We start from the raw sequence: 56,802 nt of genomic DNA on the forward strand, positions 1-56,802 counted from the left end.
CCAGACGCCTGCCGTGCTCGCCGAACTGGTGAAGCAGGGCGCGCTCGGCCAGAAGACGGGCGGCGGCTTCTACAAGAAGGAAGGCAAGGCGATCAAGGTGCTCGACGCGAAGACGGGCACCTACGTGGATTCGGGCGCGAAGGCGGACGAGACCGTCGGCCGCATCCTGAAGCGCCCGCCGGCGGAACGCCTGAAGCTGCTGCGCGAGACGGACCATCCGCATGCGCAGTTCCTGTGGTCGATCTTCCGCGACGTGTTCCACTACATCGGCGTGCATCTCGAGTCGATCGCCGACAACGCGCGCGACGTCGACCTCGCGATCCGCTGGGGCTTCGGCTGGAACGAAGGCCCGTTCGAAGGCTGGCAGGCCGCCGGCTGGAAGCAGGTTGCCGAGTGGGTGCAGGAAGACATCGCGGCCGGCAAGGCGCTCGCGAACGTGCCGCTGCCGTCGTGGGTGCTCGAAGGCCCGGTCGCCGAGCAGGGCGGCGTGCACACGGCCGAAGGCTCGTGGGCGCCGGCATCGAAGCGCTTCGTGCCGCGCTCGGACCTGGCCGTGTACGACAAGCAGGTGTTCCGCGCGCCGCTGCTGGGCGAAGCCGGTGCCGATCCTAAGACGTACGGCAAGACGCTGTTCGAAACCGACGCGGTGCGTGCCTGGGTCGACGATCGTGCCGGTGAAGACGACGTCGTGATCGTGTCGTTCAAGTCGAAGATGAACACGATCGGACCGAGCGTGATCGACGGCCTCGTGCAGGCGATCGAACTCGCGGAGAAGGATTACAAGGGCGTGGTGATCTGGCAGTCGACGTCGCTGAAGCTCGGCACGCCGGGCGGCCCGTTCTCGGCCGGCGCGAACCTCGAAGAGGCGATGCCCGCGTTCATGATGGGCGGCGCGAAGGGCATCGAGCCGTTCGTGAAGAAGTTCCAGGAAGGCATGCTGCGCGTGAAGTACGCGAACGTACCGGTGGTGGCGGCCGTGTCGGGCATCGCGCTCGGCGGCGGGTGCGAGCTGATGCTGCACAGCGCGAAGCGCGTCGTGCACGTCGAGAGCTACATCGGTCTCGTCGAAGTGGGCGTCGGCCTCGTGCCGGCCGGCGGCGGCCTGAAGGAAGCGGCGCTGCGCGCGGCGGAAGCCGCCACGGCCGCGAACGCGACCACCGACATCCTGAAGTTCGTCACGAAGTCGTTCGAGAACGCCGCGATGGCGAAGGTATCGGCGTCCGCGCACGATGCACGTGCGATGGGTTACGTGAAGCCGTCCGACACGATCATCTTCAACGTGTTCGAACTGCTCGACACCGCGAAGAAGGAAGCGCGTGCGCTGGCAGCCACCGGCTACCGTGCGCCGCTGCGCGCGAAGGACGTGCCGGTCGCGGGCCGCTCGGCAATCGCGACGATCAAGGCATCGCTCGTCAACATGCGTGACGGCCGCTTCATCAGCGACCACGACTACCTGATCGCGAGCCGCATCGCCGAAGCCGTGTGCGGCGGCGACGTCGAAGCCGGCAGCCTCGTCGACGAGCAATGGCTGCTCGCGCTCGAGCGCCGCGCGTTCGTCGAGCTGCTCGGCACGCAGAAGACGCAGGAACGGATCATGGGCATGTTGCAGACCGGCAAGCCGGTGCGTAACTGAGCGAGCAGACAAGGAGTCTGAAATGAGCAAACAACTGCAAGACGCATACATCGTCGCCGCCAGCCGCACCCCGATCGGCAAGGCACCGCGCGGAGTCTTCAAGAACACGCGCCCCGACGAGCTGCTGGTTCACGCGATCAAGTCGGCGGTCGCGCAGGTGCCGGGCTTCGACACGAAGCTGATCGAGGACGCGATCATCGGCTGCGCGATTCCGGAAGCCGAGCAGGGCCTGAACGTCGCACGGATGGGCGCGCTGCTCGCGGGCCTGCCGCAGACGGTCGGCGGCGTGACGGTCAACCGTTTCTGCGCGTCGGGCATCACCGCGCTGGCGATGGCGGCCGACCGCATCCGCGTCGGTGAATCGGACGCGATCTTCGCGGGCGGCTGCGAGTCGATGAGCATGGTGCCGATGATGGGCAACAAGCCGTCGATGTCGCCGCACATCTTCGATCGCAGCGAAGACTTCGGCATTGCATACGGGATGGGCCTGACCGCCGAGCGCGTCGCCGAGCAGTGGAAGGTGAGCCGCGAAGACCAGGACGCGTTCTCGGTCGAATCGCACCGCAAGGCGCTTGCCGCGCAGCAGGCCGGCGAATTCGGCGACGAAATCGCCGCGTACACGATCACCGAGCGTTTCCCGAATCTCGCGACCGGCGAAATCGACGTGAAGACGCGCGAGATCGCGCTCGACGAAGGTCCGCGTGCGGACACGACGCTCGAAGGCCTCGCGAAGCTCCGCACGGTGTTCGCGAACAAGGGCTCGGTCACGGCCGGCAACAGCTCGCAGACTTCGGACGGCGCGGGCGCGCTGCTGGTGGTGTCGGAGAAGGTGCTCAAGGAATTCAACCTGACGCCGCTCGCGCGCTTCGTGAGCTTCGCAGTGCGCGGCGTGCCGCCGGAAATCATGGGCATCGGTCCGAAGGAAGCGATTCCGGCCGCGCTGAAGGCCGCGGGCCTGAAGCAGGACGATCTCGACTGGATCGAGCTGAACGAGGCCTTCGCCGCGCAGTCGCTGGCGGTGATCCGCGATCTCGGCCTCGATCCGTCGAAGGTCAACCCGGTCGGCGGCGCGATCGCGCTCGGCCACCCGCTCGGCGCGACCGGCGCGATCCGCGCGGCGACCGTCGTGCACGGCCTGCGCCGTCGCAACCTGAAATACGGGATGGTCACGATGTGCGTCGGCACCGGCATGGGTGCGGCGGGCATCATCGAACGCCTGTAAGCGGAGCGGGACAGTAACGATCACGGTGCGCGAGCCACGAGCTTGCGCACCGTTTTTCATTCCGGAAGAGGAAAGTCAAAGGAGACGGTTGTGGCCGAAATTCAAGTGGAACGCGCCGACGGCGTGCTGACGATCACGATCGCGCGCCCGGCGAAGAAGAACGCGCTGACGGCGGCGATGTACCAGGCGATGGCTGACGCGCTCGCCGATGCGCAGGAAGACAAGGCGATCCGTGCGATCCTGCTGCGCGGCGGCGACGGCAACTTCAGCGCGGGGAACGATCTCGAGGACTTCCTGAAGACGCCGCCGAAGGACAAGAACGCACCGGTGTTCCAGTTCCTCGGTCGCATCAGCACTGCGAGCAAGCCGATCGTCGCCGCGGTGCCGGGCATCGCGGTCGGCGTGGGTGTGACAATGCTGCTGCATTGCGATCTCGTGTACGCGGCCGACACCGCGACGTTCTCGCTGCCGTTCGTGCAGTTGGGGCTGTGTCCGGAGGCCGCGTCGAGCGTGCTGCTGCCGCGCCTGGCCGGCCATCAGATCGCCGCTGAAAAGCTGCTGCTCGGCGAAGCGTTCGACGCGCTCGAAGCGCACCGGATCGGCATCGTCAATCGCGTGCTGCCGGCGGCCGAGCTCGACGCGTTCGCGGCGAAGCAGGCCGCGAAGCTCGCCGCGCTGCCGGCGTCGTCGCTGCGCGTGACGAAGGCGCTGTTGAAGCAGACGGGCGGCGTGGCGATTGCCGAGCGGATGTCGGAGGAAGCCGGCCACTTCTCCGCGATGCTGCTCGCACCGGAAGCCCGCGAGGCGATGACGGCGTTCTTCGAGAAGCGCAAGCCGGATTTCCGTCAGTTCGACTGACGGATCGAAGCGCGCCGGCGGGAGACCGTCGGCGCGCTCGCGCGGCCTGAATCAGGCCGTGCCGTAGTCGACGTGGCCGGTTTCGCGGCAGAAACTGACCAGTCGCAAGCCGGCCGCCTTCGCGATCTCGATTGCGAGCGACGACGGCGCGGAGATCGTCGCGACCAGCGGAATGCCGACCCGCGCCGACTTGCGCACGAGCTCGTAGCTCGCGCGGCTCGACAGGAACACGAAGCCGTCGGTCGTGTCGGCGCGCGACAGCACCAGTGAGCCGATCAGCTTGTCGAGCGCGTTGTGGCGGCCGACATCCTCGAACGCCATCCGGATCGCGCCTGTTGCGTCGCACCACGCCGCCGCGTGCAGGCCGCCGGTGAGTTGCGTGAGCGCCTGGTGCGCCGGCAGCGCGTGCGCCGCGCGCGCGAGCGCGTCGGGTGCGAGGCGCGCGAGAAAGCCGGTATCGGGCACGCGTTCGGGCGCGAGGTCGAGCAGGTCGATGCTCTCGATTCCGCACACGCCGCAGCCGGTGCGCCCCGCGAGCGCGCGGCGCCGGTCCTTCAGCGCGGCGAACGCCTGCTGCACGACTTCCAGATGCACCTCCGCGTGCGGCAGCGGCGCGCCGGCGTGCAGGATCACCTCGATGTCCTTGATGTCGCTGCCGCGTTCGACGATCCCTTCCGAGATCGCGAAGCCGACCGCGAACGCTTCGAGATCGCGCGGCGTGCACATCATCACCGCGTGCGAGATGCCGTTGAAGACCAGCGCGACCGGCCATTCCTGGCCGACGTAGTCGTGCGCGGTCTCGACGGTGCCGCCGCGCGTGCGGCGCACGGACAATTCGAGCGCGCCGCGCGGTTCGTCGCACGGTTGATCGGTTTCGGTCGGATTCACGAGCACTCCCGTTGATTCGAAGCGGCAGCGGCGGCGATCGTGTGCGCCGCTCGCGCGCAGAGGTTCTAAAATACCTCAGGCAGGCCGGCCGCGCCGGCATCCGCCACTCAGGTAACGACCATGGGACTCAGCGACGCTCCGCTGCTATTCGATTTCGAACACGATTCGTCGGAAAACCTGACGTACATCCCGATGATCGTGCGTTTCAACCTCGACCGCTTCGGTCTGCGGATTTCGCTCGAGCAGTGGCAGCTGTTGCCGCTCGAGGACCGCAAGCTGCTCGCGCGCTTTCCGGCCGACGACGACACCGCGATCGAGCCCAATTTCGATCATGCGCTGTTCGAAATGCTGCGCACGCATGCCGACCTCGAACCGTCGTGGTTCCAGCCGGACGAGCAGCCGAGCTGGCGCGGCACCGACACGGTGCCCGACGCGCTCGTGCAGCAGAGCGCGCTGGCCGGGCTGCCGGCGCCGGCGCTGGCGCAGTGGCAGCGGCTCGCGCCGTTCCAGCGCTACGTGCTGATGAAGCTGTCGCGCAAGCCGAAGCTCAACCACGACTTCGTGCCGGCGATGCGGGAGTTCGGGCTGACGGCCACGCACTGACGGGCCCCGGCGAGCGTCGCGCGCCGCGATGCAGTGCGGCGCGGTGCGTGGTTACAGCGCCGGCAGCTGCCGCGGCTTGCGATCGGGGCCGGTCGCGACGTAGGTGAGCGTCGCTTCGGTAACCTTGACGATTTCGCCGATCAGGCGCATGCGCTGCGCGTACACCTCGACGTCGACCGTCACCGACGTGTTGCCGGTGCGCGTGATGGTCGCATAGAAGCTCAGCAGATCGCCGACGAACACCGGCTGCTTGAACACGAACGAATTGACCGCGACCGTCGCGACGCGGCCGTTCGCGCGCTGGCTCGCGGGGATCGAACCGGCGATGTCGACCTGCGACATGATCCAGCCGCCGAACACGTCGCCGTGGACGTTCGCGTCGTGCGGTTGCGGGACGACGCGCAGCGCGGGCTGTTTCTGCGGGAGTTCCAGGGTCGAATCGGTCATGGCGGGGCTTTCATCCTGTAATAAGTAGGCCGCCGCGCGCAGGCCGGCCGGCGCGGCCGCCGGCAGCGGCGCTAAGCGGCTTCTGCGACAATACAACGATCACAAATTGTACGAGAAAGTGCGCGAGTCGGCCGCCGCAACACGCGTCCGGCACCGTCGCCGATCCTTCCCCCATGCGCCGATATTCCGCTTCCGGCGAGCCCGCGCCGGCTCCGACCGGGCCCCGCAACGACTGGCAGACCATCCGGTCGCTGCTGCCGTATCTCGCCACCTACAAATGGCGCGTCGCGCTCGCGCTCGGCTGCCTGATCGGCGCGAAGGTCGCGAACCTCGGCGTGCCGGTCGTGATGAAACGCATCGTCGACCACCTGTCCGCCGTGCAGCAGCTGACCGCGCTCGGCCGCGCCGAGCAGTCGGCCGGCATCGTGCTCGCGAGTGGCGTCGGCCTGCTGGTGGTCGCGTATGCGTTCGTGCGGCTGTCGACGTCGCTCTTCACCGAGCTGCGCGAAATCCTGTTCTCGAAGGTGACCGAGAGCGCGGTGCGCCAGCTCGCGCTGCAGGTGTTCCGGCATCTGCACGGGCTGTCGCTGCGCTTCCATCTCGAACGCCAGACGGGCGGCATGTCGCGCGACATCGAGCGCGGCACGCGCGGCATCCAGCAACTGATTTCCTATTCGCTGTACAGCATCCTGCCGACGCTCGTCGAGGTCGGGCTCGTGCTCGGCTTCTTCGTGGTCAAGTACGACGCGTACTACGCGTACGTGACGTTCGCGGCGCTCGTCACGTACATCGTGTTCACCGTGAAGGTCACCAACTGGCGCACGCACTTTCGCCGCACGATGAACGAGCTCGATTCGCGCGCGAACTCGCGGGCGATCGATTCGCTGATCAACTACGAGACGGTGAAGTACTTCGGCAACGAGGAGTGGGAGGCGCAGCGCTACGACGAGAACCTGAAGCGCTATCGCAAGGCCGCGATCCGCTCGCAGAATTCGCTGTCGGTGCTCAACTTCGGCCAGCAGGCGATCATCGGCACCGGGCTCGTGTTCATCCTGTGGCGCGCGACGCAGGGCGTGCTGGCCGGCAAGCTCACGCTCGGCGATCTCGTGCTGATCAACACGTTCATGCTGCAGCTGTACATTCCGCTGAACTTCCTCGGTGTCGTGTATCGCGAGCTGAAGCAGAGCCTGACTGACATGGACCGGATGTTCGGGCTGCTGTCGTCGGCGAAGGAGGTCGCGGACGCGCCCGACGCGCGGCCGCTCGCGGTGGCCGGCGCGCAGGTGCGCTTCGAGCACGTGAATTTCGCGTACGAAGCATCGCGGCCGATCCTGCACGACGTGACGTTCACGATCGAAGCGGGCACGACGACCGCGGTGGTCGGTCACAGCGGCTCGGGCAAGTCGACGCTGTCGCGGCTGCTGTTCCGCTTCTACGATCTGGACCGGCAGGCGGGCGGCGCGATTCGCATCGACGGCCAGGACATTCGCGACGTCACGCAGGACTCGCTGCGCGCGTCGATTGGGATCGTGCCGCAGGACACCGTGCTGTTCAACGACTCGATCTACTACAACATCGCGTACGGCCGGCCGACCGCGAGCCGCGACGAAGTGATCGCGGCCGCGCGTGCCGCGCACATCCACGACTTCATCGAGAGCTTGCCGAAGGGTTACGACACGCCGGTCGGCGAGCGCGGGCTGAAGCTGTCGGGCGGCGAGAAGCAGCGCGTCGCGATCGCGCGCACGCTGCTGAAGGATCCGCCGGTGCTGCTGTTCGACGAGGCGACCTCCGCGCTCGATTCGCGCTCGGAGCGCGCGATCCAGCAGGAGCTCGACCAGATCGCGCGGCACCGCACGACGCTCGTGATCGCGCACCGGCTGTCGACGGTCGTGCATGCGCAGCAGATTCTCGTGATGGACCACGGGCGGATCGTCGAGCGCGGCACGCATGACGAACTCGTGCGCGCGGGCGGGCTGTATGCGCAGATGTGGGCGCTGCAGCAGCAGCGCGCGGCGGCGGGCGGGGAAGCGGCCGAGGCCGCGTGAGCGTGGAAGCCGCGCGACGGAGCGCGGCGAGAATGGGCGGTTTGTCGGCCGCGGCCGCGGCCGCGGCTGCGGGCGGCAGGGCGCAGGCACGGCCCAGTGACCCGGCTGAGCGTTCGTTGCATCGGCTTCGGGCTCGGCATGTCGCCGATCCGCCGGGCCTTCATCGCCCTGTCAGGTCATCGTGCGAACCCGTGCTCGGGCGCCCGACGATCAGCGCGCGGCCGCGCGCAGCCGTGCGTCCAGTTCGCCGAGCTGCGCGGGCGTGCCGACGTTCTCCCAGATACCTTCATACAGTTCCCCGGTCGCGCGGCCGGCTTCGATCGTCGCCGTGAAGTACGGCTTCAGCGCGCGGTGCGTGCCGGGCTCGATGTCGCGGAACATCCGCGTGTCGTACACGCCGATGCTGCCGAACGTGACGCGCGGCGCGCCAGCGAGGGCGAGCCGGCCGTCGTCGCGCAGCACGAAATCGCCGTCCGGATGGAACGGCGGGTTCGGCACCATCACGAGATGCAGCGCCGGCGCGTCGAGCGCGGCCATCCGTGCGGCACGCGCGGCGAGCGTCCGGTAGTCGAAGCCGCAATACACGTCGCCCGCAACCGCTGCGAACACCGTCGGCTCGCCGTCGCGCTCGAGCAGCGGCAGCGCCTGCGCGATACCGCCGGCGGTCTCCAGTGCATCGCCTTCGGCCGAATACGCGAGCCGCACGCCCCAGCGCGAACCGTCGCCGAGCGTCGCCTCGAACTGTTCGCCGAGCCACGCGTGGTTGATCACGATCGTCTCGATGCCCGCGCGAGCGAGCGCCTCGATCTGCCAGACGATCAGCGGCTTGCCGCCGGCTTCGAGCAGCGGTTTCGGGCGGGAGTCGGTCAGCGGGCGCATCCGTTCGCCGCGCCCGGCGGCGAAGATCATCGCCGTGGTCAGGGTAGTGCTCATGTTCGGCTGAGGCTGAAGGTGAAGGCGGTGAGGGCGGTCAGAACGTATAGCCGACGTCGGCCGCGCCCTTGCCCTCGAGCTCGTCGAGCAGCTTCGCGAACGGCACGAGCGGGCGGTAGCGCAGCGCTACCTTGCGCGCATAGGTCAGGAAGCGCGGCAGGTCGTTCAGGTAATGCGGCTTGCCGTCGCGGTAGTTGATGCGCGCGAACAGGCCGAGGATCTTGATGTGGCGCTGCAGCCCCATCCATTCGAGCTGGCGGTAGAACTCGCCGAAGTCCGGATCGACCGGCAGGCCGGCCTTCTTCGCCTTTTCCCAGTAGTACGCGAAGCAGTCGAGCTCGAACTCCTCGTCCCAGCTGATGAACGCGTCGCGCAGAAGCGACACGACGTCGTACGTCAGCGGCCCGTACACGGCGTCCTGGAAGTCGAGCACGCCCGGGTTCGGCTCGCAGACCATCAGGTTGCGCGGCATGAAATCGCGCAGCATGAAGCCTTGCGGCTGCGCATGGGCGCTCGCGACCAGCAGCGCGAAGGTGCGGTCGAGCGTGCCGCGCATCGCGTCGGTGACCGGCTTGCCGAGGTGCCGGCCGACGAACCATTCGGGCAGCAGCTCCATCTCGCGGCGCAGGAACGCCTCGTCGAACGGCGGCAGCACGTCGGGCTGCGAGCTCAGCTGGAAGCGGATCAGCGCGTCGAGCGCGTCGCGCATCAGCGGGCGGGCGGCGACCGGGTCGGCCGGATCGAGCACCGAGATGTACGACGTGCGGCCGAGGTCCGTCACGAGCATGAAACCCGCGTCGAAATCGTGCGCCAGCACGTCCGGCACGTGATCGCCGGCCGCGGCGAGCAGTTGCGCGACCTGGACGAACTCGCGGCACTTCTCGGGCGGCGGCGCGTCGACCGCGATCAGCGAGCCGCCGGGGCTCGTGGCCGACGCGACACGGAAATAGCGGCGGAAACTGGCGTCCGACGATGCGGGCGCAAGGGTCGACAGGTCGAGGGCGTAGCGCTCGGCAAGCGGGCGCAGCCACGCGGTCAGGGCTTCGAGGCGGGCGTCGGGCTGGGATGCGGCGGATGGGGGCGTCATGAAACTCGGCGGAGGGGGGAACGTCTTGCCATATAATACCCCACGACTTTTTTGACGCGCCCCGCGTCAGCTTCCGCCGTGCAGGCCCCGCTGCCTGTCGCGCCGTCCGCCCGATCGTCTCCCCGGTTTGCGCTTAGCCGCAGTCGCGGTGCGACGGTGCGGCCCGCCGTGCGCGAATGTGCCAGCCGGTGCGGTTGACAAGGGGCGATTCGCCAAACGATAGATGCCGCCCAAACCGCTATTCCCGAATGTCTTCCCCGGTGACGGGGCGCCGCGCAAACGGCGGCTCGCGCTCGCGCTCCTGGCCGTGCCCGGCCTCGTGCCGGCCGTGTCGTACGCGCAGCTGTCGGGCGCGGCCGCGCAGCCGCAGCCGCTCGACTCGCCGTGGGATCTGCGGCTCGCCCCGCAGCTCGAGGATCATCCGCTGAAGGACGGCGCGAAGCCGGCCACCTTCGTGATCGCCGACCACACGAGCGGCACGGCCGAGCAGGACCTCGCCGCGAAAGGCTCGGCCGAGCTGCGCCGCGGCGACGCGGTCGTGAAGGCCGACGCGCTCCACTACGATCAGGATACCGACATGGCCGATGCGTACGGCCAGGTCCGGGTGGTCAATGGCGGCACGTCGTTCGCGGGCCCCGAAGCGCACCTGAAGGTCGAGGCGAACCAGGGCTTCATGTCGGCGCCGAAGTACCACTTCAACGTGACGGGCGGCTCCGGCAGCGCGGAGCGTGTCGACCTGCTCGACAGCGAGCGCTCGGTGTTCGTCAACGGCACCTACACCGCGTGCCAGTGCTCGACGAACCCCGCGTGGTACATCAAGGGCAGCCGCTTCGACTTCGATACGGGCGCCGACGAAGGCACCGCGCGCAACGGCGTGCTGTTCTTCCAGGGCGTGCCGATCTTCGCGAGCCCGTGGATGACGTTCCCGCTGTCGGGCGAGCGCCGCAGCGGCCTGCTGCCGCCGACGTTCTCGATCAACTCGAACAACGGGTTCGAGCTGTCGCTGCCGTACTACTTCAACATCGCGCCGAACCGCGACCTGACGCTCACGCCGCGCATCATCTCGCGGCGCGGCGTGCAGACGGAAGCGACGTTCCGCTACCTGTCGCCGTCGTATTCGGGCACGTTTACGGCCAATTACCTGCCGAACGACCGGCTCGCGCACCGCGACCGCTACGCGATCTACTGGCAGCACCAGCAGAACATCGGCGGCGGTTTCGGCGGCTACGTCTACTACAACAAGGTCTCGGACAATACGTTCCCCGAAGACCTTGGGTCGATGAACCAGTTCGTCAACGGGACGCAGACGCTGTACCAGCAGGAAGCCGGCCTCACGTACAACAACGGCCCATGGTCGGTGCTCGCGCGCTACCAGCACTGGCAGACGCTGCCGCCGTCGATCGCGCCGTACAGCCGCGAACCGCAGTTGAACGTGAAGTACACGAAGTACAACGTCGGCGGCTTCGACTTCGGCGCGGAAGCCGACTATTCGCGGTTCCGCATCACGACGGCCGATGCAACCGAAGGCGACCGCATCGTCTTCAACCCGTACATCGCGTACGGCGTGTACGGCCCCGGCTACTTCGCCGTGCCGAAGGTCCAGTACCACTTCGCGTCGTACGACCTGAACTACCTGTCGTCGAGCACGCCGAACAGCCCGAAGCGCTTCACCGAGTCGATCCCGACCGTGAGCTTCGATTCCGGCCTGATCTTCGACCGCTCGGTGCGCCTGTTCGGGCAGGACTTCATCCAGACCCTCGAGCCGCGCCTGTACTACGTGTACACGCCGTATCGCGACCAGTCGAACGCGCCGCTGTTCGACACCGCGGAATCGGACTTCGGCCTCGCGGAGATCTACCAGCCGAACACGTTCGTCGGCAACGACCGGATCGCGGACGCGAACCGGATCACGGCCGGCCTGACGTCGCGCTTCATCGATCCGCGCACCGGCGACGAACGCGCGCGCTTCGTGATCGCGCAGCAGTACTACTTCGCCGACCAGCGCGTGACGCTGAACTCCGGCCAGAGCGCCGTGCAGGCGCGCCATTCCGACCTGATCGTCGGCGCCGCGCTGAAGCTCGGCTCCGGCTTCATGTCGGAGACGGCGTTCCAGTACAACCAGAACAACAACCAGCTCGTGAAGTCGAGCCTCGGTTTCGGCTACAGCCCGGGCGAGCGCCGCGTGATCAACGTCGGCTATCGCTATACGCGTGCGAACACGACGCTCGACAACCAGCCGATCAACCAGTTCCTGGTGTCCGCGCAGTGGCCGCTCACGCGCCGCCTGTATGCGATCGGCCGCTTCAACTACGACCTGGCCGCCGACCGGATCGTCGACGGTCTGCTCGGCTTACAATACGACGCGGATTGCTGGGCGCTCGGGGTCGGGGTCCAGCGTTTCGCGAACGGCGTGAACACGTCGGGGCAGCAGAACTCGTCGACGCGTTTCATGATGCAGCTGACGTTGAAGGGGCTGTCGACCGTCGACAACGGCCTCGTGGCCGCGTTCCGCGCCGGGGTGCCGGGCTATACGGCGCTGCCGTCCGCGCCGCCGCCGATGTCCCGCTTCAGCAACTACGAGTAACGCCGGCTTGTCTGCACCGGTCAGCACGATTTCAATGGAGTATCAGTGGCAATGAAGAAAACCCTTCGTTTCGCGGCAGTCGTGTCCAGCCTCGCCGCGTCCGCCGCGCTGCTCGCCGCTGCGCCGGCTGCGGCGCAGGCACTTGGTTCGAAAGGCGCGCAGCTCGCCGACGAAGTCGTCGCGGTCGTCAACAACGACGTGATCACGGGCCGCGAACTCGACCAGCGCGTCGGCCTGATCTCGCGCCGGCTGCAGCAGCAGAACGCGCCGGTGCCGCCGGCCGACCAGCTGCGTGGACAGGTGCTGAACCAGATGGTGCTCGAGCGCATCCAGGTGCAGAAGGCCAAGGACGACGGGATCCGCATCGACGATGCCACCGTGCAGTCCACGCTGCAGCGCCTCGCGCAGGCGAACGGGATGACGCTCGACCAGTATCGCGCGCGCATCGTCGCGCAAGGCGTGCCCTGGAGCGTGTTCACGGGCGACGCCCGCACCGAGCTGATGCTGTCGAAGCTGCGCGAGCGCGAAGTCGACGGCAAGATCACCGTGTCGGACGCCGAGGTCGCGAACTACATCGCGAGCCAGCGCGGGCCGAACGCGTCGCAGCAGCAGGACCTGCGCTTCCAGCACATCTTCATCAAGGCGCCGACCAACGCGCCGCAGGCCGACATCGAAGCCGCGCAGAAGAAGGCCGACGCGCTGCTGCAGCAGGCCACGTCGGGCGCCGATTTCGAGAAGCTCGCGAAGAACAATTCGGAAGCGAACGACGCGAAGAAGGGCGGCGACCTGGGCTTCAAGGCGCCGAGCGCATTGCCGGCCGAGGTCGTCGACGCCGCATCGAAGCTGCGCCCGGGCCAGGTCAACCCGACGCTGATCCGCGTGCCGGACGGCTTCGAGATCGTGCGTCTCGTCGACCGCCGCCAGAGCCAGGGCGCGACGGCCGCGGCGCCGAAGATCGTCCAGACGCACGTGCGTCACATCCTGTTGCGCGTCGGCGAAGGCAAGTCGGAAGGCCAGGCGCGCCAGCAGCTGCAGGACATCCGCCGGCAGGTCGAGGCCGGCGCCGATTTCGCGAAGTTCGCGCGCACCTACTCGCAGGACGGCTCGGCATCGCAAGGCGGCGATCTCGGCTGGATCAGCCCGGGCGAGACCGTGCCGGAATTCGAGCGCGCGATGAACAACCTGCAGGACGGGCAGATCAGCCAGCCGATTCGCACCGAATACGGCTACCACCTGATCCAGGTGGTGGAGCGCCGTGAAGCGGAAGGCTCGGTGCAGCAGCAGATGGATATCGCCCGCCAGGCGATCGGCCAGCGCAAGGCCGAGCAGGCGTATGCCGACTGGCTGCGCGAACTGCGCGATTCGTCGTACGTGCAGTACAAGATCGGCGGCGTCGGCCCGGCGAACTGAGCGAGCTTCACATGACGGCATCCGCGCTGCAGATCGCGATCACGACCGGCGAACCCGCGGGTGTCGGCCCGGAGCTGACCGTGCAGGCGTTGCAGGATGCCGCGCGGCGCTGGCCCGGCGCGCATTTCACCGTGCTCGGCGACGCGGCGCTGCTCGACGCACGCGCGGCGGCCGTCGGCGCCGGCCGTGCGGTACTCGCCGGCAGCGGGCCGGTGTCGGTCGAGCATCATCCGCTCGCCGTGCCGGCGCAGGCCGGCAAGCTCGATGCGGCCAACGGCCGCTACGTGCTCGGGCTGCTCGATGCCGCGATCGACGGCGCGGTAGCCGGGCGCTTTGACGCGATCGTCACCGCGCCGCTGCAGAAGAGCACGATCAACGATGCCGGCGTGCCGTTTACCGGCCATACCGAATACCTGGCGGAGCGCACGCACACGCCGCGCGTCGTGATGATGCTGGCCGGCACGGGCGAACGGCCGCTGCGCGTCGCGCTCGCGACCACGCATCTGCCGCTGAAGGACGTGTCGGCCGCGTTGACGATCGACGGCCTCGTCGAGACGCTCGCGATCGTCGATCGCGACCTGCGGCGCGACTTCGGTCTCGCGGCGCCGCGCATCCTCGTGACGGGGCTGAACCCGCATGCGGGCGAAAACGGCTATCTCGGCCGCGAGGAAATCGACGTGATCTCGCCGGCGCTCGCGCAGGCCAACGCGCGGGGGATCGACGCGCGCGGCCCGTATCCGGCCGACACGCTGTTCCAGCCGCGCCATCTCGAAGGCGCCGATTGCGTGCTCGCGATGTTCCACGATCAGGGCTTGCCCGTGCTGAAGTATGCGACCTTCGGCGAGGGCATCAACGTCACGCTCGGGCTGCCGATCATCCGCACGTCGGTCGATCACGGCACCGCGCTGGATCTGGCCGGCACGGGCCGCGCGGATCCGAGCAGCATGGTCGCCGCGCTCGACACGGCCGTCACGATGGCGCGCCATCGCCGCGCGTCCTGACGCACCCAAGGACGCACCCAGGCTCACGCCTGACTTTATCCGTCGTATTTTTCGTTTTTCTCAGTCGATGTCGAACAGCAGACAGCACCAAGGCCACTTCGCGCGCAAGCGCTTCGGGCAGAACTTCCTCGTCGATCACGGCGTGATCGACTCGATCGTCTCGACGATCGGCCCCGCGCGCGGCCAGCGAATGGTCGAGATCGGCCCCGGCCTCGGCGCGCTGACCGAGCCGCTGATCCAGCGCCTCGCGACGCCGGAGTCGCCGCTGCACGCGGTCGAGCTCGACCGCGACCTGATCGGGCGCCTGCAGCAGCGCTTCGGCGCGCTGCTGGAACTGCACGCGGGCGACGCGCTCGCATTCGACTTCCGTTCGCTCGCGGCAGCAGGCGACAAGCCGTCGCTGCGCATCGTCGGCAACCTGCCGTACAACATTTCCAGCCCGCTGCTGTTTCACCTGATGACGTTCGCCGACGCGGTGATCGACCAGCATTTCATGCTGCAGAACGAAGTCGTCGAACGGATGGTCGCGGAGCCGGGCACGAAGGCGTTCTCGCGGCTGTCGGTGATGCTGCAGTACCGCTACGTGATGGAGAAGATGCTCGACGTGCCGCCGGAATCGTTCCAGCCGCCGCCGAAGGTCGATTCGGCGATCGTCCGGATGATTCCGTACGAGCCGCACGAACTGCCCGACGTCGATCCCGTGCTGCTCGGCGAAATCGTCACGGCGGCGTTCTCGCAGCGCCGCAAGATGCTGCGCAACACGCTCGGCGACTACCGCGAGACGATCGATTTCGACGGGCTCGGCTTCGATCTCGCGCGCCGCGCGGAGGATGTGAGCGTGGCCGAATATGTCGGCGTCGCGCAGGCGCTCGCGAAGGTGCGCAAGCCTGCGGAGTGACGACGGCGCGTGAGCGACGCGCGCTGCGGCTCGAGGTTCACGAGGCTGCCCTGGCGGGCAGCCTTTTTATTTTTTCGTGCGGTTTTAGTCGATACCGGACCGTGACTGGCCCGTGGTCGAACCGCTCCCGGGCGCCGTTACGCCCGCCCGCGCGGCGGCGCGTTGACGAGCGCAATTCCGATGAGCACCAGCGCGGCGGCCGACATGAAGCGCCAGCCGACCGATTCGCCGAGCAGCAGCACGCCGAACGCGACGCCGAACAGCGGCGACAGGAACGTGAACACCGACAGCCGCGACGCGCTGTAGCGCGTGAGCAGCCAGAACCACGACAGATAGCTGACGAACGCGACGATCACCGACTGGTACGCGAGGCTCGCGAGCGCGAGCGGCGTGACCCGCGCGAACGACATCTGGCCGAGCAGCGCGGCGAGCGCGACCAGCACGACGGCCGACACCGCGAGCTGGTAGAACAGCGTCTTGCTCGCGCTGGCGCGCGCGAGCGAGGTCGAGCGCACGACGACCGTCGTCGCAGCCCACATCGCGCCGCCGAGGATCCCGAGCGCGTCGCCGGCGAGGCCGGCCAGCACCGACGCGCCGGGCGCGCGCGGCTTCAGGAAGCCGTCCGCGAACGCGAGCGCGATGCCGGCGAACGCGAGCGCGACGCCGGCCCATTGCACGCGCTGCAGCCGTTCGCCCGGCGCGAACAGGTGCAGGCCGAGCGCGGTGAAGCACGGCGCCGTGTACAGGAAGATCGCCATGTGCGACGCGCTCGTCAGCGTCAGCCCGAAGAACACGCAGATGAACTCGCCGGCGAACAGCGCACCGGCCGCGATGCCCGCGCCGAGCGTACCGTCCGCGCGGAACAGCGGCGTGCCGCGCGAGCGCGCCCAGCCCCACAGCAGCAGCGCGGCGATCACCGAGCGCAGTCCGGCCTGGAACATCGGCGGGATCGCCGCGTTGGTGCTCTTGATCGCAACTTGCTGGAAGCCCCAGATCGCGCACAGCAGCAGCATCACGCCGACGGCGCGCGTGTCGAGCGCGCGGCGCACGGCGGTGGCGGCGAGCGCGGTCATCGGCGGACCTCGACGACGTGGACGGAGACGGAGATGGGCAAGGACATGGGCAGCGGCGGGTGAACGGCGTATCCGGCACGCTCGAATCGGCGGTTTCGCACGGCAGGCAGTGTGGGTGAATGGGAAGGTGGTCGCGTTCCGGCGGCGGGCGAGGTGCCCGCTTTTGGTGCGAAGTGGAACGATGTTACCCGATCGGCGATGCGGCGGGGACCGTCGAGCGTGGCAGCCGCCGCCGGCGCACGGGTGCGGGTTGCCACCTTGGCCGCCACTGCCCGGATGCCGGGTAACGGTCGCGGCCGGACGGGGGGCGACGGCGAGATTCACCCGACTCCGGTAGAATTTCCGGTTCCGGAAAGTCCCCACAGGAGTACAAGACATGCGTTTGCTGCATACGATGCTGCGAGTCGGCGATCTCGACCGCTCGATCAAGTTCTACACCGAATTGCTCGGCATGAAGCTGCTGCGTCGCGACGATTATCCGGAAGGCAAGTTCACGCTCGCGTTCGTCGGCTATGAAGCGGAAACCACCGGCACCGTGCTCGAGCTGACCCACAACTGGGATACACCGTCCTACGATCTCGGCAACGGCTTCGGCCACCTGGCGGTGGAAGTCGACGACGCGTACGCGGCCTGCGACAAGATCAAGGCGCAAGGCGGCAAGGTGACGCGCGAAGCGGGCCCGATGAAGCACGGCACGACCGTGATCGCGTTCGTCGAGGATCCGGACGGCTACAAGATCGAGTTCATCCAGAAGAAGGCGCGCTGAGCGCGCGACGACCGGTGCGCGGCGCACGACGGGCGTCGCGGGCACAAAAAACGGGCGATGCGGAGAAATCCGCATCGCCCGTTTTGCATGGTTGGTGCGATTGATCGCGTTACAGTGCCGGCAGCAGCTCGGGCGGATGGTGCTTGAGCGTATGCCGCGCTTCGCGGAATTCCGGGAAGATCGATTCGACGGTCTGCCAGAACGCCGGGCTGTGGTTCATTTCGCGCAGGTGCGACAGCTCGTGCGCGACGACGTAGTCGATGATCGACATCGGGAAATGGATCAGCCGCCAGTTCAGCCGGATCTTGCCGTCGCTCGAGCAACTGCCCCAGCGCGTCGCGGCCGACGACAGCGCGTACATCGAATACGTGACGTCGAGCCGTTCCGCGTAGACCGCGAGACGTTCGCCGAAGATCCGCTTCGCTTCGCCCTGCAGCCAGCCCTGCACGCGATCCTTGATCTGCTGCATGTCGGCCTGCGCGGGCAGCGGCAGCGACAGCCGGAGCGCGTCGGCGTCGAACGCGACGGCACCCGCGCCGAGCGCGATCGTGATCGTCTTGCCGAGATACGGCAGTTGCGCGCCGTCGCGCCAGTCGATTTGCGGCAGCGCGCGCTGCTCGGTGCGGGTCTTCCACTCCGCGAGCTTCGCGAAGATCCAGCGCTGCTTTTCGGCGATTGCCGCCTCGATGTCGGCGAGCGTGACCCAGCGCGGCGCGGTGATCGACAGCCCGCTGCCGTCGATCGTGAAGCCGATCGTGCGGCGTGCCGAGCGCTTGAGCCGATACTCGAGCACGCGGCTGTCGAGTGCGAACGTGCGGATGCGCGAGCGGTCGGGCACGCGGCCCGGATCGAGCGGCGCGGTGGGTACAGCGGGCGCCGCAGCGGCTTCAGGCGGAGCAGGTGGCGTGGGCGACGCGGGCGGTGTGGGCGACCCGGCGGGCGCCGACGCTGCGGGCGATGCCGCGGCCGGCCCGTCGAAGAGCGGCAGATCCATCTGACGATGATCGAGGGCCACGACGGCAGGTCGTGGCCGCGGACGCTTTTTCATTAGTTCGCTTCGTTTCGTCGTACGCAACGGCTGCGGCCAGGGCGATTCAGACGCGCGCGGCATCGCGCGTGCCGGCATTGCCCGGCTGGCGATAGGCATCAGGATCGATGCGGCGCATTTCCGCTTCGATCCATGCTTCGACCTGCGAGTTCAATACGTCGGGCGTTTTGCCTTCGACCGGAATCGGCTTGCCGATCGACACGGTGACGACGCCCGGGAACTTCGTGAACGAATTGCGCGGCCACACACGACCTGCATTGTGCGCGATCGGCACGACCGGCGCGCCGGTTTCGATCGCGAAGCGCGCGCCGCCCGTCTTGTACTTGCCCTGCTTGCCGACCGGCGTGCGCGTGCCTTCCGGGAACATGATCATCCACGCGCCTTCCGACAGCCGCTTCTTGCCCTGGCGGATCACCGACACGAACGCGTTCTTGCCTTCCCTGCGGTTGATGTTGACCATGTGCAGCAGCCCGAGCGCCCAGCCGAAGAACGGCACGTACAGCAGCTCGCGCTTGAACACGTAGCAGAGCGGCTTCGGCATCAGCGCCGGGAACGCGAGCGTCTCCCACGCGGACTGGTGCTTCGACAGCAGCACGGCCGGGCCGTCGGGCAGGTTTTCCATCCCTTCGATCCGGTAGCGGATGCCGTTCAGCCAGCGCACGACCCACAGCGTGGACTTGCACCAGCCGGCCGCCATCCAGTAGCGTGCGTCGGGACGCATGAACGGGAACGCGATGAAGCACGCGGTGGCGTACGGCACCGTGTACACGATGAAGTAGATCAGCAGCAGCAGGGAGCGTACGAAGCGCATCGGCGTGGGTCTGGCTGTTAGGAGGATGCGCGCGGCGGCTGCATCACTCGTGTTCGTGTGAAAGGAAGTCGAGCGCGAACGCGCGCAGGTCGTCGTGGACTTTCGTGCCGTCCGGCAGGTTGCCCGCGGCGAGCGTCTTCTTGCCCTTGCCGGTCAGCACGAGGTGCGGCTGGAAGCCGACCGCGACGGCGGCCTGCAGGTCGCGCAACGCATCGCCGACGACCGGCGTGTGATCGGGATCGATCTCGAAGCGCTCGGCGATCATCTGCATCATGCCGGGTTTCGGCTTGCGGCAGTCGCAGCGATCTTCCGACACGTGCGGGCAGAAGAACACCGCGTCGATGCGCGCACCGACGGCGGCGGCCGCGCGATGCATCTTCATGTGCATCGCGTTGAGCGCGGCCATGTCGAACAGCCCGCGGCCGATGCCGGACTGGTTGGTCGCGACGACCACGCGATAACCTGCGTGGTTCAGTCGGGCGATCGCCTCGAGGCTGCCGGGCAGCGCGATCCACTCGTCGGGCGTCTTGATGAACGCATCCGAATCGACGTTGATCACGCCGTCCCGGTCGAGGACGACGAGCTTGCGGTTGGGGCTGGTCGGCATCGTTCGGCCCTTATGCGGCGAGCTTCGAGATGTCGGCGACGCAGTTCATCTGCTGATGCAGCGCGGCCAGCAACGCGAGGCGGTTCGCGCGCAGCGCGGGATCCTCGGCGTTGACCATCACGTCGTTGAAGAACGTGTCGACCGGCGCGCGCAGCGCGGCGAGCGCCGACAGCGCGCCCGTGTACGCGCGCGCTTCGAGCTGCGACTGCACGTGCGGCGTCACGGCCGCGAGCTGTTCGTGCAGCGCCTTTTCGGCGGCCTCGACGAGCAGCGTCGGCTGCACCGCGCCGTTCGTGCCGCCTTCCGACTTCTTCAGGATGTTCGAAATCCGCTTGTTCGCGGCCGCGAGCGCTTCGGCTTCAGCGAGGCGCGTGAATTCGCGCACCGCGTCGAGGCGTGCGACGAGATCGTCGACGCGCGTCGGGTTCAGGCTCAGCACCGCGTCGACTTCGCCGGCCGAGTAGCCGCGTTCGCGCAAGAGGCCGCGCAGACGATCGATGAAGAACGCGAAGATCGCATCGGTCGACTCGGCGACACCCGGCACGCCTTCGAAGCGCGCGTGCGCCGTGCGCAGCAGCGACACGAGATCGAGCGGCAGCTGCTTCTCGAGCAACAGGCGCAGCACGCCTAGCGCGTGACGGCGCAGCGCGAACGGATCCTTCTCGCCGGTCGGCGCGAGGCCGATGCCCCAGATCCCGACGATCGTCTCGAGCTTGTCGGCCAGCGCGACGGCGGTCGACACCGGCGTGGTCGGCAGCGTGTCGCCCGAGAAGCGCGGCTGGTAGTGCTCGGCGCACGCGAGCGCGACATCGTCGGGCTCGCCGTCGTGGCGCGCGTAGTACGTGCCCATCGTGCCTTGCAGTTCCGGGAACTCGCCGACCATGTCGGTCAGCAGGTCGGCCTTCGCGAGGCGCGCCGCGCGCTTCGCATGCGCGGCGTCGGCGCCGATCGCGGGCGCGATCTCGCCGGCCAGCGCTTCGAGGCGCTCGACGCGTGCCAGCGCCGAACCGAGCTTGTTGTGATAGACGACGTTCGCGAGCAGCGGCACGCGGTCGGCGAGCGGCTTCTTCTTGTCCTGCTCGAAGAAGAATTTCGCGTCGGCGAGGCGCGGGCGCACCACGCGCTCGTTGCCTTCGACGATTTCTTGCGGTGTTTTCGTGTCGATGTTCGACACGATCAGGAAGCGCGAACGCAGCTTGCCGGCGACGTCGGTCAGCGCGAAATACTTCTGGTTCGTCTGCATCGTGAGGATCAGGCATTCCTGCGGAACCTGCAGGAACTCGTCCTCGAAGCGGCACGGATAGACGACCGGCCATTCGACCAGCGACGTCACTTCGTCGAGCAGCGCTTCGGGCATCACGACCGTGTCGCCGTTCGCGTGTTCGTTCAGTTGCGTGCGGATCGTTTCGCGGCGATCGGCGAAGTGCGCGAGCACGCGACCCTTGTCGCGCAGCGTGTCGGCGTATGCGTGCGCATGCTGGATCGCGACGAGGCCGTCGGACAGGAAGCGGTGGCCGAGCGTGGTGTCGCCGGCGTCGATGCCGAACGCGGTGACGGGCACGATGCGATCATCGTGCAGCACGGTCAGGCGATGCACCGGACGCACGAACTTCACGTCGGAGCCGTCCGGGCGCTGGTAGGTCATGACCTTCGGGATCGGCAGCTTCTCCAGCGTTTCGTCGAGCGCGGCCTGCAGCCCGTCGGCGAGCGTCGCGCCGGCCGCCGAGTAGTTGACGAAGAACGCCTCGGCCTTGCCGTCCTGCGCGCGCTCGAGATCGGCGATCGACAGGTTCGGATGGCCGAGCGCCGCGAGCTTCTTCGCGAGCGGGGCGGTCGGCTTGCCTTCGGCGTCGAGCGCGACCGACACGGGCAGGACCTTTTCGCGGACCTGTTTTTCGGGCGCGACGGCGCGCACGTTCTGCACGACGACCGCCAGGCGGCGCGGCGTGGCGTAGCGTTCGAACACGAGTTCGCCTTCGACGAGGTCGCGCGCCGCGAGGCGTTGCGCGAGACCTTCGGCGAATGCGTCGCCGAGGCGCGCGAGGGCCTTCGGCGGCAGCTCTTCGGTCAGCAGTTCGACGAGCAGGGGGGCGGGATGATTGTGCGTCATGTGTGGAATAAATCTCGTCTCGTCAGTCCTGATCGATCTTGCGTTCGACCTTGAGCGGCGGTGCCCATGCCGGCTGGGCGGCGTCCTGGGCATCGGTGGTGAGGCCCGGCACGCCCGGCGGGTTGCCGAGCATCGGGAAGCCGAGCTTCTCGCGCGAGTCGTAGTAAGCCTGCGCGACGAGACGCGACAGCGCGCGGATGCGGCCGATGTACGCCGCGCGCTCGGTCACCGAGATCGCGCCGCGCGCGTCGAGCAGGTTGAACGTGTGACCCGCCTTCAGCACGAGTTCGTACGCGGGCAGCGCGAGCTGCGCGTCGATCATCTTCTTCGCTTCCGCTTCGTAGCTGTTGAAGAACGTGAACAGCAGGTCGACGTTCGCGTGCTCGAAGTTGTAGGTCGACTGCTCGACCTCGTTCTGGTGGTAGACGTCGCCGTACGACAGGCGGCGCAGCTCGGGGCCGTTCGGGCCCTGCTCTTCCCATTCCGTCCACACGAGGTCGTACACGTTCTCGACCTTCTGCAGGTACATCGCGAGGCGCTCGAGGCCGTAGGTGATCTCGCCGAGCACGGGCTTGCAGTCGAGGCCGCCGACCTGCTGGAAATACGTGAACTGCGTGACTTCCATCCCGTTCAGCCACACTTCCCAGCCAAGGCCCCATGCGCCGAGCGTCGGGTTCTCCCAGTCGTCCTCGACGAAGCGCACGTCGTTCTGCTGCAGGTCGAAGCCGAGCGCTTCGAGCGAGCCGAGGTACAGGTCGAGGATGTTGTCCGGGGCCGGCTTGAGCACGACCTGGTACTGGTAGTAGTGCTGCAGGCGGTTCGGGTTCTCGCCGTAGCGGCCGTCCTTCGGGCGGCGCGACGGCTGCACGTAGGCGGCGCGCCACGGCTCGGGGCCGACCGCACGCAGGAACGTGTGGACGTGCGACGTGCCCGCGCCGACTTCCATGTCGATGGGCTGGAGCAGAGCGCAACCCTGCTTGTCCCAGTAGGACTGCAGCGTCAGGATGATTTGCTGAAACGTAAGCATGAAGAGCCTTCGTGGCGCTGGCGCTCCGTTGCGGGCGGCGCTCCGGGCGGGGCCCGGAGGGTCGGCTCGCGCGGCGGCGCGGCTTGTTAGTGTGCTGAAACGTGCAATTTTACCGGATCGGCGACCGGATGCGGCCGGAACGCGGACGAAGGCGCCGTCGGCGGTGTTTCGGCAGCGTGCAAGTGCCGCGTGCGCAGCCTGCGCGCGGGGTGCCGACGCGCACCGTGCGCGCATGTCCGGCGTCGCGATGCGCGCGGCGCGACGCGTGCCGCACCGCGTTGCGCGGGCGTTAAGATGCGCGTATCGCGGTGCGCGCGACGGCTGTCGCGCGACCGATTGCCTACTCCGGACCGCATGGACGATTCGAACGACCTCCTCATTCCGCTGATGCCGCCGCTGCTCGCGCTGCTCGGGCAGGCCGCCGACGCACGCGCGCGCGGCGAGCACGACGCGCACGCGCTGTGGCTTGCCGCCGCCGGTCACCTGCACGCCGTCGACATGGCCGCGCTCGCGCAGCTCACCGCGGCGCTCGTCGCGCGGCAGCGCACGGCCGACGCGCTCGCGCTGGCCGAATGCGCGGCGCGCGTTCATCCGGGCGCCGATGCCCGCTTCAATCACGGTTACGCGCTGCAGATGCTCGGCCGTCACGCGGATGCCGTCGCGCCGTATCGCGCCGCCTATGCGCTCGATCCAGGCTGGCCGTCGCTGCGCAACAACCTCGCCATCGCGCTGCGGCTGTCGGGCGGCGATCGCAGCGAGGAAATCGCGCTGCTCGACGCGGCCTCGGAGGCCGATCCGCACGACGTGCAGGCGTGGATCAACCTGGTCGTCGCGCGCCTCGCGACGCACGACCTCGACGGCGGGCTCGCGTGCGCGGCGCGGCTCGCGCAGATCGCGCCCGATAACGCGCTCGCGCTGAACAACATCGCGATGGCGATGAAGGAGGCGCAACGCTGGGACGACGCCGAACGCTACGCGGCGCGCGCATGCGCGCTGGCGCCCGGCGACGCGTCGTTCCGTTTCAACCTCGCGATCATCCAGCTCGTGCGCGGCAACTACGCGGACGGCTGGCGCGGCCACGAAGCGCGCTGGGACGGCGCCGGCGAGCTGCGCGGCCGCCGCCCCGCGCTGCCGGGCCCGCGCTGGCAGGGCGAGCCGCTCGCGGGCAAGACGCTGCTCGTATGGGGCGAGCAGGGCCTCGGCGACGTGCTGCAGTTCGCGCGCTTCGTCGCGCCGCTCGCCGAGCGTGTGCGCCGCGAGGGCGGCCGGCTCGTTTGGAACACGTTTCCGCAGGTGGGCGCGCTGATGCAGCGCAGCCTCGGCGCGCACGTGGATGCATTCAGCGCGGGCGGCGGCGTCGACGAACTGCCTGCGTTCGACTACGAGGTGCCGTTGATCGGCCTGCCGCTGATGCTCGGGATGGAGACGTCGACGCTGGGCGCGTCGGTGCCGTACCTGCATGCCGACCGCCAGGCGCGCGACGCGTGGCGCACGCGGCTCGCGGGCGATGGGCGGCTGAAGGTCGGGCTCGTGTGGACGGGCAGTGCGGGGCACCAGCGCAATCCGTTCCGGCGCGTCGGGCTTGAGCGCTACGCCGAAGCGTTTCGCGGCATCGACGGCGTCGCGTTTCATTCGCTGCAGCCGGGCGCGGACGCGGATGTCGCCGCGGCGCGCGCCGCCGGTTTCGCGATCGAGGACTACACGACGGAACTGAAGAGTTTCGACGATACGGCCGCCTTCATCGGCGCGCTGGATCTCGTGATCACCGTGTGCACGTCGGTCGCGCACCTGTCGGCCGCGCTCGGGGCGCGCACCTGGGTGCTGCTCGACGTGAATCCGCACTGGCCGTGGCTGCTCGAACGCACCGACAGCCCGTGGTATCCGACCGCGACGCTGTACCGGCAGCCGACGTTCGGCGCATGGGCGCCGGTGATGGAAGCAGTCGGGCGGGATCTGCGCGGCCTGGTGACGCAGGCGCAGCGGTCGGCCTGAGTGGTGCGACGTTGATGCGTGCATGCCGGGTTGTCGGCGTCACGGCGTCACGGCGTCCCGGTGTCCCGGCGAATCCGGCGAATCCGGCGAATCCAGCGAATCCAGCGAATCCAGCGAGTCCAGCGAGTTCCCCAGACGACGCATCGCGCGATGAACGTCGGCACGCGGAGCAGGCTGCCCCACCGGAAGCGATAGCCGCCGCGCCGCGCGCCACGGCCGCCCGCTGCGTCAGGCGTTCCGGTCGTCGCCGGCCTGCGCGCCGTTGCGGCGGCGGCGCAGGCCCGGCCCGAACGTGAAGCCGAACGCGAGCAGCACCAGCGACCCTGCGAGCACGACATTGTTGCCGCTCGTCACGTACGGCGTGAAGCCGCTCGTGCCTTCGATCCGCACGTCGAGCGAGCCGATCGTGAACGGCTTCAGCTGGCCGATCACGCGGCCGCGCGCGTCGATCGCGGCGGTCATCCCGGTGTTGGTCGAACGCAGCATAGGCCGGCCCGTTTCGAGCGCGCGCATCCGCGCGATCTGCAGATGCTGGTCGAGCGCGATCGTGTCGCCGAACCACGCGAGGTTCGTCACGTTGACGAGCACGCCGGGCGGCTGCGGATTGTCGCGAATCGTCGCGGCGATTTCCTCGCCGAACAAGTCCTCGTAGCAGATATCGGCCATTACCGGCTGGTTGTGCACGAGGAACGGCTTCTGCACCGGCGCGCCGCGCGCGAAGTCGCCGAGCGGCATCTTCATCAGGTTGACGAACCACCGGAAGCCCCACGGGATGAATTCGCCGAAGGGCACGAGATGGTGCTTGTCGTAGTGGTAGATGTCGCGCGAATGCGGCGTGACGCCGTACAGGCTGTTGGTGTAGTCGACGTAATGGCCGTCCGGCGTCACCGACGCGCCCACCGCGCCGAACAGCACGGCCGAGCCCGTCGTGTCGCTGAACTTGCGGATCGCGACGGCGAACGGCTCGGGCAGCTCCTGGATCATCACCGCGATGGCTGTTTCCGGCGTGACGATCAGGTCGGCCGGCTTCTCGACGATCATCTGCGTGTACATCTTGATCGCGGCGTCGATGCCTTCCTGCTCGAACTTGATGTCCTGCTTCACGTTGCCCTGCAGCAGCCGCACCGTGAGCGGCGCATTCGCGGGGACGGTCCAGGTGGCCTGCGACAGCCCGACGCCGGCCGCGACGAGCGCGACGGCGATCACGGCCGGCGCGGCGATGCGCAGGCGAGCGTTGCCGCCGGTGCCGCCGGTGCCGCGTTCATCGGCAGGCGCCCGCCGCGCGGCGACGAGCGCCTGCACGACCAGCGCGGCGAACAGCGCGAGCACCCAGCCAATCCCGTACACGCCGACGACCGGCGCGAAGCCCGCGAACGGGCCGTCGACCTGCGGATAGCCGCTCGCGAGCCACGGAAAGCCGGTAAACACGGTGCCGCGCAGCCATTCGCCGAGCGCCCACGCGCTCGCGAACGCGAATGCGCCGTGCCACGTGGGCGAGAACGGCCGCGGGTCGGGTTCGCGGCGATGCCACGCATGGCCCGCGCAGAACGACCACAGCCCGGCCGAGAACGCCGGGTACAGCGACAGGTACAGCGCGAACAGGACCAGCGCGCCGCCCGCGAGCGGCGCGGCCATCTCGCCGTACACGTGCATGCTGATGTAGAGCCACCAGATGCCGCTGATGAAGTTGCCGAAGCCGAACGCGCCGCCGGTGAGCGCGGCGCCGCGCCAGCTCGACGTGCGCGTCAGCTGCGCGAAAAACCAGACGAATACGGCGAGCTGGAGCCAGCCGCCGTGCGGGGTCGGTGCGAAGCTGAGCGTATTGGCCGCGCCGGCCAGCAGCGCGGCCGGATAGTGCCAGCGCGGCAGCGCGCGGCCGGGCGCCGGCGCGAGAAGACCGCCAGCCGGGCGGGATAGGATCGGATCGTCCATGTGAAGCGAAAGGGGCGAGCGGTTGAAGGAGACGCAGCCGGCGCGAGACGGTCAGTCTTCGTGCGAGGTTTCGGCGCGGCGGCTCGCGAGCGGGTTGCGGCGCACCAGCAGCACGTGGACTTGGCGCGCGTCGCCGCGCTGGATTTCGAACACCAGGTTGCCGAGCTGCAGCTTCTCGCCGCGGTGCGGCACGCGCCCGAAGTGATGGGTGATCAGGCCGCCGATCGTGTCGACCTCGTCGTCGGGGAAGTCGGTGCCGAACGTCTCGTTGAACTGTTCGATCTCGGTGAGCGCGCGCACGCGGTAGCGGCCGTCCGGCCCCGAGATGATGTTGCCGGCTTCCTCGTCGAAGTCGTATTCGTCCTCGATGTCGCCGACGATCTGCTCGAGCACGTCCTCGATCGTGATCAGGCCCGCGACGCCGCCGTATTCGTCGACGACGATCGCGAGGTGGTTGCGGTTCACGCGGAAGTCGTGCAGCAGCACGTTCAGGCGCTTCGATTCCGGAATGAACACGGCCGGGCGCAGCATCCCGCGCACGTCGAATTCCTCTTCCGCATAGAAGCGCAGCAGGTCTTTCGCGAGCAGCACGCCGATCACGTTGTCGCGGTTTTCCTCGTACACGGGGTAGCGCGAGTGCGCCTTCTCGAGGACGAACGGGATGAAGTCTTCAGGCTTTTCGGCGATGTTGATCGCGTCCATCTGCGCACGCGGCACCATGATGTCGCGGGCGCACAGGTCGGACACCTGGAACACGCCTTCGATCATCGACAGCGAATCGGCGTCGATCAGATTGCGTTCGTGTGCGTCCTGCAGGATTTCCAGCAGCTCGGACCGGGATTCCGGCTCGGGCGAGATGAAGTCGGTCAGGCGCTCGAGCAGCGAGCGCTTTTCTTGCGGTTTGTCGGTGAGCTTACGACTGGGATACGAATCGTTCATGGTGGTGCGCCCGGGTCATGCCGGAGCGCGCGGTCACGGAGTAGGCAAGGATACACCAAGGGCATGGCGCGGCCGTGTCAGCCCGGCCGTCCGGCCGACGCAGGCGGCGCGCACGAGCCCCGCTCGGGAACGGCCGCGCCGGGCGCGGTGCCGTCCTTCTTGTCCATCCTATCTCAGAAAGGGGCGGCGGGGCAGCGGTGCCAAAAAAGCGCGGTTGGAGCGGCGACCGGCCGGTCAGTCGGCGCCAGCGGCATTTCGCCGCGTGGCGGGCGAATCCGGCGGACGTCGGCAACCCGGAACGTCAGAAACGCATGCCGGCGGAACAGCCGCCGCCGGCCGCGCCGTTGGTTGCGGCGCCGCCGCAGCCGAAGATGCCGCATCCGGACAGCGCGACGCTCGCGGCGACGAGCAACGCGGCCAGCGCGCGGCGCGATCGGTGTGACGGTTTCATGGTCGGAGATCCTCGTTCGACCGCGCGGGCGCCGCGGCGGGGGCGGACCAAGCAGGCCGAAGCGGGCGTCACCGGCATCGCGCGAGCAGCCCTTCCAGCGCGCGATCGGGAATGCCGCTCGCGCGCAGCGCGTCGACGGTGCGACTCACGTAGTCGAGCGTCGTGCCATAACGGCCGGCCGCGCACCTGAACACTTCCTTCACGACGGGGTCGGTCAGCTTGCCGGTGTAAGTAGGCACGTCGCGGCGCATCACGAATGCCAGCGCCTTCACGCGTTCGCCGGTTTCGAGCGTGCACGGCAGCCACGCGGGCCGGTACGAGCCCATCGGCATCTCGCGCTTCCACAGCGTCTCGAGATGCGGCTGCGCGGTCGGGCCCGCGAGCCGGAATGCGATGCCCGAGCACGAGCCGCCGCGATCGAGCGCGAGCACGAGACCCGGACGTTCGGGCGTGCCGCGGTTCACGCGCGACCACAGGTAGAGTCCGCGGTGGTAGCCGTGCACCTTGCCGCGCACGGCGGCGACGGTCGGCAGCCCGGGGTTCCAGATCAGCGAGCCATAGCCGAACAGCCACAGGTCATGCTGGCCGTCCCATTCGCGCATCGTGTGCGCGAGCGATGCCGCGAGCTCGTCTTCCGTCAGCAGCCGGCCGTCGCCGATCGACGGAGGGTAGGCGGGCGGCAGCATCGCGGGGTGGTGCATGGTACGGAAGTGCTTACTGGTACGGGTTCGGGAAGCCCAGCTTCGCGAGGATGTCGACTTCGAGCGCTTCCATTTCGGCTGCGTCCTCGTCGCTGGTTTCGTGATCGTAGCCCTGCGCGTGCAGCGCGCCGTGCACCAGCAGGTGCGCGTAATGGGCGGCGAGCGGCTTGCCCTGTTCGTGCGCTTCCTTCTCGACGACCGGGCAGCACAGCACGAGGTCGCCGATCACGGTGCCGTCGGGCGCCGGATCGTACGCGAAGGTTAGCACGTTGGTCGGGTAGTCCTTGTGACGGTAGCCGTCGTTCAGCGTGCGGCCTTCTTCTTCGCCGACGAAGCGCACCGTGAGCTGCGCGCTCGCGAACAGCGCCGGCTCGAGCCATTCGGCGATCAGCTTGCGCTTCGGGAGCGTCTTGCGGATCTCGCCGGTGATTTCGTCGCCGTACTGCACGGACAGGTCGAGCTCCAGTTCGCGCACTTCTTCCGCCAGTTCCGCGATCTCCTCGTCGCGCGGCGCGGGTTCGGCGCCCACGTGCAGCGTCACGCTGTCGTAGTGCTCCGGCTGCAGCGCGAGCTTCGCGCGCATCGCCGGATCGTTGTGCTGCGCGACGATCGCGACGGCCGCCTCGCCCGAGGTGCCCGACAGGTCGAACATCAGGCTGCGGCCGTCCGGGAAGTCGATTCGCAGCCCTTGCGCGTCGACGGCCCGGGCCTTGCCCTTCGCATCGAACAGTGAAAGACGGGGGGAATCGGGCGCGGCGGACTGGTCGCGACCGGACTTGCGAGAACGGGAAGATTTCATGACAGGTGCGGCGATTGGAACGCATCGAGGATACACCAAACGGCCGATCGTTCCCGAATTCGGACCGGCCCGCGCGCCGGCGCAAAAAAGCCCGGCGCGCCGTCGGGCGGGCCGGGCCGTCGGTCGGTGCGGTGCGTGGAGCGCCGCCGCCGGCCATGCATGGCGATGCGTTCAGGCGTCCTTGTGCTGCGCGTGGAAGTCGTCGTACGCCTCGACGATGCGCGCGACCAGCGGGTGCCGCACGACGTCCGCGCTCGTGAAGCGCGTGAGCGCGATCCCGCGCACGCCGCCGAGCACCTGCTGCGCCTCGACGAGGCCGCTCTTGTGCCCGCGCGGCAGGTCGACCTGGCTTGTATCACCGGTGACGACCGCCTTCGAGCCGAAGCCGATCCGCGTGAGGAACATCTTCATCTGCTCGGGCGTGGTGTTCTGCGCCTCGTCGAGGATGATGAACGCGTGGTTCAGCGTGCGGCCGCGCATGTACGCGAGCGGTGCGATCTCGATCATCTGGCGCTCGAACATCTTCGCGGTCTTGTCGAAGCCGAGCAGGTCGTACAGCGCGTCGTACAGCGGCCGCAGGTACGGGTCGACCTTTTGCGCGAGATCGCCCGGCAGGAAGCCGAGCCGCTCGCCGGCCTCGACGGCCGGGCGCGTCAGCACGATCCGCTTGACCTGGTCGCGCTCGAGCGCATCGACCGCGCACGCGACCGCGAGGTAGGTCTTGCCGGTGCCGGCCGGCCCGATGCCGAACGTCACGTCGTGCTGCAGGATCTGCTTCAGGTATTCGCGCTGCGCGGGCGTGCGGCCGCGCAGGTCGGCGCGCCGCGTGTAGAGCTTGGGCGCCGGTTCCTCGTCGGGATTTTCGTCGTCGGTCTGCACGGCCGGTTCGTCGAACGGATGGTCGGGGTCGCCGCGGAACCGCACGTCGATCGCGTCCTGGCGGCCGTTGCCCGACGTGTGGCGCACTTCGACCAGCGCGAGCTGGATATCGTCGACCGACAGCGGATCGCGTGCACGGTTGTAGAAGTTCTCGAGCGCCGCGAGTGCGAGCTTCGCGCCGCGCCCGCGGATCGTGATCCGGTGGCCGCGCCGCGCGAGCGTGACGTCGAGCGCCTGTTCGATCTGCCGCAGGTTCTCGTCGAGCGGGCCGCAGAGGTTGGCGAGGCGCGCGTTGTCGTCGCGCGGCGCGGTGAATTCCAGTGCTTGGACGGTCTTCAAAGTAGCGTCGGGCTCCTGTGGAACGTCAGTCGGTCAGTGGGTGGCCGCGCTCGCGTCGTCGCTCACGAGCAGCAGCTCGCCGCGCAGCGAGTGCGGGTACGCATGGTTGATCTTCACGTCGATCATCTGGCCGATCAGGCGCGGGTGCGACGCGAGCGGCGCCGGGAAATTCACGACCCGGTTGTTCTCGGTGCGGCCCGACAGTTCGTTCGGGTCCTTGCGCGACGGGCCCTCGACGAGAATCCGCTCGACCTTCCCGACCATCGACTGGCTGATGCGCGCGACGTTTTCCTCGATGGTCGCCTGCAGATGTTGCAGGCGTTTGAGCTTCACTTCGCGCGGCGTGTCGTCGTGCAGGTTCGCGGCCGGCGTGCCGGGGCGCGGGCTGTAGATGAACGAGAAGCTGGTGTCGTAGCTCATCTCGTGCACGAGCGCCATCATCTTGTCGAAATCGTCCTCGGTCTCGCCGGGGAAGCCCACGATCATGTCGGTCGACAGCGACAGGTCCGGGCGGATCGCGCGCAGCTTGCGGATCACCGACTTGTATTCGAGCACCGTGTAGCCGCGCTTCATCGCCATCAGGACACGGTCGGAGCCGTGCTGGACCGGCAGGTGCAGGTGGCTCACGAGCTTCGGCACCTTCGCGTAGGTGTCGATCAGGCGCTGCGTGAATTCCTTCGGATGCGACGTCGTGTAGCGGATCCGCTCGATGCCGGGGATGTCGGCGACGTATTCGATCAGCGTCGCGAAATCGGCGATTTCCGCCGAACCGGCGGTCAGCGCGCCGCGGTAGGCGTTCACGTTCTGGCCGAGCAGCGTGACTTCGCGCACGCCCTGGTCGGCGAGGCCGGCCACCTCGGTCAGCACGTCGTCGAGCGGACGCGACACTTCATCGCCGCGCGTGTACGGCACGACGCAGTAGCTGCAGTACTTCGAGCAGCCTTCCATGATCGACACGAACGCGCTCGGCCCCTCGACGCGCGCGGGCGGCAGGTGGTCGAACTTCTCGATCTCGGGGAACGTGATGTCGACCTGCGCACGGCCGCTTTCGCGGCGCGCGTCGATCATCTGCGGCAGGCGGTGCAGCGTCTGCGGGCCGAACACGAGGTCGACGTACGGCGCGCGCGACACGATCGACGCGCCTTCCTGGCTCGCGACGCAGCCGCCGACGCCGATCAGCAGGCCCGGCTTCGCTTCCTTCAGCTCGCGCACGCGGCCGAGGTCGGAGAACACCTTTTCCTGCGCCTTCTCGCGCACCGAGCAGGTGTTGAACAGGATGATGTCCGCGTCTTCCGGGGTATCGGTCTTTTCGAGGCCTTCGGCGGCATTGAGCACGTCCACCATCTTGTCCGAGTCGTACTCGTTCATCTGGCAGCCGAAGGTCTTTACGTAAACTTTCTTGGTCATGGGGATTCGCCGTTCGCAGTGGTTGACCTGGGGGCGTCGTCAAGGGTGAATCGGGACGGCTGCCGGTGCAGCGGCTCAAACTCGCGCGTTGGGTGTGCCGGCTGATGCCTGCCGGTGCCGCATGGCGGAGCGGGGCGCGCAGCGCGCATCGAACCCATCGCGTGAGCTGAAGTGAAAAGCCGTCGGGAAAGCCTTTCATTATAGCTTTTCGCGCTGCCTCGGACGGATGGCGGGTTGCACGTCCGCCACGTCTTGCACGGGATTCCGACCCCGAAATGATGATGCGGCAGCCGGTAGCGCACGCATTTAGCAGCGCGCCGGCGCCATAGCGGCAGGAAAAGGTTCGCGAGGAACGCATTCCTCCGTGATGCTGATAACGGTGTGAAGATAACTTCGTTTGCCGGGTCAGGACCGGGTGATAGCGTTTCAATACGCGCCGTTCATGGCGCAACCCGATTCCGATTCCGGCTTACCCCATTCGCAGGGCCGCGCGGCGGCCCGGAGGCCATGCTATGTCTTCACCCCTTGCGCTGGTGCGCGACGTGTCTTCCTTCGAGTCCGGCAATACCGGCGACGCGCGGACGTCCGCGTCGCTCGACGTCCTCGAGCAGGTCGTCGGCGTGAACCTCGCGCGCCTGCGCGCCGAGCGGCAACTGTCGCTCGATGCGCTCGCGCGGCTGTCCGGCGTATCGCGCGCGATGCTCGCGCAGATCGAATCCGCGCGCAGCGTGCCGTCGATCAAGGTGCTCTGCAAGATCGCCGCGGCGCTGAAGGTGTCGGTTGCCGCATTCCTGCGCCGCCACGCGGTGAACGGCTTCGAGCATCTGGCGGCCGAGCGCGCGGCGCGCGTCGTCAGCTCGAACGGCCGTTTCTCCGCGCGTGCGCTGTATCCCGAAGGCGAGCCGGCCGCGGCCGAATTCCACGAACTGCGGATCGCGCCGCTGCACACGGAGCCCGGCACGCGCCGCGCGCCCGGCACGACGGTCAACCTGGTCGTCAGCGAGGGCACGCTCGAGCTCAGCGTGCACGATCGCCGCCAACTGCTCGCGACGGGCGACGCGATCGTGTTCGACGCCGACCAGCCGTACAGCCTGCGCAACCCGGGCGACAGCGAAGCGCGCGCGTTCCGCGTGACGGTGAGCCCCGAGGTGCCGCCGCGCTGGTTCGTGCCCGACGCCGCACACGCGGCCGGCTGAGCGCGCAGGCGCGCCGGGTGCCGGGCCGGCGCCGGTTCCATGCGCAACCGGCGCGCCAGCCCGGTGTCGGCCGTTCGGACGATGCCATTAGACGGGGTCGTCAGTAAGGTTTTAGGTGCGGTTTCGCTGCGTCGTGCGCGCAGCTGATGTATGCTTGGCCCGCCGATCCCGGGGCAGATCCCCGGCCGGCAATCAGTGCGTCTTCAGGGCGGGGTGCAATTCCCCACCGGCGGTAGGCTGGCGAAAGCCGGCGAGCCCGCGAGCGCCCGCGCATCCGCGCGGGGTCAGCAGATCTGGTCGAATGCCAGAGCCGACGGTCATAGTCCGGATGAGAGAAGATGTGCAGATAGTCATGTCCGTCAGGGCCGTTTCGCGATGCGTGCGAAGCGGGTTGTCGTTCTGTCTGTTTGCAATGCCCTGGAACGTTTTTCGCCCAAATCGAAATTGCGAGGAGCGTTTCACATGTCCTTCAAGTCCGTTTCGTCGGCACCCGCCGACGCCTTTGCCGATCTCCCGTTGCTCGATTCCGAACCGGTGCCGCCGCGCATCGCCGCCGCGCTCGACGCGTTGCGCGCGGGCCGTGCAGTCGTGTTGCAGGATGACCATGACCGTGAAAACGAGGCCGACCTGATCGTCGCCGCCGAGCGCATCACGCCCGAGACGATGGCGCTCCTGATCCGCGAGTGCAGCGGCATCGTGTGCCTGTGCCTGACCGACGACAAGGTGCGCGCGCTCGAGCTGCCGCCGATGGTGCAAGCCAACGAGAGCCGCAACGGCACCGCGTTCACCGTGTCGATCGAAGCGCGCGAAGGCGTGCATACCGGCGTGTCCGCGGCCGATCGCGTGACGACGATCCGCGCGGCGATCGCCGACGACGCGAAGCCGTACGACATCGTGCGCCCCGGCCACGTGTTTCCGCTGCGCGCGCAGCCGGGCGGCGTGCTCGCGCGCCGCGGTCACACCGAAGGGACCGTCGATCTGTCGATTCTCGCGGGTTTGAAGCCGGCCGGCGTGCTGTGCGAGCTGATGAACCCGGACGGCACGATGACGCGCGGCGACGACGTCGAGCGCTTCGCGCAGCAGCACGGGCTGCCGATGCTGACGATCGCGGAACTCGTCGAATTCCGCGAGGCGCTGGCGGCCGCGCGCGAACGCTGCTGCGAACCGGCCTGACGGCTGGTGTAGCGGGCGCGCCGAAGCGCCCGCGATACGGCGTGCGCATCGCGTCGCACGCCGGTTGCTGCGCTTCGGCGCGTCTGTCCGTCAGGACTGCACGTCGCCGAATTCGCCGCGCAGGCCGGCCGCGACGAGCGCCGGCAATTCATCCATCTTGCGCATGATCCGCGTGATGCCCATCGCGCGCAGCGCGTCCGCGTAGTTGTCGGGGATGTGGCTCGCGCCGACGAACGCGATCGTCTTCATCCCGGCGGCGCGCGCCGCGTTCAGGCCCGATACGCTGTCTTCGATGACGATGCAGCGCTCCGGCGCGACGCCGAGCGTGTTGGCCGCATGCAGATACACGTCGGGGTAGGGCTTCGGCCGCGCGACCTGCTCGGAGCTGAACACGCGCTCGCCGAAGATTTCGGTGAGCGCGGCGCGCTTCAGCGAGCTGCGCACGCGCGCGAGCCGGCTGTTCGACACCACCGCGGCCGGCAGGCTGACCTTCAGCAACGCATCGCGCACGCCGGTGATCGGCGCGAGCGATTGTGCGAGACCGGTCTCGATGTTGTGCTCGACGGTCTCGATGAAGTTCTCGGGCATTCGGATCCCGAAGTGTGCTTCGAGGCCGGCGAGAAAGCGCGACGTCTGCTGGCCGAATGCGGATTTCGCGGCGTCTTCGAAATCGAGGTGGGGGAAGGTCGCGGACAGCGTGTCGAACAGCACGCGGTCGGCAATGACTTCGCTGTCGACGAGTACGCCGTCGCAGTCGCAGATAAGGTGATCGAGCATGGTGATGAAAAAGCGGGGCGTCGGCGGCGCCGATCGTCCCGCCATGATACGTGCTTTCGCGGCCGCGCCGGGCGGGGTTCGGCGCGCTGCTTCTCCGCCGGCGGGCTGATCGGGCGTATCGGAGCGGGGCCGGGCAGCGCCGCGGGCGATCGGTAGCGGTGTCCCGTGCCGGTGCCGCGGCGGTTCAGTGCGAAGCGGGAGGGAGAACGGCGCGGAAGGAGGGCGGAAGGTTCGGATGCGCGCGGCAACCGCTGCCGCGCGCTGAGGCCTGACCCCAGGCCTGAACGAGCCCGCGATCAGGCCATCGCGTGCAGGCGCAGATATAGGCCGGCCGCCGCGGCGCCGCCGAGCAGCGGGCCGATCACCGGCACCCACGCGTAGCGCCAGTCGCTGTCGCGCTTGCCGGGGATCGGCAGCAGTGCATGCATCAGGCGCGGCGACAGGTCGCGCGCCGGGCTCATCGCATAGCCGGTCGGGCCGCCGAGCGAGATGCCGATGCCGAGCACCAGCAGGCCGACCGGCAGCGCGTCGAGCGCACCGAGGCCGACTTGCGGCGATGCGAGGTACAGCACGCCGAGGATCAGCACGAAGGTGCAGATTGCTTCGGTCAGCACGTTGTGCGTGGTGCTGCGGATCGCGGGCGCCGTGCAGAACACCGCGAGCTTCAGGTCCGCATCGACTTCCTTCGCGAAGTGCTGGCGATACGCGAGCCACACGAGCAACGCGCCTGCCATTCCGCCGAGCATCTGCGCGACGATGTAGCCGCCGACCTTCGACCACGCGAACTTGCCCGCGAGCGCGAGGCTGATCGTGACGATCGGGTTCAGGTGTGCGCCGCTGAACGATGCGGTCACGTAGACGGCGACGAACACGGCCATCGCCCAGCCCATCACGATCACGATCAGGTCCGCGCCTTTGCCCTTGGTTTTCGCAAGCAGCACGTTGGCGACCGCGCCGTTGCCGAGCAGCACGAGGATCGCCGTGCCGATGAATTCCGCAATATAAGGTGACATGTTTGTCTCTCGTAGGTCACGGCGGACTCGCGCGCTGCGCGGTCCGCCGGTGTTGTTGTATTTCGTTCGGGTTGCTTGTAGTTGCTGCCGCGGTGCTTACTGCGCGTCGTCGGCCCACGCCTTCGCGGCGCGCACCGCGCGCTGCCAGCCGGCCATGCAGCGCTCGACCTGCTCCTTCGGCATCGACGGCGAGAAGCGGCGATCGAGCTGCCACTGGCTGCGCACTTCGTCGAGGTTCTTCCAGTAGCCGATCGCGAGGCCCGCGAGGTAGGCCGCGCCGAGCGCGGTCGTCTCGGTGATCTGCGGACGCACCGCGTCGACGCCGAGCAGGTCGGCCTGGAACTGCATCAACAGGTTGTTCGCGCTCGCGCCGCCGTCGACGCGCAGCTCGCCGATGCTGATGCCCGAGTCGGCTTCCATCGCGGCCAGCACGTCGAGCGACTGATACGCGATCGCATCGAGCGCCGCGCGCGCGAGGTGCGCGGACGTCGTGCCGCGCGTGACGCCGAACACCGAACCGCGTGCGCGGGCATTCCAGTGCGGCGCGCCGAGGCCCGCGAACGCCGGCACGAGATAGACGCCGTCGGTGTGCGGCACGCTCGCGGCGAGTGCTTCGATTTCCGAGGCCGTCTTGATGATGCCGACGCCGTCGCGCAGCCACTGCACGACCGCGCCCGCGATGAAGATGCTGCCTTCGAGCGCGTACTGCACGTCGTCGCCGATCTGCCATGCGATCGTCGTGACGAGGTTGTTCTTCGACTCGATCGGCTTGTCGCCGGTGTTCATCATCAGGAAGCAGCCGGTGCCGTAGGTGTTCTTCACCATGCCCGACGTCGTGCACATCTGGCCGAACAGCGCCGCGTGCTGGTCGCCGGCGATGCCCGCGAGCGGGATCTTCGACGCGAACACCGTGGTCTTCGTGTGGCCGTAGATTTCCGACGACGCCTTCACTTCGGGCAGCATGCTGCGCGGGATGTCGAGCAGTTCGAGCAGCTCGCTGTCCCACTCGCGCGTATGGATGTTGAACAGCATCGTGCGCGACGCGTTCGTCACGTCGGTCACGTGCAGCTCGTGCTTCGTGAAGTTCCACACGAGCCAGCTGTCGACGGTGCCGAACGCGAGCTTGCCTTGACGCGCCTTGTCGCGCGCGCCGGGCACGTTGTCGAGGATCCAGCGGATCTTGGTCGCGGAGAAGTACGAGTCGATCGGCAGGCCGGTCTTCGCACGCACCTTCGCTTCGAGGCCCTGCTTCTTCAGCAAATCGCAGAAGTCGGCGGTGCGGCGGTCCTGCCACACGATCGCGTTGTAGACGGGCTGCCCCGTCTCGCGATCCCAGACGATCGTCGTCTCGCGCTGGTTGGTGATACCGATCGCGGCGATCGACGTGCCGTTCAGGCCGGTGCGCGTGACCGCCTCGGCGGCGACGCCCGCTTGCGTCGACCAGATTTCCTGCGGGTCGTGCTCGACCCAGCCGGGTTGCGGGTAGATCTGTTCGAATTCCTTCTGGGCGATCGATACGATGTTGCCCTGGCGATCGAACAGCATTGCGCGGGAGCTCGTCGTGCCCTGGTCAAGCGCGAGGATGTACTGATCCTGCATGTCTCTCATCTCCATCCGTGGATTGGCGTAGTTGTGATGCGCGCCGCATGCCGCGCGGCGCGTCCGTGAATCAACGTCAGTCAGACAACAGCAACTGCAAACGGATTACGCGTGCGGTGCATGCGCGGCGGCGAACCATGCGTCGACCGCGGCCGTTACCGCGTCCAGCGTGCCTGGCGTGACGTGCAGGCCGAGCTTCGAGCGGCGCCACAGCACGTCCTGCGCGCAGGTCGCCCATTCGACGTCGCGCAGGTAGCGCAGTTCGGCGTCGTGGATGCCCGGTGCGATTTCGGCGCCGAGGTCGGCGAGCGACTTCGCGCCGTCGACCACGCGTTCCGCCCGCGTGCCGTACGCACGCGCATAGCGACGGGCGAGCGCGGCGGGCAGCCACGGGTAGCGCTTTGCGAACGCCGCGGCGAACACGTCGAACTTCGCGTTCGCGATGTCGCCGCCCGGCAGCGGCACGCCGGCCGTCCAGGTGCGCGCGTCGCGCCCGAGCGCGCGGCACAGCAGGTCGCCGGCTTCTTCGGCGAGCTTGCGGAAGGTCGTGATCTTGCCGCCGAACACCGACAGCAGCGGCGCGCCGGCGCCGTCGTCCATCTCGAGGCGGTAGTCGCGCGTGACGGCCGATGCGTTCGCCGCGTTTTCATCCTCGAGCAGCGGGCGCACGCCCGAATAGGTCCAGTGCACGTCGGCCGGCGAGATCTTGCGCTTGAAGTAGCGGTTGATCGAATCGCACAGGTACTGCGTCTCGTCGCGATCGATCGCGACCTTCGCGGGATCGTTCGTGTATTCGACGTCGGTCGTGCCGATCAGCGTGAAGTCGTGCTCGTACGGAATCGCGAAGATGATCCGCTTGTCCGGGTTCTGGAAGATGTACGCGTGATCGTGCTCGAACAGGCGCCGCGTGATGATGTGGCTGCCCTTCACGAGCCGCACGCTGTGCTGCGCGCCGCGGCCGAGCGCGCCGTGCAGCACGTCGCCCACCCACGGGCCGGCCGCGTTCGCGACCGCGCGTGCACGGACGACGCGGATCGAGCCGTCCGCGTGCTGCAGCCGGGCTTCCCATTCGTCGCCGTGGCGTTCGGCCGACACGAGCTTCGTACGCGTGAGGATTTCCGCGCCGCGCTCCTTCGCATCGAGCGCGTTCAGCACGACGAGGCGTGCGTCGTCGACCCAGCCGTCCGAATACACGAAGCCGCGCTTGATCGAGTCGATCAGCGGCTTGCCGGCCGCATGGCGGCGCATGTCGATGCCGCGCGAGCCGGGCAGCAGTTCGCGTTTCGCGAGGTGATCGTAGAGGAACAGGCCGATGCGGATCAGCCACGCCGGTCGCAGGTTCGGCATGTGCGGCATCACGAAGCGCAGCGGCCACATGATGTGCGGCGCCGCGCGCAGCAGCGTCTCGCGCTCCTGCAGCGCTTTGCGGACGAGGCCGAATTCGTTGTATTCGAGGTAGCGCAGGCCGCCGTGAATCAGCTTCGTGCTGGACGACGACGTATGCGACGCGAGGTCGTCCTGCTCGCAGAGCAGCACCGACAGGCCGCGGCCGGCCGCATCGCGCGCGATGCCCGCGCCGTTGATGCCGCCGCCGACGACGAGCAGATCGTAGCGATTCGGTTGGGTCACCCTGCTGTCCTTATCGTCTGATGGAAATAGGTGAACATGAAATGTTCGAATTCGAAATTTAACGAACGAAATCGAAAAAGTAAAGTTCGAAAAAGCGGGGCCAGTAGCGCGCGCGGCGATCCCGGACGATACTGGCGGGATCGACCGTTTCGCGAGGTGAATCATGCGTATTGGGATGTGGGCCGGCGCGTGCGCCGTCGTGCTGGCCGGGTGCGGCGCAGGCACGCCGCCGCTTGCCGGCAACTGGCGTGCGCCGTCGTTTGCCGACCTGCAGACGTCGTGCGGCGGCACCGCGCGAGACTGGGGCGCGGACGCGCAGCCGGTCTATTCGACGCTCTATGACGCGTACGTGGCGAAACGGTATCGCGGGCTGACGCAAGCGAACTATTGTGCGTTCGTAAACGAACTTTCGACGCACTATGCGGCGCCGGACGCCGCGGGGCGCGCCGGCTGGGTCGCGTATTTCAACGGCGCACGCGCGCAGGCCGTCAGCTGGCGGGCCGCGGTCGATCCGACGCTGCGCGGCGGCTGACGCGGAAACGCTTCGGGAGGCGAGACAAGCGGGGAGGGCGGCCGGTCGGGAATCCGGCCGCCGCGCTCAGGTCAGGAACAGCGGGGCTTCACTTACGAATAGCGGCATTTGATCGATCGCAACGCGGCGTCGCCGGTTTCGGTCACGCAGTATTTGCGCCCCGATCCCAGCGCTTCCAGGCGGACGAGCTGCTGTTCGAGCAGCGCGTCGAGTTCATCGCGATCCATGTCGCCGTGATCAGGAGCATCCTTCACGAGTAGTAGCGTGGCGAATTCATGCGGACTCAGCATCGTTCTCTCCATGGCAATCGGTGTGCCCGCGCGGCCGGCCAAACGCCGGTGCGCGATACCCCGTGGGGTATGGCTGGGGGGGAAAGCTGTATTGGCCGGCCTTGGAATTCGCACACGCCTTGGCACGGGCGCATCGTGCGAATGGGCCGGGGAACTGGAGTCTAGTCGAGTGCAGGCACAACGACAAATCGTGCCCCGTTAATTTTCAGTTTGACAGGCACACGCGCCGCAAGCGGTTCGGCCGCCGTGCCAACTTCTTGATTTCACTTGAAGTTTCGGGTGCGCTGCAGCATCGCACCCATCATTCCGCGACGTACACCTCGGTGCCGGCGTTGGCCACCGCGTCGGCCATTTCCGGCGGCAGCGGCTTGTCGGTGAAAAGCGCGTGGACCTGGCTCAGGTGCCCCTGGCGCACGAGCGCCGGACGGCCGACCTTCGAGTGGTCGGCGACGAGATATACCGTGCGCGCATGCTGCATGATCGCCTCGGCCACGCGCACCTCGCGCGTGTCGAAGTCGCGCAGCGTGCCGTCGGCCTCGATCGCCGACGTGCCGATGATCGCGTAGTCGACCTTGAACTGGCGGATGAAGTCGATCGCGAGTTCGCCGACGATGCCCTTGTCCCACGGCCGCACGATGCCGCCCGTGATCAGCACCTCGCAGTCGGGGTAGCCGCTCATCATCGACGCGACGTTCAGGTTGTTCGTGATCACGTGCAGCCCGTGATGGCGGTTCAGCGCGCGCGCGACTTCCTCGGTCGTCGTGCCGAGGTTGATGAACAGCGACGCCTGGTCGGGGATGTGCGACGCGGCCAGCGCCGCGATGCGCCGCTTCTCGTCGTGGAACATCCGCTGCCGCGCGGTGTACGACACGTTCTCCGAGCTGGTCGGCAGGCTCGCGCCGCCGTGGTAGCGGCGCAGCAGGTTCAGGTCCGCCAGCCAGTTCACGTCGCGGCGGATCGTCTGCGGCGTGACCGCGAAGTGCGCGGCGAGATCGTCGACGGTCACGAAGCCGTCGCGCTGCACCCACTCGAGCAATTCCTGCTGGCGCGCGTTGAGGGTGAGGCGGGGATCTCGGGTCATGGCTCGGCGGTCGAATCGTGAGGCGAAGTGGGTATTGTAAGGGCGGGAAGGGCGTGCGACCGGCGTGCGGCGCGCGCCCGGCCATTATTCATGCGCAAAGCGCATGTATTCATGTGACAAATGAATTTGTGCGATCGCGCGGATCGCGCTGCAATGGCGGACTGTCCGCGCGCCGCGGATCGTGCGTCCGGCGCGTTCATTCAGCTTTCGACGAGGTGGAATCGATGACCGACTTCAACTGGCACAACCCGTATCCGACGATCCGCATTCCGGTGTTCGCGCGCAATGTCGTGTCGACGTCGCACCCGCTCGCCGCGCAGGCCGGCCTGCGGATGCTGTGGAAGGGCGGCAATGCCGTCGATGCGGCGCTGGCGGCCGCCGCCGCGATCACGGTGGTCGAGCCCGTGTCGTGCGGGCTCGGCGGCGATGCGTTCGCGCTCGTGTGGGATGGCGAGCGGCTGTCCGGGTTGAACGCGTCGGGCGTCGCACCGGCCGCATGGAACCCCGACTACTTCCGCAAGCGCCACGGCGAGAACGCGCATGGCATCGCGAACAAGCCGACACGCGGCTGGGACACCGTCACGGTGCCGGGCGTGATCGCGGGCTGGGAAGCGCTGCATGCGAAATTCGGCTCGCTGCCGTTCGCGGACCTGCTCGAGCCGGCGATCGAGCTCGCCGAGCGCGGCTATTCGGTGTCGCCGATCGTCGCGCACAAGTGGGCGGCCGCGGTGCCCGAGCTGCGCGGGCTGCCGGGCTTCGCCGACACCTTCATGCCGCGCGGGCGCGCGCCGCTCGTCGGCGAACGCATGTGCCTGCCGGGCCACGCGCAGACGCTGCGCACGCTCGCGAAGGACGGCCCGCGCGCGTTCTACGAGGGCGCGCTCGCCGAGCAGCTCGCGGCGTTCGCGCGCGAAGGCGGCGGCGCGTTGACCGCAGCCGACCTGCGCGCATACCGGCCGGAATGGGTCGAGCCGATCGGCAAGCGTTTCGGCCGCCATACGATTCACGAGATCCCGCCGAACGGCCAGGGCATCGCCGCGCTGATCGCGCTCGGCATCGCCGAGCATGCGGGCGTGACCGAGTGGCCGGTCGATTCGGTCGACTCGCAGCACCTGCAGATCGAGGCGATGAAGCTCGCGTTCGCGGACGTCTATCGCTACGTCGCCGATCCGCGCGCGATGGAGGTGACGCCCGAGCAGATGCTCGACGATGCGTATCTCGCGGCGCGCGCGAAGCTGATCGACCGCATGCGCGCGACGCACTTCGCCGCCGGCCGGCCGCCTTCGGGCGGCACGATCTATCTGTCGGCCGCCGACGAGCGCGGGATGATGGTGAGCTTCATTCAGTCCAACTACATGGGTTTCGGTTCGGGGCTCGTCGTGCCCGGCACGGGCATTGCGCTGCAGAACCGCGGGCACGGGTTCTCGATGGACCCGGGCTCGCCGAACGTCGTCGCCGGCGGCAAGCGGCCATTCCATACGATCATCCCGTCGTTCGTCACCGAGGAAGTGAACGGCCGCACCGAAGCCGTGATGAGCTTCGGCGTGATGGGCGGCGACATGCAGCCGCAGGGGCACCTGCAGACGATCGTGCGGATGCTCGGCTACGGACAGCAGCCGCAGGCCGCGTGCTGCGCGCCGCGCTGGAAGGTCAATCGCGACTTCACGCTCGACGTCGAGGCGACGATGCATCGCGGCACGGTCGATGCGCTCGCCGCGCGCGGCCATACGATCAAGTCGATCGACGATCCTTACATGGATTTCGGCTCGGGGCAGTTCGTGTGGCGGCTCGACCCCGACGATCCCGACCGCGGCTACGTGGCCGCGAGCGACAGCCGTCGCGACGGGCTGGCTGCCGGTTTCTGACGGAACGCTTCCAGCGGTCTTGCGCTCGACGGGCGGCCGGCATGGCCGCCCGTTTTGCTTGCTGCGACGCATGCGGGCGAAGCCGCGCAACCGGTTCGAACGACTCGTCTAACGAACTGCAACATGGACGGCGGAACTGCGCGTGTCGGGTGCGGTCAGTGCTTGAAGCACGAACATAAAAGTCCGGCTAAGATGCCAGGATGGTTCGGCCGGACCGATTCACTATAAATGCAAGCAAAACGTCGCCTGCGGGCGCGCCGGGCCTGTGCCGAGGGAGAGCATCGGCCGGCCGGCCGCGCGACGACTGGGAGCGCACCACCATGCCTACTGAAACGACACACGTCATGCCGTGGCGTATCGAGGACATCGACCTGAACCGGATCGATCGTCAGCGCGCGGCTGCGAACGAGGATCTGCTGCTGTTGTTGTGCGCGTCGTCGTTCATCGAAAGCGGTTCGGATCTCTACACGAGCAACCTGAGCGAGTTCTTCAACGACGATCCGGAAGTGTCGGCGTGGCTCAACAACTCATGGGAGCACGAGGAACTGCAGCACGGGCGCGCGCTGAAGGCGTACATCGCACACGTGTGGCCGGAGTTCGACTGGGACACCGCGTTCGCGAATTTCTTCGCCGAGTATTCGCAGACCTGCTCGGTCGAGGCGTTCGAAAAGACTCGCGCGCTCGAGATGGTTGCACGCTGCGTCGTCGAGACGGGCACGGCCACGCTGTATCGCGCGATCAACGAATGCTCGGACGAGCCGGTGCTGAAGGAAATCACCGACAACATCCGCTCGGACGAAGTGCGCCACTACAAGCACTTCTTCAAGTTCTTCAAGAAGTACAACAAGCTCGAAGGCAACGGCCGGCTCGCGGTGCTCGGCGCGCTGATGCGCCGCGTGATGGAAATCAAGAACGAGGATTCCGAGATCGCGCTGCGCCATGTGTTCGCGGTCCGCTATCCGGATCGCATCGGCGACGATCAATACAACCGCGAACGTGCCGCCCGCATCAGCTCGCTCGTGCGCCGCAACCTGTCGGCGGACATGTGCGTGAAGATGCTGCTCAAGCCGCTCGACCTGCCCGCGAAGATCCAGCCGAGCGTCCACTATCCGCTGACCAAGATCACGCGGCACGTGTTCATGCGGTAAGTGTCGCGGCGCGCGATGCGGGGCCTGCTCCGGCTGATGACGGGCCCTTCTGGTGGCCAGCACCACGAATGAATTTTCCCGAACAGGGACCGTACGTTATTAGCGGGAACGGGCCTTGGCGCGTATGCTGCGGCATCGTCATCCGCTTTCCACCGGGGCTGCCACCATGACCGATTCCCATCGTCACGCGCTCGAACAATGGACGTTCGACGCGTGGCCGCCGGCCGTCGTCTCGCTGTTCGACGGCGCCGCGCTCGAACGCCACGCCGACGTCGCCGCGCAGCTGATCGTCGCGACCGACGACGGCCAGTTGCGCACGACGCTGCTCAGCGTCGGCGAGATCCATGCGCGCGATGCGCACACGCTGCTGCTCGCGCTGTGGCCGCAATCGCGCGCGGCGCGCGCGCTCGCACAACGGCGCGCGGCCGCATTGACGCTCGTCGCGGACGGCGCATTCTTTCAGGCACAACTAAGGATCGAGCCGATCGAAGGGGACTTCGGCGGGCTGGCCGGATTCGCTGCGACGATCGCGCACGGCGATGCGCAGCGGGTCGGCTATGCGCGTCTCGCGACGGGCGTCACGTTTGCGCTGGAAGGAGAGGCGCGCACCGAGGTGCTCGCACGCTGGCAGCGCCAGGTCGAGCACCTGCGGCGCGCGGCCGCGCGGCTTCAGTGACCGCGCTGGCCGCTGCGCGACGAACGGTTGCGGTTCGGGTGCGCGGCGTTGCCGCTCGCGGGACGCGCGCCGTTGCCGCCGCCGGACGGACGACCGCCGCTGTTGGCGTTGCCGCTCGCGCCGCCGGCCGTGCGCGGCTTGGCCGGCTTCGCGGCCTTCGGCTGCGCGTTGCCTTCGCGCTTCGCGGCCGGCTGGCCTGAGCCACCGGCACGCGGCTGGCGATTGCCGCCGCCGCCGCCGCCACCAGCGTTACCGCCACGCGGCTGCTGCCCGCGGCGCTGCTGGATCGGCTCCGGCTTCGCGGTCGGATCGGGTTCGAAGCCCGCGATCACTTCCTGCGGAATCTCGCGCTTGATCAGCCGCTCGATGTCGCGCAGCAGCTGCTTCTCGTCGACGCACACGAGCGACACGGCTTCGCCGGTCGCACCCGCACGGCCCGTGCGGCCGATCCGGTGCACGTAGTCTTCCGGCACGTTCGGCAGGTCGAAGTTGACGACGTGCGGCAACTGGTCGATGTCGATCCCGCGTGCGGCGATGTCGGTCGCGACCAGCACCTGCAGCGTGCTGTTCTTGAATTCCGCGAGCGCACGCGTGCGCGCCGACTGGCTCTTGTTGCCGTGGATCGCCATCGCGCTGATGCCGTCCTTCGTCAGCTGTTCCGCGAGCCGGTTCGCGCCGTGCTTGGTGCGCGTGAACACGAGCACCTGGAACCAGTTGTGTTCGCGGATCAGATGCGTGAGCAGCTCGCGCTTGCGATCGCGGTCGACCGGGTGGATCTTCTGCGCGACGCTTTCCGCGGTGGTGTTGCGGCGAGCGACTTCGATCAGCGCCGGCGAATCGAGCAGGCTGTCGGCGAGCGCCTTGATCTCGTCGGAGAAGGTGGCCGAGAACAACAGGTTCTGGCGCCGCGGCGGCAGCTTCGCGAGCACACGCTTGATGTCGTGGATGAAGCCCATGTCGAGCATCCGGTCGGCTTCGTCGAGCACGAGAATGTCGAGATCCGACAGGTCGATCGTCTTCTGCTGCATGTGATCGAGCAGACGCCCCGGCGTCGCGACGACGATGTCGACGCCGCGCTTGAGCGCGTCGATCTGCGGATTGATGCTGACGCCGCCGAACATCACGGTCGAGCGCAGCTTCACGTACTTGCTGTACGCGCGCACGCTTTCCTCGACCTGGGCGGCGAGTTCGCGCGTCGGCGTGAGGATCAGCGCACGCACCGCGCGCTTCGCGCCGCGATGCTCGGTGTAGAACGTGTGCAGGCGCTGCAGGATCGGCAGCGTGAAGCCGGCGGTCTTGCCGGTGCCCGTCTGCGCGCCGGCGAGCAGGTCGCCGCCGCCGAGGACGGCGGGGATCGCCTGCTGCTGGATGGGAGTCGGCTGCGTGTAGCCGAGCTCGTTGACCGCCTTGACGAGCGGTTCGGCCAAGCCGAGAGATTCGAAAGACATAGATACCACTCTTGAGTTTTATGATCGGCGACGCCTCGCGCGGCCCGCGCGGGGAACGACGTCGCAAAAAGCAAAAGGGGCGCGGCTGCGGTTTCCCGCAGCCGCGCCCCCGTTTGTGTCGCGCGTTATTTAGTCAAGCGGCGCGGAACGCAGGTCGCTCACCTGTTGCGGCGAGATCGGCGTACCGTTGTTGCCCCACGACATCCGGATATACGTGACGACTGCCGCGACTTCCTGGTTCGACAGCGACTGTGCGAACGGCGGCATCCCGTACGGACGCGGATTCTTGAACGTGCTCGGCGGATAGCCACCGTTCAGCACCATGCGGATCGGGTTGACTGCCGATTCCATCACGATCGAGTGGTTGCCCGCGAGCGGCGGATAGGCCGGCGGCTTGCCCGCGCCGGATTCGGCGTGGCAGGTCGCGCAGTTGTCCGCGTAGATCTTCTTGCCCTGGTCGAACAGCGTATTGCCGAACTGCTTCGTCGGCTCGTACTGCATGTTCTTCGGCGCTTCAGCCTTCTGCGGAATCGACTTCAGGTACGTCGACATCGCGCGCGTATCTTCGTCGCTCATGTACTGCAGGCTGTTGTGCACGACGTCGGCCATCGGGCCGAATACCGCGCCCTTGTTCGACACGCCGGCTTGCAGCAGGTCGGACAGCTCCTGCACGTGCCAGTCGCCGAGGCCGAGTTCCTTGTCGTTCGTCAGCGACGGCGCATACCAGTTCTGCAGCGGGATCAGGCCGCCCGCGAAGGCTGCCGAGCTCACCGGGCCGCCCATCATGTTGATCGACGTGTGGCACATCGAGCAGTGGCCGAGGCCTTCGACGAGGTACGCGCCGCGGTTCCATTCGACCGACTTGGTCGGATCCGGCTTGTACTCGCCTTCCTTGAAGAACAGCGTGCGCCAGCCGATCAGCAGGTTGCGGTTGTTGAACGGGAACTTCAGCTCGTGCGGACGGCTCGGCACCGAAACCGGCGGGACCGAACGAAGGTACGCGTAGATCGCGTCCGAGTCGGCGCGCGTGACCTTCGTGTAGCTCGCGAACGGGAAGCCCGGGTACAGCAGGCTGCCGTCCTTCGAACGGCCGGTGTGCATCGCGCGGTAGAAGTCGTCCGACGTCCACTTGCCGATGCCGTCCTTGTCGTCCGGCGTGATGTTCGGCGTATACATCGTGCCGAACGGCGTCGCCATCGGCAGGCCGCCCGCGAACGACTTGCCGCCGCGCACGGTGTGGCACGCGATACAGTCGCCGACGCGCGCGAGGTATTCACCCTTCTTGATCTGCGCGGCCTGGTCGGCCGGCGTGGCCGCGACGGCGGAAGCGCCGTGCAGCGTGTCGTTGCCCGGCCAAAGGACCGGCACGAGGGCGGCAGCCGCGACGATCGCGACAGCCGAGAGTGCAAACAGGGACTTGCGTTTCATTGTGTCTGTCTCCCTTGCCTTATTGCGGTTCGCTGCCGCAGGCGAGCGGAGTCTTCATCGAACGCGCCGGGGCCGGCACGGGGTTGGCGGGCGCCGGTTGCGCGGCGAGCCATGCGGTCACGGCCGTCACGTCTTCGTCGGAAAGCTTCGCGGCGATGTCGTGCATGCAATCGGGTGCCTTCGCGTGGCGGTTGCCCGAGCGCCATGCGCCGAGCTGTGCGCTCAGGTAATCGGCGTGCAGGCCGACGAGGCCCGGGATCGCCGGCTGCATGCCGGTCAGCCCAGCGCCGTGGCAGGCCACGCAGGCCGGCAGCTTGCGCGACGGATCGCCTTGCGTGACGAGCTGCTTGCCGCGCGCGAGCGTCGCGGCCGGCAGCGTCGGCTTGGCCGGCGTCGGGTACGGCGGACGTTCGGCCGAGAAGTGCTCGGCGATTTCCTTCAGGTAATCGTCGTTCAGATACGTCAGCAGGTAGTTCATCGGCGGGTACTTGCGCCGGCCATCACGGAAATTGACGAGCTGGTTGTACAGGTACTCCGCCGGCTTGCCGGCAAGCCGCGGGAAATAATCGTTGTCCGTGCCCTGGCCGTGAACGCCGTGACATGCGGTACAGCCGCGCACACGCTCGGCCATCGTATCGGGTGCCTTGAGCGGCGCCTGTTGGGCGTGCGCTTGCTCCGTGGGCTTGGTCTGCGCTTGGGCAGCGCTCATAAGGCCCGCGCCACCGATCAAGAGAACGGCGAGCAACGGACGGAAGAGGCGTCTTGAAGACACACGAGACTCCATGTTTATTCGTCGGGGACCTGTCCGGGCTACGATCGGCTCGGCGCATGGACGGCAGGACAGCCGGGCTGCTGCGACGCGGCATTCTATCATCGATGGGTAATGACGGCTATTTGGCGAAAGGACATCGGTTCCTGTCTGTTTGCGACTTGCGACAATTTGACGCGCGTTATGTACAGGTCGTGTGAACCGGCGTGCGCTTTGCCCATCGAAGACCGTACACTCGCGGGTCGCGCGGTGCCGCCTCCGCCGCAGATTCAGTCATTTCTCCTGTTTCCGGATTCATCGATGACGTTCCTTACCGTGCCGTTGCCTTCTTCCCGCTGTCGTTCCAGTTGCCGCCGCACCGTCGCGCGGCCCTTGCCGGGAGGGTGCGCGCGATGAGGGTCGACAGCTTGTGGATCGGGCAGGTCGCGCTGGCGGCATTGATGGACGCGACGTTCGCGATGGCGGTTGGCTCGGCGCTGCTCAAGGCGTGGCTCGGCAAGGACGGCGCGCGGCCGGTCCTCGCGCCGTCGCATCCGGCATGGGTGCGCGCGCAACATTCGCTGGTCGCGGCGGCGCTGGCGCTCGTGCTCGCCGATCTCGGCTGGCTCGTGTATGAAGCCGCCACGATGAGCGGCGCGGGGCTCGGCGGTGCATTCGCCGCGATCCCGACGGTCCTGACGCAGACCCACGCGGGCTTTGCATGGGCCGTTGCCTTCGCCGGCGCCGTGGTGCTCGCGATCGTCGCGCTGGCGAAGCCGGACGGCCCGCTCGCACACGCGGTGCTGTGGCTCGCGGTGATCGTGGTCGCGGCCGGCAAGGCATCGCTCGGCCATGCGGCCGACACCGGTGCGCTGTCCGCGGCGGTCGGCGTGCAGACGCTGCACCTGCTCGCCACCGCGGTGTGGGGCGGCCTCGTGCTCGCGGGCGGCCTTGCGGTGCTGCCGGCGCTCGGCGCGTCGGTCGCGCGCGGTGCGCTGATCCGGATCGGCCAGCAACTGTCGCGTACGTCGGTGCTTGCGGTCGTGTTCGTGCTCGGCACGGGCGTGCTCAATGCGCTGCGCGGGCTCGGCGGCTCGCTCGCGCCGCTCGACGGGAGCACGTGGGGGCGCGTGCTGCTGCTCAAGCTGCTGCTCGCCGCGCTCGCGCTCGTGCTCGGCGGGCTGAACCGCTTCTCCGCGCTGCCGCGCCTGCGTCGTACCGCGTCGACCGAGGATGCGCACACGTTCCGCAACATCCTGCATCTCGAGGCGCTGCTGATGATCGGCGTGTTCGTCGCGGCCGCCGTGCTGTCGTTCAGCGTGCCGGGGTTCGCGGCGCTCGGCTGACGGTCGGCGCGGCGCGGGGCGCCTGCGCGCGCCGCGTGTCGTGCAAGTCGAGCGTGTTGTGCATGCTCTGTTTCGCGGATGCAAAAACGGCCGCCTCGTCGGGCGGCCGTGTCGATTCGGTAGCGCGGCATGCGATGCCGCGCCATGCACGTCATCTCATGCGTCGATCACCACTCGGCGACGCTGCCGTCCGCGTGACGCCACACCGGGTTGCGCCAGCGGTGGCCGGTCTTCGCCATCTCGCGCACCTTCTCCTCGTTCACGTCGATGCCGAGCCCCGGGCCTTGCGGGATCGCCACGAAGCCGTCTTCGTAGCGGAACACCTCGGGGTTGCGCAGGTAGTCGAGCAGGTCGTTGCCCTGGTTGTAGTGAATGCCGAGGCTCTGTTCCTGGATGAATGCGTTGTAGCTGACCGCATCGAGCTGCAGGCACGCGGCCAGCGCGATCGGCCCGAGCGGGCAGTGCAGCGCGAGCGCGACGTCGTAGCTTTCCGCGAGCGTCGCGATCTTGCGGCATTCGGTGATGCCGCCCGCGTGCGACGCGTCCGGCTGGATGATGTCGACGTAGCCGCCCGCGAGGATGTGCTTGAAATCCCAGCGCGAGTAGAGCCGCTCGCCGAGCGCGATCGGCGTGTTGGTCTGGTTGACGATGTCGCGCAGCGCCTCCGCGTTCTCCGACAGCACCGGCTCCTCGATGAACATCAGCTTGTACGGATCGAGCTCCTTCGCGAGCACCTTCGCCATCGGCTTGTGCACGCGGCCGTGGAAGTCGACGCCGATCCCGACGTGCGGGCCGACCGCGTCGCGCACCGCGGCGACGTTCGCGATCACCTGCTCGACCTTGTCGTAGGTATCGACGATCTGCAGCTCCTCGGAGCCGTTCATCTTCACGGCCTTGAAGCCGCGCTCGACCACCGCGCGCGCATTGTTCGCGACGTCGCTCGGCCGGTCGCCGCCGATCCACGAATACACCTTGATGCGATCGCGCACCTGGCCGCCGAGCAGCGCGTGCACGGGTACGCCGTGATGCTTGCCCTTGATGTCCCACAGCGCCTGGTCGACGCCCGCGATCGCGCTCATCATGATCGGGCCGCCGCGGTAGAAGCCGGCACGGTACATCACCTGCCAGTGATCCTCGATCAGGAGCGGGTCGCGGCCGACCAGGTAGTCGGCCAGCTCCTGCACCGCGGCCTCAACCGTATGCGCGCGGCCTTCGACGATCGGCTCGCCCCAGCCGACGATCCCTTCGTCGGTTTCGATCTTGAGGAACAGCCAGCGCGGCGGGACGACGAAGGTTTCGAGGCGGGTGATTTTCACGGGACGAGTCTCCAGGATTGGCCGGCGCGCACGTGCGGATGCGGCGCCGATCGAGTACGTGGCGGTAATCCTAGCGTAGCCGGTTAAAAAATAGTATTAATAGCACTATTGTGCAGATAGTGGGCAGCGCCGGCGGCCCGCCCAACGGAGAACGATCATTCAGCGCGACCTGCATGGACAGACGGCCTTCCAGCTGGCGACGGCGATCCTGCGCGGCGACTATCCGCCCGAATCGCTGCTGCCGCGCGAGCCGGACCTGATGGAGATGTTCGGCGTGAGCCGCACGGTGCTGCGCGAGGCGCTGCGCACCTTGACGTCGAAGGGGCTCGTCGAATCGCGGCCGAAGGTCGGCACGCGCGTGCGGCCGCGCCGCGCGTGGAACCTGCTCGACGCCGACCTGCTCGACTGGTACGCGCGGGTCGCGCCGCCGCTCGCGTTCGCGTTGAAGCTGCAGGAGATGCGCGAGATGATCGAGCCGCATGCGGCCGCGCTTGCCGCGCGTGCGCATGCGCCGGGCGCGTTCGACGCGATCGAGGACGCCGTGCGCGCGATGGCCGCCGCGCGCAACATCGACGAATGGGTGCGCGCGGACCTGCGCTTTCACCTGAGCGTGCTGGAGGCCGGCGGCAACGAGCTGCTCGTGCCGCTCGGCGCGCTGATCGATCGCACGCTGGAGGCGCAGTTGCAGCTGAACGCGCGCAGGGCGCACGTGTTCAACGCGTCGCTCGCCGAGCATACGGCCGTCAGCGATGCGATCCGCGTGCGCGACGCAGAGGGTGCGCGCCGCGCGATGGCAGCGCTGCTCGCGGTCACGCGCGCGCGGATCGAGATGTCGTGACGGGGAGGGGCGGGGGCCGGCCTCAGCGGCTCGCGCAGCCGCCCGGCTTCAGCACCCGCTGCGTCGACGCCGGGTACTTCGCGAGCAGGCTTGCCGGCCGGCGCGGGCGTGCGACCAGGTCGCCGCCGCAGTTCGGGCACTGGCCCTTCAGCACGTCGTCCGCGCAGCTCGCGCAAAAGGTACATTCGAATGTACAAATGCGCGCATCCGCCGAATCGGGCGGCAGATCCTTGTCGCAGCATTCGCAGCCTGGGCGCAGTTCGAGCATGGCGGTTTTTCCTCGTGATCGGGGCGGGTCGGAACGGCGCGGGCCGACATGGCGTGCGGCACGCGTGGGCGCTACTGTACGCGCTCGAGTCGGCGCGGCCAACGGTGTCCCGCCGACGGCCGCTCGCTCTGAGCGGCGCGTCGTTGCGGGTAGTGGGGTGGCGTGATCCAGCGGGGCGCCGTCAGGACGGCTCGACCGGTGCGGCCTGCGGTGTCGGCGTTTCCGCCTGCGGCGCCGGGCCCGTCGTGCGCGTGCCGGCGTTCGCCGGGCGCTCGATCAGCGGCGCGAGCGCCGGCGCCATCGACTTCAGCAACTGCACGGCCATCGCGCTCGTGAAGTCGTAGCGCGCCGCGTACGGCTCGTGCGCGGTCGCAGTCAGCACGCCGAAGAAGCGATCGCCGAGGATGAACACGAACGTGCCGCTGCGATTGACCTTGCGCGACTCGATCAGCCGCGCGCCGCGCGCATACACGTTGAAGCGCTGGTCGCCCGTGCCGGTCTTGCCGTACACGTCGAGCGTCTTGCCGTCGGGCAGCGTGAAGCCGCCGGCGAGACGCCGCGCGGTGCCGTTCAGCACGACGTCGCGCAGCAGCGTGTGCGTGACCTTGACGATCTCCGGCGACAGCAGCGGTTGCGGCTGCGCGGCCGCGCGCACGAAGCGCGTTTCGTACGGCGTGCCCTTCGCGAAGTCGAGGCGCGTGATCGTCTCGGTCGGCGCCTTCTGGCCGCCGGTTGCGATCAGGCCGATCAGTTTCGCGAGCGCGTCCGGCTGGTCGCCCGACGCGCCGATCGCGGCCGCATACGACGGCGTGACGTTCGCGAACGGATAGCCGAGCGCGTGCCACGCCTTCGTGATTTCCCCGTACGCGCGCAGCTCGACCATGCGACGGATGCGCCGGTCCTGGGTCGCGTGATAGCGCGTCTTGTACAGCCACGAATACGTGTAGAAGCGCGCGTCGCGGCTGTCGCGCTGCACGTCGTCGACCGATGCACCCGGATGCGCACGCAGATAGTTCAGGGTCCACAGCGCGAGCGGATGGACGCTCGCGATGTAGCCGCGATCGTTCAGGTTGAAGCGGTCGATCGCGTACTTCGCATAGAGCGCGGCGAGATCGTCATCCGACAGCGTCGCGGCGGGCGTGCCCTTCAGTTGCGCGCGCATCTGCGCGCTGAACCACGCGAGCGATTCGTTCGGTGCGACGCTGCGCAGCACCGTCGCGAGCTTCGGCGGCGATTTGCGCACGTCCTTCAGCATCAGCGCGAGCGCGTCGTCGGGCGCCTTGCCCGCATAGCGCGTGTAGTAGCGCCGTACGTAGACCTTGCTTTCGCCGTCGACGAACTGCTCGAGGTATTGCTTGCGCTGCTCGGGGTCGCCCAGCCACGACGACGACGGCCCGGCCGCCTTCAGCATTTCGTAATGGACGATGTCGCGCATCAGCCGCACGAACACGAGGTTCACCGAATGCTCGAACGCCGCGTGCAGCGTCAAGATGCGACCGTTGTCCGACTTCTCGAAATTGGAGAACACCTGCGCGCCGCCACCCGTGTAGAACACATCGGGACTCGCCGAATACTTGCGTTCGATCGACGCGTCGAGCATCGCCTGCAGCGAGCGGTCGCGCGTATGCGACAGGTAGTCGAGCGCCCAGTGCGTCAGCCCGTCGAGCGGATCGGGCTTCACGTGCGCGAGCTGCGCGTTCGTCAGGTTGCCGTAGCGCGCGTGCAGTTCGGACACGATCTGCAGGTAGGTGATCAGCGTGCGCAGTTTCGCGGTCGAGCCGAGGTTGATGCGGCCGCCGCGGTTCACGTCGAACGGCTGGTTCACGCTGTCGGTCTGCACCCGCAGCAGGTTCGCACCGTTGCGGTGCTCGTACAGCGTGAAGCTGTAGGTGAGGTGCGACGGGTCGTCCTTCGGCGCGAGCATCTCGAAGCCGTACAGGCCGGCAGCCTGCGCGCCGTCGCGGGTCGACGCCAGCGCGAGCCGTTCGGCGACTGCCTGCTGCACGCCGTTGTCGAGCGTGCTGGTGGCCTCCAGGTCGAGCTGGTCGAGCTGGTACAGGTCGGTCATGCCGAGTGCCGCCAGCAGCGACGCGCGCGCGGACGACACCGCCTTGCGCGACACGAACGACCGCACGTGCGGGGCGGGCGGCGGTGCGCTGCGTGCGATCTGCGCGGCGAGCGCCGCATCGCGCAGCGCGGGCGAGATCACGCCGCCGTTCGACAGCAGCCGCAGGTAGCTGTCGGTCAGCTTCTGCAGCGCCGGATAGCCGCGATTCAGGAAGTACGACGGCGCGCGCTGCGCGATGATCAGCGACAGCACCTCGCGGAACGCCTTGCCTTGCGCGTCGACGTTGTCGCCGGTCGTCGGCGCGGACAGGATGCGATTCACGTCGTTGAAGTCGCGGCCGTACCACGCGGCGAGGCCGTCGCCGAGGCCGGTGATTTCTCCCACGTGCGGCCGCGCGGCGAGCGGCACCGAGTTCAGGTAGCGCACCAGGATCCCGCGCCGCGCGAGCATCGTCTGCGGGCCGTTCAGATACGCAAGAATCGACGCGGAGGCGATCTGTCGCAGTTTCTCCGGCGGCGTCGCGGTGCGGCCGTCGGGCGAATGGCGGAACTTCTCGATCTGGGTCGCGAGCGTGCTGCCGCCCGGGCGCGCCTGATGATGGTTCACGACGTGCATCGCCTGGTCGGCGAGCGCGCGGCTGAAGCGGCCCCAGTCGATCGCCGGGTTGCGGTTCGGCTGGTTCGGATCAAGCAGGTAGCGATCCTCGATGAACATCAGCGAATCGGCGATTACGCGCGGCACCGTGTCGAAATCGGCGTACACGCGTTGCGGGAACACCGTCGCGAACAGCGGCGAGCCGGTCGAGTCGAACAGCATCAGCCCGGTCTGGTCTTTCTCTTCGTAAGGCAGGAACAGGCCGTGATCGGCGAGCGCCAGCATCCGGTCGGAATCGCGCGCCTGCTTGCCGACCACGAAGCCGCGCGCGAGCAGACGCTGCTGGAACGCGGGAATCATCGAATAGCCGAGGCGCTGATCGTATGGCCCGTTGGCTGGGAAGCGGATGTGATCGCTCGCGCCCGCCTCGACGGTGTACCCGACGTCGCGGGTGAGCTCGGACAAATACCGCGCCTGCAGGCGCGATGTTTCGAGCTCGATCATCACGAGTCGCGCGACGATCGCCACCGCGATCACCAGCGCGGCGAGCAAGGACCACTTGATCCACGTCCAGACCGATGCACTCCCGGTCACGCGCGGCAGGATGCGATTCAGCGGCCGATTCATGGCGGCGTCTCCCTGAAGGCACGGGCTCCTGCCGCGCCTCATTAAGGATTAGTGTAGTCCTCAAGTGCGCGCTGCCAAGAGCGGTTCACTACCGAGATGCACCGACGCAACAGCTGTGCCCGTTCCATGCGGCAGCGTCGCCGCGCGATCGCCTGAGCCGCGGGCCGGGCGACCTTCCGGCTGCTGGCGGGCCTGGCGCAAGGCGAGCGCCCCGCCGTCGAAATTGGTGCGCGATGGGCCCCTTCATTTACCTGACGAAATGATCGACCAGGTGATCGACGAAAAGCCGCGCCTTGCGTGGAAAATGGCGCCGGCTCGGATACACGACGTTCATCTCGAGTTCCTCCAGACGATAGTCGGCCAGCACCGCACGCAGCCGGCCCTCGGCGAGATCCGGTTCGACGAGGAAATCCGGCAGCACCGCGATGCCCATGCCCGCGAGCGCCCAGTTGCGGAGCAGCCCGATGTTGTTCGACGACGCCGACTTGTTCGGGCGTACGGTGACATGCGCCGGACCTTGATCGAACGACAGGTGCTCGCCGGCGAAGTCGGCATGAAACGCGAGGCATGCGTGGCACGCGAGATCGTGCGGATGCGCGGGTGCGCCATGCCGTTCGATATACGACGGCGCCGCACAGACGATCCGTTGCAG

Annotated in this window: 49 protein-coding genes and 1 riboswitch (2 of these 50 cut by a window edge); of the genes, 19 read left to right on the plus strand and 30 right to left on the minus strand. The window is 68.0% G+C overall.

Translation table 11 applies throughout. The features are described from left to right. The 3 genes from C7H84_RS14300 to C7H84_RS14310 form a co-directional block, all read left to right on the plus strand. Nucleotides 1–1,633, plus strand: partial view of a 3-hydroxyacyl-CoA dehydrogenase/enoyl-CoA hydratase family protein gene (locus C7H84_RS14300; RefSeq protein WP_121859396.1) — the 3' portion only. The gene continues 803 nt to the left of window position 1, outside the view; 1,633 of the gene's 2,436 nt are visible here — the last part of the coding sequence; the start codon falls outside the window, past its left edge; its stop codon occupies nucleotides 1,631–1,633. Between the two features lie 22 nt (nucleotides 1,634–1,655). Beyond that, nucleotides 1,656–2,855: an acetyl-CoA C-acyltransferase gene (locus C7H84_RS14305; RefSeq protein ID WP_121859397.1), complete on the plus strand. Its 1,200-nt coding sequence runs from the start codon at nucleotides 1,656–1,658 to the stop codon at nucleotides 2,853–2,855. 90 nt (nucleotides 2,856–2,945) lie between these two features. Next, nucleotides 2,946–3,713 (plus strand): enoyl-CoA hydratase, encoded by a 768-nt coding sequence (locus C7H84_RS14310; RefSeq protein WP_121859398.1) that lies wholly within the window; start codon nucleotides 2,946–2,948, stop codon nucleotides 3,711–3,713. 51 nt (nucleotides 3,714–3,764) lie between these two features. Here the strand turns inward: C7H84_RS14310 and fdhD are convergent, their stop codons facing one another. Beyond that, nucleotides 3,765–4,601 (minus strand): formate dehydrogenase accessory sulfurtransferase FdhD, encoded by an 837-nt coding sequence (fdhD, locus tag C7H84_RS14315; RefSeq protein WP_121859666.1) that lies wholly within the window; start codon nucleotides 4,599–4,601, stop codon nucleotides 3,765–3,767. Nucleotides 4,602–4,721: 120 nt separating this feature from the next. Between fdhD and C7H84_RS14320 the strand changes: the two genes are divergently transcribed. Beyond that, nucleotides 4,722–5,204 carry a nitrate reductase associated protein gene (locus C7H84_RS14320; RefSeq protein ID WP_121859399.1) on the plus strand — a complete coding sequence of 161 codons (483 nt, stop codon included), beginning with the start codon at nucleotides 4,722–4,724 and terminating at the stop codon, nucleotides 5,202–5,204. 51 nt (nucleotides 5,205–5,255) lie between these two features. Here the strand turns inward: C7H84_RS14320 and C7H84_RS14325 are convergent, their stop codons facing one another. After that, entirely contained in the window at nucleotides 5,256–5,651 is a 396-nt protein-coding gene (locus C7H84_RS14325; RefSeq protein WP_121859400.1) for an acyl-CoA thioesterase, read from the minus strand. Between the two features lie 173 nt (nucleotides 5,652–5,824). Here C7H84_RS14325 and C7H84_RS14335 point away from each other — a divergent pair, with 173 nt between their 5' ends. Further along, a complete protein-coding gene (locus tag C7H84_RS14335; protein WP_121859402.1) occupies nucleotides 5,825–7,696 on the plus strand; it encodes an ABC transporter ATP-binding protein/permease in 1,872 nt (623 codons plus the stop codon). Nucleotides 7,697–7,906: 210 nt separating this feature from the next. Here C7H84_RS14335 and murU read toward each other — a convergent pair whose 3' ends face one another. Then, entirely contained in the window at nucleotides 7,907–8,629 is a 723-nt protein-coding gene (gene murU, locus C7H84_RS14340; protein ID WP_121859403.1) for an N-acetylmuramate alpha-1-phosphate uridylyltransferase MurU, read from the minus strand. Nucleotides 8,630–8,666: 37 nt separating this feature from the next. Continuing rightward, on the minus strand, nucleotides 8,667–9,716 hold the full coding sequence (locus C7H84_RS14345) for a phosphotransferase (RefSeq protein ID WP_121859404.1): 1,050 nt from the start codon (nucleotides 9,714–9,716) through the stop codon (nucleotides 8,667–8,669). A gap of 223 nt (nucleotides 9,717–9,939) precedes the next feature. On the opposite strand from C7H84_RS14345, the gene C7H84_RS14350 reads away from it, so the two are divergent. The 4 genes from C7H84_RS14350 (at nucleotide 9,940) to rsmA (ending at nucleotide 15,609) form a co-directional block, all read left to right on the plus strand. Further along, nucleotides 9,940–12,300 (plus strand): LPS-assembly protein LptD, encoded by a 2,361-nt coding sequence (locus C7H84_RS14350; RefSeq protein WP_121859405.1) that lies wholly within the window; start codon nucleotides 9,940–9,942, stop codon nucleotides 12,298–12,300. A gap of 51 nt (nucleotides 12,301–12,351) precedes the next feature. Beyond that, nucleotides 12,352–13,710, plus strand: a complete 1,359-nt coding sequence (locus tag C7H84_RS14355) for a peptidylprolyl isomerase (protein WP_121859406.1) — start codon at nucleotides 12,352–12,354, stop codon at nucleotides 13,708–13,710. A gap of 11 nt (nucleotides 13,711–13,721) precedes the next feature. Continuing rightward, nucleotides 13,722–14,711 carry a 4-hydroxythreonine-4-phosphate dehydrogenase PdxA gene (pdxA, locus tag C7H84_RS14360; RefSeq protein WP_121859407.1) on the plus strand — a complete coding sequence of 330 codons (990 nt, stop codon included), beginning with the start codon at nucleotides 13,722–13,724 and terminating at the stop codon, nucleotides 14,709–14,711. A 67-nt stretch (nucleotides 14,712–14,778) separates the two neighbouring features. Then, nucleotides 14,779–15,609: a 16S rRNA (adenine(1518)-N(6)/adenine(1519)-N(6))-dimethyltransferase RsmA gene (gene rsmA, locus C7H84_RS14365; protein ID WP_121859408.1), complete on the plus strand. Its 831-nt coding sequence runs from the start codon at nucleotides 14,779–14,781 to the stop codon at nucleotides 15,607–15,609. 137 nt (nucleotides 15,610–15,746) lie between these two features. On the opposite strand, the gene C7H84_RS14370 is transcribed toward rsmA, so the two are convergent. Then, nucleotides 15,747–16,682, minus strand: coding sequence for a DMT family transporter (locus C7H84_RS14370; protein ID WP_121859409.1), 936 nt, complete (start codon nucleotides 16,680–16,682; stop codon nucleotides 15,747–15,749). Between the two features lie 376 nt (nucleotides 16,683–17,058). Between C7H84_RS14370 and gloA the strand changes: the two genes are divergently transcribed. Continuing rightward, a complete protein-coding gene (gene gloA, locus C7H84_RS14375; protein WP_121859410.1) occupies nucleotides 17,059–17,448 on the plus strand; it encodes a lactoylglutathione lyase in 390 nt (129 codons plus the stop codon). Between the two features lie 109 nt (nucleotides 17,449–17,557). Here gloA and C7H84_RS14380 read toward each other — a convergent pair whose 3' ends face one another. Genes C7H84_RS14380 through glyQ form a run of 5 tightly spaced genes read right to left on the minus strand, consistent with a single transcriptional unit; the run spans nucleotide 17,558 to nucleotide 23,051 of the window. After that, a complete protein-coding gene (locus C7H84_RS14380) occupies nucleotides 17,558–18,496 on the minus strand; it encodes a SprT family zinc-dependent metalloprotease (protein ID WP_121859411.1) in 939 nt (312 codons plus the stop codon). A gap of 46 nt (nucleotides 18,497–18,542) precedes the next feature. Further along, the gene (locus C7H84_RS14385; protein ID WP_121859412.1) at nucleotides 18,543–19,307 is read right to left on the minus strand and encodes a lysophospholipid acyltransferase family protein; all 765 of its coding nucleotides are present in this window, start codon (nucleotides 19,305–19,307) and stop codon (nucleotides 18,543–18,545) included. A gap of 43 nt (nucleotides 19,308–19,350) precedes the next feature. Then, on the minus strand, nucleotides 19,351–19,914 hold the full coding sequence (gene gmhB, locus C7H84_RS14390) for a D-glycero-beta-D-manno-heptose 1,7-bisphosphate 7-phosphatase (RefSeq protein ID WP_121859413.1): 564 nt from the start codon (nucleotides 19,912–19,914) through the stop codon (nucleotides 19,351–19,353). 10 nt (nucleotides 19,915–19,924) lie between these two features. Next, nucleotides 19,925–22,024, minus strand: a complete 2,100-nt coding sequence (gene glyS / locus C7H84_RS14395) for a glycine--tRNA ligase subunit beta (RefSeq protein WP_121859414.1) — start codon at nucleotides 22,022–22,024, stop codon at nucleotides 19,925–19,927. A 22-nt stretch (nucleotides 22,025–22,046) separates the two neighbouring features. Then, nucleotides 22,047–23,051, minus strand: coding sequence for a glycine--tRNA ligase subunit alpha (glyQ, locus tag C7H84_RS14400; protein WP_121859415.1), 1,005 nt, complete (start codon nucleotides 23,049–23,051; stop codon nucleotides 22,047–22,049). Between the two features lie 354 nt (nucleotides 23,052–23,405). Between glyQ and C7H84_RS14405 the strand changes: the two genes are divergently transcribed. After that, nucleotides 23,406–25,043: a tetratricopeptide repeat protein gene (locus C7H84_RS14405; protein ID WP_121859416.1), complete on the plus strand. Its 1,638-nt coding sequence runs from the start codon at nucleotides 23,406–23,408 to the stop codon at nucleotides 25,041–25,043. A 228-nt stretch (nucleotides 25,044–25,271) separates the two neighbouring features. Here C7H84_RS14405 and lnt read toward each other — a convergent pair whose 3' ends face one another. From lnt to miaB, 7 genes are all read right to left on the minus strand, one after another. Next, complete coding sequence (gene lnt / locus C7H84_RS14410; protein WP_121859417.1) at nucleotides 25,272–26,975, minus strand: apolipoprotein N-acyltransferase; 1,704 nt, start codon at nucleotides 26,973–26,975, stop codon at nucleotides 25,272–25,274. 51 nt (nucleotides 26,976–27,026) lie between these two features. Beyond that, nucleotides 27,027–27,914: a transporter associated domain-containing protein gene (locus C7H84_RS14415; protein ID WP_121859418.1), complete on the minus strand. Its 888-nt coding sequence runs from the start codon at nucleotides 27,912–27,914 to the stop codon at nucleotides 27,027–27,029. A 301-nt stretch (nucleotides 27,915–28,215) separates the two neighbouring features. Then, nucleotides 28,216–28,365, minus strand: coding sequence for a hypothetical protein (locus C7H84_RS36350; RefSeq protein WP_162999280.1), 150 nt, complete (start codon nucleotides 28,363–28,365; stop codon nucleotides 28,216–28,218). A 68-nt stretch (nucleotides 28,366–28,433) separates the two neighbouring features. Further along, nucleotides 28,434–29,066, minus strand: coding sequence for a gamma-glutamylcyclotransferase (locus C7H84_RS14420; protein ID WP_121859419.1), 633 nt, complete (start codon nucleotides 29,064–29,066; stop codon nucleotides 28,434–28,436). A 13-nt stretch (nucleotides 29,067–29,079) separates the two neighbouring features. Beyond that, on the minus strand, nucleotides 29,080–29,865 hold the full coding sequence (gene ybeY, locus C7H84_RS14425; protein WP_121859420.1) for an rRNA maturation RNase YbeY: 786 nt from the start codon (nucleotides 29,863–29,865) through the stop codon (nucleotides 29,080–29,082). Between the two features lie 171 nt (nucleotides 29,866–30,036). Beyond that, nucleotides 30,037–31,083 (minus strand): PhoH family protein, encoded by a 1,047-nt coding sequence (locus tag C7H84_RS14430; protein ID WP_121859421.1) that lies wholly within the window; start codon nucleotides 31,081–31,083, stop codon nucleotides 30,037–30,039. A gap of 33 nt (nucleotides 31,084–31,116) precedes the next feature. Next, the gene (miaB, locus tag C7H84_RS14435; RefSeq protein WP_121859422.1) at nucleotides 31,117–32,490 is read right to left on the minus strand and encodes a tRNA (N6-isopentenyl adenosine(37)-C2)-methylthiotransferase MiaB; all 1,374 of its coding nucleotides are present in this window, start codon (nucleotides 32,488–32,490) and stop codon (nucleotides 31,117–31,119) included. A 512-nt stretch (nucleotides 32,491–33,002) separates the two neighbouring features. Between miaB and C7H84_RS14440 the strand changes: the two genes are divergently transcribed. Next, nucleotides 33,003–33,686: an XRE family transcriptional regulator gene (locus tag C7H84_RS14440; protein ID WP_121859423.1), complete on the plus strand. Its 684-nt coding sequence runs from the start codon at nucleotides 33,003–33,005 to the stop codon at nucleotides 33,684–33,686. A 195-nt stretch (nucleotides 33,687–33,881) separates the two neighbouring features. Further along, nucleotides 33,882–34,030: riboswitch (FMN riboswitch) on the plus strand. Nucleotides 34,031–34,148: 118 nt separating this feature from the next. Further along, on the plus strand, nucleotides 34,149–34,859 hold the full coding sequence (gene ribB / locus C7H84_RS14445; RefSeq protein WP_121859424.1) for a 3,4-dihydroxy-2-butanone-4-phosphate synthase: 711 nt from the start codon (nucleotides 34,149–34,151) through the stop codon (nucleotides 34,857–34,859). A gap of 90 nt (nucleotides 34,860–34,949) precedes the next feature. Here ribB and C7H84_RS14450 read toward each other — a convergent pair whose 3' ends face one another. The 4 genes from C7H84_RS14450 to glpD all read right to left on the minus strand — a co-directional run bounded on the left by C7H84_RS14450 (nucleotide 34,950) and on the right by glpD (nucleotide 39,877). Beyond that, entirely contained in the window at nucleotides 34,950–35,636 is a 687-nt protein-coding gene (locus tag C7H84_RS14450) for an HAD family hydrolase (protein WP_121859425.1), read from the minus strand. 296 nt (nucleotides 35,637–35,932) lie between these two features. After that, nucleotides 35,933–36,649, minus strand: a complete 717-nt coding sequence (locus C7H84_RS14455) for an MIP/aquaporin family protein (protein WP_040141841.1) — start codon at nucleotides 36,647–36,649, stop codon at nucleotides 35,933–35,935. A 96-nt stretch (nucleotides 36,650–36,745) separates the two neighbouring features. Beyond that, nucleotides 36,746–38,248, minus strand: coding sequence for a glycerol kinase GlpK (glpK, locus tag C7H84_RS14460; protein WP_121859426.1), 1,503 nt, complete (start codon nucleotides 38,246–38,248; stop codon nucleotides 36,746–36,748). Between the two features lie 105 nt (nucleotides 38,249–38,353). Then, nucleotides 38,354–39,877, minus strand: coding sequence for a glycerol-3-phosphate dehydrogenase (gene glpD / locus C7H84_RS14465; RefSeq protein ID WP_121859427.1), 1,524 nt, complete (start codon nucleotides 39,875–39,877; stop codon nucleotides 38,354–38,356). 163 nt (nucleotides 39,878–40,040) lie between these two features. Between glpD and C7H84_RS14470 the strand changes: the two genes are divergently transcribed. Further along, nucleotides 40,041–40,409 (plus strand): hypothetical protein, encoded by a 369-nt coding sequence (locus C7H84_RS14470; protein WP_162999281.1) that lies wholly within the window; start codon nucleotides 40,041–40,043, stop codon nucleotides 40,407–40,409. Between the two features lie 92 nt (nucleotides 40,410–40,501). Here the strand turns inward: C7H84_RS14470 and C7H84_RS14475 are convergent, their stop codons facing one another. Together C7H84_RS14475 and C7H84_RS14480 are read right to left on the minus strand one after the other, a co-directional pair. Beyond that, on the minus strand, nucleotides 40,502–40,699 hold the full coding sequence (locus C7H84_RS14475) for a hypothetical protein (RefSeq protein WP_162999282.1): 198 nt from the start codon (nucleotides 40,697–40,699) through the stop codon (nucleotides 40,502–40,504). Between the two features lie 301 nt (nucleotides 40,700–41,000). Continuing rightward, nucleotides 41,001–41,780, minus strand: a complete 780-nt coding sequence (locus C7H84_RS14480; RefSeq protein WP_121859430.1) for a DeoR/GlpR family DNA-binding transcription regulator — start codon at nucleotides 41,778–41,780, stop codon at nucleotides 41,001–41,003. Nucleotides 41,781–42,004: 224 nt separating this feature from the next. Here C7H84_RS14480 and C7H84_RS14485 point away from each other — a divergent pair, with 224 nt between their 5' ends. The 3 genes from C7H84_RS14485 to C7H84_RS14495 all read left to right on the plus strand — a co-directional run bounded on the left by C7H84_RS14485 (nucleotide 42,005) and on the right by C7H84_RS14495 (nucleotide 45,469). Then, nucleotides 42,005–43,645, plus strand: a complete 1,641-nt coding sequence (locus tag C7H84_RS14485; RefSeq protein WP_121859431.1) for a gamma-glutamyltransferase family protein — start codon at nucleotides 42,005–42,007, stop codon at nucleotides 43,643–43,645. 320 nt (nucleotides 43,646–43,965) lie between these two features. After that, on the plus strand, nucleotides 43,966–44,793 hold the full coding sequence (locus C7H84_RS14490; RefSeq protein WP_121859432.1) for a ferritin-like domain-containing protein: 828 nt from the start codon (nucleotides 43,966–43,968) through the stop codon (nucleotides 44,791–44,793). A gap of 166 nt (nucleotides 44,794–44,959) precedes the next feature. Beyond that, nucleotides 44,960–45,469: a hypothetical protein gene (locus C7H84_RS14495; RefSeq protein WP_121859433.1), complete on the plus strand. Its 510-nt coding sequence runs from the start codon at nucleotides 44,960–44,962 to the stop codon at nucleotides 45,467–45,469. Here the strand turns inward: C7H84_RS14495 and C7H84_RS14500 are convergent. From C7H84_RS14500 to C7H84_RS14510, 3 genes are all read right to left on the minus strand, one after another. After that, on the minus strand, nucleotides 45,463–46,917 hold the full coding sequence (locus tag C7H84_RS14500; protein WP_121859434.1) for a DEAD/DEAH box helicase: 1,455 nt from the start codon (nucleotides 46,915–46,917) through the stop codon (nucleotides 45,463–45,465). The genes C7H84_RS14495 and C7H84_RS14500 overlap by 7 nt on opposite strands. A 129-nt stretch (nucleotides 46,918–47,046) precedes the next feature. Next, a complete protein-coding gene (locus tag C7H84_RS14505; protein ID WP_121859435.1) occupies nucleotides 47,047–48,345 on the minus strand; it encodes a cytochrome c in 1,299 nt (432 codons plus the stop codon). 19 nt (nucleotides 48,346–48,364) lie between these two features. Further along, the gene (locus tag C7H84_RS14510; protein ID WP_044844542.1) at nucleotides 48,365–49,129 is read right to left on the minus strand and encodes a c-type cytochrome; all 765 of its coding nucleotides are present in this window, start codon (nucleotides 49,127–49,129) and stop codon (nucleotides 48,365–48,367) included. A gap of 377 nt (nucleotides 49,130–49,506) precedes the next feature. Here C7H84_RS14510 and C7H84_RS14515 point away from each other — a divergent pair, with 377 nt between their 5' ends. Beyond that, nucleotides 49,507–50,439 (plus strand): CopD family protein, encoded by a 933-nt coding sequence (locus C7H84_RS14515; RefSeq protein ID WP_121859436.1) that lies wholly within the window; start codon nucleotides 49,507–49,509, stop codon nucleotides 50,437–50,439. A 167-nt stretch (nucleotides 50,440–50,606) separates the two neighbouring features. On the opposite strand, the gene dgoD is transcribed toward C7H84_RS14515, so the two are convergent. Next, entirely contained in the window at nucleotides 50,607–51,755 is a 1,149-nt protein-coding gene (dgoD, locus tag C7H84_RS14520) for a galactonate dehydratase (protein WP_072443519.1), read from the minus strand. A gap of 154 nt (nucleotides 51,756–51,909) precedes the next feature. Between dgoD and C7H84_RS14525 the strand changes: the two genes are divergently transcribed. Continuing rightward, entirely contained in the window at nucleotides 51,910–52,593 is a 684-nt protein-coding gene (locus C7H84_RS14525) for an FCD domain-containing protein (RefSeq protein ID WP_121859437.1), read from the plus strand. Between the two features lie 22 nt (nucleotides 52,594–52,615). Here the strand turns inward: C7H84_RS14525 and C7H84_RS14530 are convergent, their stop codons facing one another. The 3 genes from C7H84_RS14530 to C7H84_RS14540 all read right to left on the minus strand — a co-directional run. Beyond that, a complete protein-coding gene (locus tag C7H84_RS14530) occupies nucleotides 52,616–52,861 on the minus strand; it encodes a DUF1272 domain-containing protein (protein WP_121859438.1) in 246 nt (81 codons plus the stop codon). Between the two features lie 181 nt (nucleotides 52,862–53,042). Then, nucleotides 53,043–56,150, minus strand: coding sequence for a transglycosylase domain-containing protein (locus C7H84_RS14535; RefSeq protein WP_121859439.1), 3,108 nt, complete (start codon nucleotides 56,148–56,150; stop codon nucleotides 53,043–53,045). A 247-nt stretch (nucleotides 56,151–56,397) separates the two neighbouring features. Then, nucleotides 56,398–56,802, minus strand: the 3' portion of a protein-coding gene (locus C7H84_RS14540) for a LysR family transcriptional regulator (RefSeq protein ID WP_121859440.1). It continues 483 nt past the right edge of the window; only the last 405 of its 888 coding nucleotides appear in the window; its start codon lies off the right edge, out of view; its stop codon occupies nucleotides 56,398–56,400.

This window comes from Burkholderia sp. Nafp2/4-1b (genome assembly GCF_003635165.1).
In the GTDB taxonomy this organism is placed as follows: domain Bacteria; phylum Pseudomonadota; class Gammaproteobacteria; order Burkholderiales; family Burkholderiaceae; genus Burkholderia.

Coding starts and splice junctions, on each gene's coding strand:
- C7H84_RS14455 (WP_040141841.1), bottom strand. CDS start 36,649: ATGTCACCTTATATTGCGGAATTCATCGGCACGGCGATCCTCGTGCTG.
- murU (WP_121859403.1), bottom strand. CDS start 8,629: ATGAGCACTACCCTGACCACGGCGATGATCTTCGCCGCCGGGCGCGGC.
- gmhB (WP_121859413.1), bottom strand. CDS start 19,914: ATGCCGACCAGCCCCAACCGCAAGCTCGTCGTCCTCGACCGGGACGGC.
- C7H84_RS14495 (WP_121859433.1), top strand. CDS start 44,960: ATGACCGATTCCCATCGTCACGCGCTCGAACAATGGACGTTCGACGCG.
- C7H84_RS14480 (WP_121859430.1), bottom strand. CDS start 41,780: ATGACCCGAGATCCCCGCCTCACCCTCAACGCGCGCCAGCAGGAATTG.
- C7H84_RS14470 (WP_162999281.1), top strand. CDS start 40,041: ATGCGTATTGGGATGTGGGCCGGCGCGTGCGCCGTCGTGCTGGCCGGG.
- C7H84_RS14475 (WP_162999282.1), bottom strand. CDS start 40,699: ATGCTGAGTCCGCATGAATTCGCCACGCTACTACTCGTGAAGGATGCT.
- C7H84_RS14370 (WP_121859409.1), bottom strand. CDS start 16,682: ATGACCGCGCTCGCCGCCACCGCCGTGCGCCGCGCGCTCGACACGCGC.
- C7H84_RS14440 (WP_121859423.1), top strand. CDS start 33,003: ATGTCTTCACCCCTTGCGCTGGTGCGCGACGTGTCTTCCTTCGAGTCC.
- C7H84_RS14450 (WP_121859425.1), bottom strand. CDS start 35,636: ATGCTCGATCACCTTATCTGCGACTGCGACGGCGTACTCGTCGACAGC.
- C7H84_RS14485 (WP_121859431.1), top strand. CDS start 42,005: ATGACCGACTTCAACTGGCACAACCCGTATCCGACGATCCGCATTCCG.
- rsmA (WP_121859408.1), top strand. CDS start 14,779: ATGTCGAACAGCAGACAGCACCAAGGCCACTTCGCGCGCAAGCGCTTC.
- ribB (WP_121859424.1), top strand. CDS start 34,149: ATGTCCTTCAAGTCCGTTTCGTCGGCACCCGCCGACGCCTTTGCCGAT.
- glyQ (WP_121859415.1), bottom strand. CDS start 23,051: ATGCTTACGTTTCAGCAAATCATCCTGACGCTGCAGTCCTACTGGGAC.
- C7H84_RS14510 (WP_044844542.1), bottom strand. CDS start 49,129: ATGGAGTCTCGTGTGTCTTCAAGACGCCTCTTCCGTCCGTTGCTCGCC.
- C7H84_RS14335 (WP_121859402.1), top strand. CDS start 5,825: ATGCGCCGATATTCCGCTTCCGGCGAGCCCGCGCCGGCTCCGACCGGG.
- C7H84_RS14515 (WP_121859436.1), top strand. CDS start 49,507: ATGAGGGTCGACAGCTTGTGGATCGGGCAGGTCGCGCTGGCGGCATTG.
- ybeY (WP_121859420.1), bottom strand. CDS start 29,865: ATGAAATCTTCCCGTTCTCGCAAGTCCGGTCGCGACCAGTCCGCCGCG.
- C7H84_RS14350 (WP_121859405.1), top strand. CDS start 9,940: ATGCCGCCCAAACCGCTATTCCCGAATGTCTTCCCCGGTGACGGGGCG.
- C7H84_RS14345 (WP_121859404.1), bottom strand. CDS start 9,716: ATGACGCCCCCATCCGCCGCATCCCAGCCCGACGCCCGCCTCGAAGCC.
- C7H84_RS14320 (WP_121859399.1), top strand. CDS start 4,722: ATGGGACTCAGCGACGCTCCGCTGCTATTCGATTTCGAACACGATTCG.
- C7H84_RS36350 (WP_162999280.1), bottom strand. CDS start 28,365: ATGAAACCGTCACACCGATCGCGCCGCGCGCTGGCCGCGTTGCTCGTC.
- C7H84_RS14325 (WP_121859400.1), bottom strand. CDS start 5,651: ATGACCGATTCGACCCTGGAACTCCCGCAGAAACAGCCCGCGCTGCGC.
- pdxA (WP_121859407.1), top strand. CDS start 13,722: ATGACGGCATCCGCGCTGCAGATCGCGATCACGACCGGCGAACCCGCG.
- C7H84_RS14490 (WP_121859432.1), top strand. CDS start 43,966: ATGCCTACTGAAACGACACACGTCATGCCGTGGCGTATCGAGGACATC.
- lnt (WP_121859417.1), bottom strand. CDS start 26,975: ATGGACGATCCGATCCTATCCCGCCCGGCTGGCGGTCTTCTCGCGCCG.
- glpK (WP_121859426.1), bottom strand. CDS start 38,248: ATGCAGGATCAGTACATCCTCGCGCTTGACCAGGGCACGACGAGCTCC.
- C7H84_RS14385 (WP_121859412.1), bottom strand. CDS start 19,307: ATGCGCTTCGTACGCTCCCTGCTGCTGCTGATCTACTTCATCGTGTAC.
- C7H84_RS14500 (WP_121859434.1), bottom strand. CDS start 46,917: ATGTCTTTCGAATCTCTCGGCTTGGCCGAACCGCTCGTCAAGGCGGTC.
- C7H84_RS14380 (WP_121859411.1), bottom strand. CDS start 18,496: ATGAAAAAGCGTCCGCGGCCACGACCTGCCGTCGTGGCCCTCGATCAT.
- gloA (WP_121859410.1), top strand. CDS start 17,059: ATGCGTTTGCTGCATACGATGCTGCGAGTCGGCGATCTCGACCGCTCG.
- C7H84_RS14415 (WP_121859418.1), bottom strand. CDS start 27,914: ATGAACGATTCGTATCCCAGTCGTAAGCTCACCGACAAACCGCAAGAA.
- C7H84_RS14355 (WP_121859406.1), top strand. CDS start 12,352: ATGAAGAAAACCCTTCGTTTCGCGGCAGTCGTGTCCAGCCTCGCCGCG.
- glyS (WP_121859414.1), bottom strand. CDS start 22,024: ATGACGCACAATCATCCCGCCCCCCTGCTCGTCGAACTGCTGACCGAA.
- C7H84_RS14420 (WP_121859419.1), bottom strand. CDS start 29,066: ATGCACCACCCCGCGATGCTGCCGCCCGCCTACCCTCCGTCGATCGGC.
- C7H84_RS14530 (WP_121859438.1), bottom strand. CDS start 52,861: ATGCTCGAACTGCGCCCAGGCTGCGAATGCTGCGACAAGGATCTGCCG.
- C7H84_RS14305 (WP_121859397.1), top strand. CDS start 1,656: ATGAGCAAACAACTGCAAGACGCATACATCGTCGCCGCCAGCCGCACC.
- miaB (WP_121859422.1), bottom strand. CDS start 32,490: ATGACCAAGAAAGTTTACGTAAAGACCTTCGGCTGCCAGATGAACGAG.
- C7H84_RS14505 (WP_121859435.1), bottom strand. CDS start 48,345: ATGAAACGCAAGTCCCTGTTTGCACTCTCGGCTGTCGCGATCGTCGCG.
- C7H84_RS14535 (WP_121859439.1), bottom strand. CDS start 56,150: ATGAATCGGCCGCTGAATCGCATCCTGCCGCGCGTGACCGGGAGTGCA.
- C7H84_RS14405 (WP_121859416.1), top strand. CDS start 23,406: ATGGACGATTCGAACGACCTCCTCATTCCGCTGATGCCGCCGCTGCTC.